The sequence below is a fragment of the Shewanella sp. 10N.7 genome, assembly GCF_020806285.1.
Lineage (GTDB): Bacteria > Pseudomonadota > Gammaproteobacteria > Enterobacterales > Shewanellaceae > Shewanella > Shewanella electrodiphila.
This window is the reverse complement of the sequence record NZ_JAJGZS010000008.1, coordinates 1-57,671: the sequence shown is the minus strand read 5'-3', so window position 1 is coordinate 57,671 and position 57,671 is coordinate 1. Positions and strand designations below refer to the sequence as shown.

53 protein-coding genes and 1 pseudogene (1 of these 54 running past the window's edge) are annotated in these 57,671 nt (G+C 39.3%); 22 read left to right on the top strand and 32 right to left on the bottom strand.

Features of this window, described 5'->3' with window-relative positions; all coding sequences use genetic code 11:
* On the top strand, positions 1–577 hold the 3' portion of the coding sequence (locus LMH66_RS06885; protein WP_229369036.1) for an RluA family pseudouridine synthase. 176 nt of this gene lie to the left of the window's left edge; the window shows 577 of its 753 coding nt (coding positions 177–753); its start codon lies off the left edge, out of view; the stop codon is at positions 575–577.
* A 169-nt stretch (positions 578–746) separates the two neighbouring features.
* Here the strand turns inward: LMH66_RS06885 and hppD are convergent, their stop codons facing one another.
* Together hppD and LMH66_RS06875 are read right to left on the bottom strand one after the other, a co-directional pair.
* The gene (gene hppD, locus LMH66_RS06880) at positions 747–1,787 is read right to left on the bottom strand and encodes a 4-hydroxyphenylpyruvate dioxygenase (protein WP_229369035.1); all 1,041 of its coding nucleotides are present in this window, start codon (positions 1,785–1,787) and stop codon (positions 747–749) included.
* Between the two features lie 82 nt (positions 1,788–1,869).
* Positions 1,870–3,030 carry a homogentisate 1,2-dioxygenase gene (locus LMH66_RS06875; RefSeq protein ID WP_229369034.1) on the bottom strand — a complete coding sequence of 387 codons (1,161 nt, stop codon included), beginning with the start codon at positions 3,028–3,030 and terminating at the stop codon, positions 1,870–1,872.
* A gap of 239 nt (positions 3,031–3,269) precedes the next feature.
* Between LMH66_RS06875 and LMH66_RS06870 the strand changes: the two genes are divergently transcribed.
* On the top strand, positions 3,270–4,163 hold the full coding sequence (locus LMH66_RS06870; RefSeq protein ID WP_229369033.1) for a LysR family transcriptional regulator: 894 nt from the start codon (positions 3,270–3,272) through the stop codon (positions 4,161–4,163).
* A 17-nt stretch (positions 4,164–4,180) separates the two neighbouring features.
* Positions 4,181–4,639: an EVE domain-containing protein gene (locus LMH66_RS06865; RefSeq protein WP_229369032.1), complete on the top strand. Its 459-nt coding sequence runs from the start codon at positions 4,181–4,183 to the stop codon at positions 4,637–4,639.
* A 296-nt stretch (positions 4,640–4,935) separates the two neighbouring features.
* Here LMH66_RS06865 and LMH66_RS06860 read toward each other — a convergent pair whose 3' ends face one another.
* Positions 4,936–5,349, bottom strand: a complete 414-nt coding sequence (locus tag LMH66_RS06860; RefSeq protein WP_229369031.1) for a YccF domain-containing protein — start codon at positions 5,347–5,349, stop codon at positions 4,936–4,938.
* Between the two features lie 303 nt (positions 5,350–5,652).
* Between LMH66_RS06860 and LMH66_RS06855 the strand changes: the two genes are divergently transcribed.
* On the top strand, positions 5,653–6,600 hold the full coding sequence (locus LMH66_RS06855; protein ID WP_229369030.1) for a 1-aminocyclopropane-1-carboxylate deaminase/D-cysteine desulfhydrase: 948 nt from the start codon (positions 5,653–5,655) through the stop codon (positions 6,598–6,600).
* A 281-nt stretch (positions 6,601–6,881) separates the two neighbouring features.
* On the opposite strand, the gene LMH66_RS06850 is transcribed toward LMH66_RS06855, so the two are convergent.
* The 5 genes from LMH66_RS06850 to LMH66_RS06830 all read right to left on the bottom strand — a co-directional run bounded on the left by LMH66_RS06850 (position 6,882) and on the right by LMH66_RS06830 (position 10,448).
* Entirely contained in the window at positions 6,882–7,055 is a 174-nt protein-coding gene (locus LMH66_RS06850) for a hypothetical protein (RefSeq protein ID WP_102527949.1), read from the bottom strand.
* A 587-nt stretch (positions 7,056–7,642) separates the two neighbouring features.
* Positions 7,643–8,353: a ChrR family anti-sigma-E factor gene (locus LMH66_RS06845; RefSeq protein ID WP_229369029.1), complete on the bottom strand. Its 711-nt coding sequence runs from the start codon at positions 8,351–8,353 to the stop codon at positions 7,643–7,645.
* Complete coding sequence (locus tag LMH66_RS06840; protein ID WP_102527947.1) at positions 8,346–8,996, bottom strand: sigma-70 family RNA polymerase sigma factor; 651 nt, start codon at positions 8,994–8,996, stop codon at positions 8,346–8,348. The genes LMH66_RS06845 and LMH66_RS06840 overlap by 8 nt, the downstream gene beginning before the upstream one ends.
* A gap of 264 nt (positions 8,997–9,260) precedes the next feature.
* Positions 9,261–9,809 carry an LON peptidase substrate-binding domain-containing protein gene (locus LMH66_RS06835; protein ID WP_229369028.1) on the bottom strand — a complete coding sequence of 183 codons (549 nt, stop codon included), beginning with the start codon at positions 9,807–9,809 and terminating at the stop codon, positions 9,261–9,263.
* A gap of 96 nt (positions 9,810–9,905) precedes the next feature.
* Positions 9,906–10,448 (bottom strand): lipocalin family protein, encoded by a 543-nt coding sequence (locus LMH66_RS06830; RefSeq protein ID WP_229369027.1) that lies wholly within the window; start codon positions 10,446–10,448, stop codon positions 9,906–9,908.
* A 245-nt stretch (positions 10,449–10,693) separates the two neighbouring features.
* Here LMH66_RS06830 and LMH66_RS06825 point away from each other — a divergent pair, with 245 nt between their 5' ends.
* Positions 10,694–11,638: a chemotaxis protein CheV gene (locus LMH66_RS06825; protein WP_102527944.1), complete on the top strand. Its 945-nt coding sequence runs from the start codon at positions 10,694–10,696 to the stop codon at positions 11,636–11,638.
* Positions 11,639–12,297: 659 nt separating this feature from the next.
* Positions 12,298–14,472: a diguanylate cyclase gene (locus tag LMH66_RS06820; protein WP_229369026.1), complete on the top strand. Its 2,175-nt coding sequence runs from the start codon at positions 12,298–12,300 to the stop codon at positions 14,470–14,472.
* Between the two features lie 83 nt (positions 14,473–14,555).
* On the opposite strand, the pseudogene LMH66_RS06815 reads toward LMH66_RS06820, so the two are convergent.
* A pseudogene (locus tag LMH66_RS06815) lies at positions 14,556–14,681 on the bottom strand (IS110 family transposase); the annotation flags it as partial.
* A gap of 1,023 nt (positions 14,682–15,704) precedes the next feature.
* On the opposite strand from LMH66_RS06815, the gene LMH66_RS06810 reads away from it, so the two are divergent.
* A complete protein-coding gene (locus LMH66_RS06810; RefSeq protein WP_229369025.1) occupies positions 15,705–16,643 on the top strand; it encodes a LysR family transcriptional regulator in 939 nt (312 codons plus the stop codon).
* Positions 16,644–16,838: 195 nt separating this feature from the next.
* Positions 16,839–18,053 (top strand): NupC/NupG family nucleoside CNT transporter, encoded by a 1,215-nt coding sequence (locus tag LMH66_RS06805; protein WP_229369024.1) that lies wholly within the window; start codon positions 16,839–16,841, stop codon positions 18,051–18,053.
* A 261-nt stretch (positions 18,054–18,314) separates the two neighbouring features.
* Here the strand turns inward: LMH66_RS06805 and LMH66_RS06800 are convergent, their stop codons facing one another.
* Complete coding sequence (locus LMH66_RS06800; protein WP_102527939.1) at positions 18,315–18,956, bottom strand: hypothetical protein; 642 nt, start codon at positions 18,954–18,956, stop codon at positions 18,315–18,317.
* A 121-nt stretch (positions 18,957–19,077) separates the two neighbouring features.
* Entirely contained in the window at positions 19,078–19,437 is a 360-nt protein-coding gene (locus LMH66_RS06795) for a DUF2750 domain-containing protein (protein ID WP_102527938.1), read from the bottom strand.
* Between the two features lie 218 nt (positions 19,438–19,655).
* Here LMH66_RS06795 and LMH66_RS06790 point away from each other — a divergent pair, with 218 nt between their 5' ends.
* The 3 genes from LMH66_RS06790 (at position 19,656) to LMH66_RS06780 (ending at position 21,868) form a co-directional block, all read left to right on the top strand.
* Positions 19,656–20,870, top strand: coding sequence for a lytic murein transglycosylase (locus LMH66_RS06790; RefSeq protein ID WP_229369023.1), 1,215 nt, complete (start codon positions 19,656–19,658; stop codon positions 20,868–20,870).
* A gap of 170 nt (positions 20,871–21,040) precedes the next feature.
* Positions 21,041–21,523, top strand: coding sequence for an FKBP-type peptidyl-prolyl cis-trans isomerase (locus LMH66_RS06785; RefSeq protein ID WP_229369022.1), 483 nt, complete (start codon positions 21,041–21,043; stop codon positions 21,521–21,523).
* A 117-nt stretch (positions 21,524–21,640) separates the two neighbouring features.
* Complete coding sequence (locus LMH66_RS06780) at positions 21,641–21,868, top strand: DUF3389 family protein (protein WP_102527935.1); 228 nt, start codon at positions 21,641–21,643, stop codon at positions 21,866–21,868.
* Positions 21,869–21,984: 116 nt separating this feature from the next.
* Here the strand turns inward: LMH66_RS06780 and LMH66_RS06775 are convergent, their stop codons facing one another.
* Complete coding sequence (locus LMH66_RS06775) at positions 21,985–22,989, bottom strand: glutathione S-transferase family protein (protein ID WP_229369021.1); 1,005 nt, start codon at positions 22,987–22,989, stop codon at positions 21,985–21,987.
* 478 nt (positions 22,990–23,467) lie between these two features.
* Between LMH66_RS06775 and ushA (LMH66_RS06770) the strand changes: the two genes are divergently transcribed.
* The 4 genes from ushA (LMH66_RS06770) (at position 23,468) to LMH66_RS06755 (ending at position 28,815) form a co-directional block, all read left to right on the top strand.
* Complete coding sequence (gene ushA, locus LMH66_RS06770) at positions 23,468–25,180, top strand: bifunctional UDP-sugar hydrolase/5'-nucleotidase UshA (protein ID WP_229369020.1); 1,713 nt, start codon at positions 23,468–23,470, stop codon at positions 25,178–25,180.
* Positions 25,181–25,322: 142 nt separating this feature from the next.
* Positions 25,323–26,003 (top strand): alpha/beta hydrolase, encoded by a 681-nt coding sequence (locus LMH66_RS06765; protein WP_229369019.1) that lies wholly within the window; start codon positions 25,323–25,325, stop codon positions 26,001–26,003.
* A gap of 333 nt (positions 26,004–26,336) precedes the next feature.
* Complete coding sequence (ushA, locus tag LMH66_RS06760) at positions 26,337–28,040, top strand: bifunctional UDP-sugar hydrolase/5'-nucleotidase UshA (protein WP_229369018.1); 1,704 nt, start codon at positions 26,337–26,339, stop codon at positions 28,038–28,040.
* Positions 28,041–28,353: 313 nt separating this feature from the next.
* Positions 28,354–28,815, top strand: coding sequence for an Hsp20 family protein (locus LMH66_RS06755; RefSeq protein ID WP_102527971.1), 462 nt, complete (start codon positions 28,354–28,356; stop codon positions 28,813–28,815).
* Between the two features lie 217 nt (positions 28,816–29,032).
* On the opposite strand, the gene soxR is transcribed toward LMH66_RS06755, so the two are convergent.
* A complete protein-coding gene (gene soxR, locus LMH66_RS06750; RefSeq protein ID WP_283108322.1) occupies positions 29,033–29,488 on the bottom strand; it encodes a redox-sensitive transcriptional activator SoxR in 456 nt (151 codons plus the stop codon).
* A gap of 209 nt (positions 29,489–29,697) precedes the next feature.
* Between soxR and LMH66_RS06745 the strand changes: the two genes are divergently transcribed.
* From LMH66_RS06745 to LMH66_RS06735, 3 genes are all read left to right on the top strand, one after another.
* A complete protein-coding gene (locus LMH66_RS06745) occupies positions 29,698–29,883 on the top strand; it encodes a hypothetical protein (RefSeq protein WP_229369017.1) in 186 nt (61 codons plus the stop codon).
* 74 nt (positions 29,884–29,957) lie between these two features.
* Complete coding sequence (locus tag LMH66_RS06740; protein ID WP_229369104.1) at positions 29,958–30,377, top strand: VOC family protein; 420 nt, start codon at positions 29,958–29,960, stop codon at positions 30,375–30,377.
* Between the two features lie 26 nt (positions 30,378–30,403).
* Positions 30,404–30,826 carry a VOC family protein gene (locus LMH66_RS06735; protein WP_229369016.1) on the top strand — a complete coding sequence of 141 codons (423 nt, stop codon included), beginning with the start codon at positions 30,404–30,406 and terminating at the stop codon, positions 30,824–30,826.
* A 105-nt stretch (positions 30,827–30,931) separates the two neighbouring features.
* On the opposite strand, the gene LMH66_RS06730 is transcribed toward LMH66_RS06735, so the two are convergent.
* The 4 genes from LMH66_RS06730 to LMH66_RS06715 form a co-directional block, all read right to left on the bottom strand.
* Positions 30,932–32,356 (bottom strand): DEAD/DEAH box helicase, encoded by a 1,425-nt coding sequence (locus LMH66_RS06730; protein ID WP_229369015.1) that lies wholly within the window; start codon positions 32,354–32,356, stop codon positions 30,932–30,934.
* A gap of 208 nt (positions 32,357–32,564) precedes the next feature.
* A complete protein-coding gene (ilvN, locus tag LMH66_RS06725) occupies positions 32,565–33,059 on the bottom strand; it encodes an acetolactate synthase small subunit (protein WP_102528176.1) in 495 nt (164 codons plus the stop codon).
* Positions 33,059–34,777: an acetolactate synthase 3 large subunit gene (locus LMH66_RS06720; protein WP_229369014.1), complete on the bottom strand. Its 1,719-nt coding sequence runs from the start codon at positions 34,775–34,777 to the stop codon at positions 33,059–33,061. The genes ilvN and LMH66_RS06720 overlap by 1 nt, the downstream gene beginning before the upstream one ends.
* 479 nt (positions 34,778–35,256) lie before the next feature.
* Complete coding sequence (locus tag LMH66_RS06715; RefSeq protein WP_229369103.1) at positions 35,257–36,414, bottom strand: multidrug effflux MFS transporter; 1,158 nt, start codon at positions 36,412–36,414, stop codon at positions 35,257–35,259.
* Positions 36,415–36,717: 303 nt separating this feature from the next.
* Here LMH66_RS06715 and LMH66_RS06710 point away from each other — a divergent pair, with 303 nt between their 5' ends.
* The 3 genes from LMH66_RS06710 (at position 36,718) to LMH66_RS06700 (ending at position 39,956) form a co-directional block, all read left to right on the top strand.
* Positions 36,718–38,598, top strand: a complete 1,881-nt coding sequence (locus LMH66_RS06710; protein WP_229369013.1) for a choice-of-anchor I family protein — start codon at positions 36,718–36,720, stop codon at positions 38,596–38,598.
* 234 nt (positions 38,599–38,832) lie between these two features.
* Positions 38,833–39,471 carry a GNAT family N-acetyltransferase gene (locus LMH66_RS06705; RefSeq protein WP_102528173.1) on the top strand — a complete coding sequence of 213 codons (639 nt, stop codon included), beginning with the start codon at positions 38,833–38,835 and terminating at the stop codon, positions 39,469–39,471.
* A 77-nt stretch (positions 39,472–39,548) separates the two neighbouring features.
* Positions 39,549–39,956, top strand: coding sequence for a hypothetical protein (locus LMH66_RS06700; protein WP_229369012.1), 408 nt, complete (start codon positions 39,549–39,551; stop codon positions 39,954–39,956).
* 108 nt (positions 39,957–40,064) lie between these two features.
* Here LMH66_RS06700 and LMH66_RS06695 read toward each other — a convergent pair whose 3' ends face one another.
* From LMH66_RS06695 to ppsR, 15 genes are all read right to left on the bottom strand, one after another.
* On the bottom strand, positions 40,065–40,823 hold the full coding sequence (locus LMH66_RS06695; protein WP_102528171.1) for a substrate-binding periplasmic protein: 759 nt from the start codon (positions 40,821–40,823) through the stop codon (positions 40,065–40,067).
* Between the two features lie 386 nt (positions 40,824–41,209).
* Positions 41,210–41,530 carry a YdbL family protein gene (locus tag LMH66_RS06690; protein ID WP_229369011.1) on the bottom strand — a complete coding sequence of 107 codons (321 nt, stop codon included), beginning with the start codon at positions 41,528–41,530 and terminating at the stop codon, positions 41,210–41,212.
* Positions 41,531–41,549: 19 nt separating this feature from the next.
* Positions 41,550–41,693: a YnbE family lipoprotein gene (locus LMH66_RS06685; RefSeq protein ID WP_102528183.1), complete on the bottom strand. Its 144-nt coding sequence runs from the start codon at positions 41,691–41,693 to the stop codon at positions 41,550–41,552.
* 66 nt (positions 41,694–41,759) lie between these two features.
* A complete protein-coding gene (locus tag LMH66_RS06680; RefSeq protein WP_229369010.1) occupies positions 41,760–45,011 on the bottom strand; it encodes a YdbH domain-containing protein in 3,252 nt (1,083 codons plus the stop codon).
* A gap of 333 nt (positions 45,012–45,344) precedes the next feature.
* Complete coding sequence (locus LMH66_RS06675; protein WP_229369009.1) at positions 45,345–46,190, bottom strand: D-hexose-6-phosphate mutarotase; 846 nt, start codon at positions 46,188–46,190, stop codon at positions 45,345–45,347.
* Between the two features lie 131 nt (positions 46,191–46,321).
* A complete protein-coding gene (locus LMH66_RS06670; protein WP_229369102.1) occupies positions 46,322–46,942 on the bottom strand; it encodes a DUF938 domain-containing protein in 621 nt (206 codons plus the stop codon).
* On the bottom strand, positions 46,936–47,598 hold the full coding sequence (locus LMH66_RS06665; RefSeq protein WP_102528166.1) for a response regulator transcription factor: 663 nt from the start codon (positions 47,596–47,598) through the stop codon (positions 46,936–46,938). Before LMH66_RS06665 ends, LMH66_RS06670 begins: the two co-directional genes overlap by 7 nt.
* Positions 47,599–47,917: 319 nt before the next feature.
* Entirely contained in the window at positions 47,918–48,694 is a 777-nt protein-coding gene (locus LMH66_RS06660) for a hypothetical protein (protein WP_229369008.1), read from the bottom strand.
* Positions 48,695–48,834: 140 nt separating this feature from the next.
* A complete protein-coding gene (locus LMH66_RS06655) occupies positions 48,835–49,296 on the bottom strand; it encodes an acyl-CoA thioesterase (RefSeq protein WP_102528165.1) in 462 nt (153 codons plus the stop codon).
* Positions 49,297–49,386: 90 nt separating this feature from the next.
* Entirely contained in the window at positions 49,387–49,674 is a 288-nt protein-coding gene (locus LMH66_RS06650; protein WP_229369007.1) for a Rho-binding antiterminator, read from the bottom strand.
* Positions 49,675–49,838: 164 nt separating this feature from the next.
* The gene (locus LMH66_RS06645) at positions 49,839–50,432 is read right to left on the bottom strand and encodes a SixA phosphatase family protein (RefSeq protein ID WP_229369006.1); all 594 of its coding nucleotides are present in this window, start codon (positions 50,430–50,432) and stop codon (positions 49,839–49,841) included.
* A gap of 26 nt (positions 50,433–50,458) precedes the next feature.
* Positions 50,459–51,178, bottom strand: a complete 720-nt coding sequence (locus LMH66_RS06640) for an SIMPL domain-containing protein (RefSeq protein WP_229369005.1) — start codon at positions 51,176–51,178, stop codon at positions 50,459–50,461.
* A gap of 285 nt (positions 51,179–51,463) precedes the next feature.
* Positions 51,464–52,543: a TonB family protein gene (locus LMH66_RS06635; protein ID WP_229369004.1), complete on the bottom strand. Its 1,080-nt coding sequence runs from the start codon at positions 52,541–52,543 to the stop codon at positions 51,464–51,466.
* A 379-nt stretch (positions 52,544–52,922) separates the two neighbouring features.
* Positions 52,923–53,987 carry a 3-deoxy-7-phosphoheptulonate synthase gene (locus LMH66_RS06630; protein WP_102528159.1) on the bottom strand — a complete coding sequence of 355 codons (1,065 nt, stop codon included), beginning with the start codon at positions 53,985–53,987 and terminating at the stop codon, positions 52,923–52,925.
* A gap of 206 nt (positions 53,988–54,193) precedes the next feature.
* On the bottom strand, positions 54,194–55,012 hold the full coding sequence (gene ppsR / locus LMH66_RS06625) for a pyruvate, water dikinase regulatory protein (RefSeq protein WP_102528158.1): 819 nt from the start codon (positions 55,010–55,012) through the stop codon (positions 54,194–54,196).
* A gap of 124 nt (positions 55,013–55,136) precedes the next feature.
* Between ppsR and ppsA the strand changes: the two genes are divergently transcribed.
* On the top strand, positions 55,137–57,506 hold the full coding sequence (ppsA, locus tag LMH66_RS06620) for a phosphoenolpyruvate synthase (protein WP_229369003.1): 2,370 nt from the start codon (positions 55,137–55,139) through the stop codon (positions 57,504–57,506).
* Positions 57,507–57,671 lie beyond the last annotated feature (165 nt).

Below are 57,671 nucleotides of genomic sequence, written 5' to 3'. Positions count from 1 at the left end.
TCATCGTCTCGATTTTGGCACCTCTGGCATTATGCTGGTGGCATTAAATAAAACGATCAATGGCCTATTAACCAAGCAGTTTCAAGATAAAACCATTAATAAATGTTATCACGCAGTGTTGCATGGTCATTTATCAGATGAGTTAAAAAGCGCGGGTGTGATTAACGCCGCAATTGCGAAGGATGTCGATAATTTTCCGTATATGAAAATCTGCAGCAATACAGGTAAACAAGCGCTAACAGAGTTTGAGGTGATTGAGGAGAGCTTTGTTAACGCCAATGCTAATGTTGGCGCCAGTATTAATGTCTATGCCAATATCAACGTCAATGTTAATGCCGAAAAATCCGAGCAAAAAGTGCCAGTGACGCGGGTAAAATTCACGCCGATTACCGGTCGTACACACCAATTAAGGATCCACTGTCAACATATTGGTCACCCGATTCTGGGATGTGATTTATATCGCAATGCAATATCAGAAACCCTAGCATCAAGGCTGTTACTGCATGCTAGTTATTTAAGCTTCACTCACCCAGTGACAGGGGTTCGATTTGAAATAGACTGCGATATTCCGTTTTAATAAGCACCTTTTTAAGAAACGCAATTTTAAGAAACCCTATTGTAAGAAGCACCTTTTAAAAGGGACCTGAATTTAAAAAAGTGGAATAAATTCAGAACGTAAAAAGCCCGCTGTTTTTAACAGCGGGCTTTTTTATTTACCAAGACTAAGGCTTAATTAGCCTTATTCGTTAAAGCACACCACGTTTCATTTGGTCACGTTCAATAGACTCAAATAACGCTTTGAAGTTACCTTCACCAAATCCTAAGTTATTCTTACGTTGAATAATTTCAATGAAAATAGGACCAAATAAGTTTTTAGTGAAAATTTGTAATAAGTAACCATCGTCATCACCATCGACTAAGATTTGGTGATGCTTAATACGGTCATGATCTTCAGTCACTTGTGGCAACTTATCGAAAATGGTGTCGTAATATTCAGGAATAATATCTAGCGTCTTAATTGCAGTGCCTTCCATTGCATCTAAAGAACCTACGATATCGCGGCTTCTAAATGCTAAATGTTGTACACCTGGGCCGTTATACTCGCCTAAGTATTCATCAATTTGGTTGTTATTGTTGCCTTTACCTTCATTGATTGGAATGCAGAAACTGCCGTCTGGAGAGCGAAGCGCATAAGAAACCAATGCGGTTTGTGCGCCGCTGATGTCAAAGTAGCGCACTTCAGTAAAGGCAAAAATGTCTTTATAAAAGTTAGCCCATTTTTCCATGGTGCCTTTGTAAACGTTGTTGGTTAAGTGATCGACTTCCATAAAGCCTTTCTCTTCAACAATCATTGGCTCTGCTAAGTCTTCAAAATCACTGACGTAGATATTTTGCGCTTCACCGAATACGTCGATGAAATAAATTAAGCTGTCACCGATGCCGTAAATTGCAGGGTATGCCATGTCTTTTGCTGCATCATCAGCAGGCTTTGCGCCGCGAGCAACGGCTTCGTTAAATGCAAACTCAGCATCTTCAACACGCCAGCCCATAGAACAAATTGCAGGTCCATGAGACTTAGCAAAATCAGCAGAGAAACCTTGCTTAGATTTGTTCAGTAAGAAATTAATATCGTTTTGTTTGTAATAAACAATATCGTTCGCTTTTGCTTTTTTAAGCATAGAAAAACCGAAGTCAATAAACACTTGATGCATAAAATCAGTGTCAGGGCTGGCAAATTCTGTAAATTCAATGCCTAAAAGACCAAGTGGGTTTGTTTCGCTCGCCATTGTGTTTTCCTTAATTTTATTTGCTTTGAGCGTCACTCTTTGGTGACGTTTAAATTGAGTACAGGTGAATCAAATTTTGTTGTTATGATTCAATCCATGAACGGTTGTAATCATCACTCATGCAGCTTTTTACATGAGCGGTTAATTTAAGTGGTGCAAAGGTATCTACCATTACCGCATATTCGTAGGTTTCTGTTTTGCCGATTGATGCTTCGGTTTTTCCTGGTTGCGGCCCATGAGGCACACCTTTTTGATGCAGGGTCATATAACCGGCTTCAATCCCTGTACGGCTCATGAAATCGCCATCAACGTAATATAGGACTTCGTCACTATCGATATTGTTGTGGTAATAAGGCGCTGGAATAGATTGAGGGTGGAAGTCATAAAGACGTGGCACAAAGTTGCATACTACAAAGTTGTTAGCTGTGAATACGATATGGTCAGAAGGCGGTAAATGAATTTTGCCGACCTTAGGAGCATACTCGGTGATGTTAAATGCCCACGGGTAAACACAACCGTCCCAGCCAACAAGATCAAATGGGTGCCACTCTAGTGTTGTCACTTGATATTTATCACCAAACTTACTCACTAGCGGAAACTCACCTTGTTCAACAACGGCTTCAGCTAATACAGGTGTTCTAAAGTCGCGCTCGCAATAAGGGGCAGACTCAAGCATTTGTCCGTATTCATTTCTAAAATGCTTAGGCACTTCAACCATTGAGAATGACTCAATGACAAACAAGCGAACGTTGGCGTAATCATCAAACTTAAGCTGATAAGTGGTGCCGCGTGGGATAATTAAATAGTCCCATTGCTTAACTTCAAGTTCGCCATACTCACTGAGCAATTTACCCGAACCATTGTGAATAAAGACAATTTCGTCTGCATAAGCATTACGATAAAACTCAGCGGTATCTTCAGAGACTTTTGCGGTGTACATAGCGACATCGCTATTAAAGAATATTTTATTACGGGCACTAAAAAAGTTGCCTTCACAATCAGCTTGGCGTGAGTCCAGCTTGTAGTTTTGGATTAATGAATCCTGCCAAGTTTCACCATGGTCAACTGAGTAAGGTGCAACAGCCAGTGCTTTAGTTGGCATGTTGTGATGATATTTGTTGGAGTAAATATTAGAAAAACCGTGAGTTGAAAATAATTCCTCACGATATAACTCGCCCGATTCTTTTTCGAAAGCGATATGACGTTTAGCAGGTATCTGACCTTGCTGAACATATACAGGCATACTGACTCCTTAAGCTAATTTACTCTTTAAATGGTATTTAATTTGATACTGGCGCTGTTTTTGTTGGTGTTTTCTAGCGCAATAAAATTAAACACTTTGTGATCTAGTTATCAATTTAGTTGCTAGAATGGACAAAAAAAAGAATAATAAACCACGTAACTTAATCGAATTTTTAGATGGTATTGATTTGTTTACAATAGTGTCACAGCAATTGGACAGAGCTTGCGAGAGGGTAATAAATGAAAATTGATGTAGAAGCCTTTAATGTTCTGCAAGTGCTTGTTGAAGAAGGAAGTTTTTCTAAAGCGTCAGAGCGATTACACAAAGCACAGTCAGCGGTAAGCTATCAAGTTAAAAAGCTTGAGCAGCATTTAGGGGTGCAATTATTTAATCGAGATCAATACCGTGCTGAGTTAACCCCTGAAGGCAAAGTCATTTTGGCTGAAGGACAGCGATTACTGCAGCATTTATCGAATATTGAACATTTGGCCAGCCGATTTAGTGAAGGCTGGGAGCCAAAGCTTGAGTTGGTTATTGATGGCGCTTTACCGATGGAGCCCATCATGACGGCGCTTAAGCGTATGTCTGAGAATAATGTTCCTACTAAAGTGCAGCTGAATATGGAGTTCTTAGGCGGGGTACAGCATCGATTTGAGCGTGATAAAGCTGATTTAATGTTGGTCAAAGATTATGTTGCTGCGCCATATTTCTCTGCAAAACAATTACCCACAGTGACCAGTATTTTAGTGTGTTCAGCGCAGCATCCTTTAGCCACCATGTCATCGGTGAGTTTATCTGAATTGCAGCAACATGTTGAACTGACCATCGAAGATTCTGCACCGACAAAACAGCGTGATGAGTTACAATTTGGTGGTGATAAAGTGTTTTATTTATCAGGGTTTATCATGAAGAAGAATGCGTTACTGAAAGGATTAGGCTTCGGTTGGATGCCTGAATATTTGATTGCTGAAGAGCTCGACAGCACTCAGTTAGCGATTGTTGACTTTGTTGGTGGCCATCGTTTTCGTTTCACCCCGCAGTTAGTGTCGACATTTGAGCGACCATTAGGCAGAGCAGGGCAGTTATTCACAGATTTAATTTTAGAAGAATTCGCTTTGTTTGATGAAAGCTAGAAAAATAGGAACGAGATATGGCTTATTGGTTAATGAAATCTGAACCTGATGAGTTCAGTATTGATGATTTACAGCAATGCAAAAATAAAACAGAAACTTGGGATGGGATCAGAAACTATCAAGCTCGTAATTTTTTACGGGATAAAGTAAAGCTCGGCGATACAGTCTTTTTTTATCATTCAAGCTGTAAAGTGCCAGGCATAGTGGGTTTAGCAACAGTATCATCAGAGCCTTATATTGACCAAAGTGCTTTTGATCAAACTTCAGCCTACTTTGATGCTAAATCTTCCATTGATAATCCACGCTGGGTAGCAGTAGATTTAACCTTTAAATCAAAATTTAAACGCATCATTACGCTGGCTGAATTAAAAGCAGATCCTAATCTGGCTAAAATGGTATTAGTCAGCAAGGGAGCAAGACTTAGTGTACAACCTGTCACTCAGCAAGAGTTTGATTACATATTGTCCCTTGAGTAAAGGTCTTAATATTGCGATTCCTATTATTAATATCAGTTATAAAAGTGGATACCAAAAAGGAACTCAATTGAGTTCCTTTTTGGTAAGTGTCTAGGGCCTGTTGATCCTTTTTACTGCGTTATCGACTTTTTATGTAGAATAAGCTTTTTATGAAGAACTACACCACAAAGTCTCTGCCTTGTACAAATGACCAACAATTCGCTGCAAAAACAACCTCGAAAGATCAACAGGCCCTATCTATACGCTTGATGCTATCCGCATTGTGTTGTTTCAGTTAGTCACTCTTTTTAGCTAGATTAGTAACTCTCTTTAGCTACAATTGTTTGGCCGATAGGCGTGAGGCTTAATAGTGCTAATTTGACATGTTGTATCGCAAACGGAATACCGATAATAGTCACAAAACAAGCCAGTGCATGGGTAAGGTGACCAATAGCTAACCAAATACCACAGAATAAGAACCAAATAACATTACCGACCATACCTAATGGGCCCGTACCAAAGTCTTCAATTCCTGATAAATGTTTGCGATTGACATTTTCTTGTCCAAAAGGCCAAAAAGCCATTTCGCCAATCACAAAGCAAGCACGTCCAAAAGGAATACCAACAATACTGATAAAACATAATAGCCCTGCTAACCACCACGCAAGTCCCATTACAAACCCGCCCATGATGAACCACGCAATATTAAATATTAATCTCAACACTGACATTGATAATCCCTTAGTTTCGAATGAATAAAATTATTAAGTCTTTTTTCTAAGTCTTATTTTTACTTAGCTAGAAATGTGCCAATAATTTTTCATTGCTTATATTTTAAAGTAGGAGTCATCTTAGTTTCTGTTTTATATTGGTTTTATTCATTTACGCAGCTTGACCTTATCAAACAAATATATCCAACAAGGTTCATGGAATGTTATTGAATACGTTCTAGGATAAGTTCGAGATAGCGGTTCTCACTAATTTTTAGGTAAAATAGTCATTAAGGTTTTTAATCATTGAATAAGTGAATCATTATGTTTGCGCCCACGCCCGTCGAGACCATGACATTTGCGCAGCGAGAAATATTTGTTAAACGTGACGACCTGATCCATCCAGACTTTAGTGGCAACAAAGCCCGCAAGTTTCAGTATTTTCTTGAAAAAGAATGTCCTGAAATCACTAAGCTGGTGGGTTATGGTTCTGCGCAAGCCAACTCTTTGCATTCGCTTGCTGTGTTGGCAAAAATGCGCGGCTGGCAGTTGGATTATTATGTTGACCATATCGCCAATTACTTACAGCAAAACCCACAAGGTAATTATTTGGCGGCACTTGATAATGGTGCCAATATCATCGAAAAGCCTGAGCATGTCACTGAAAGCCTTGATAGCTATGTGACAGAGCTTGCCAATTCAGCGTTAGATAATGAATTGTATATTCCAGAGGGCGGTCGCTGTGAGTATGCCGCTATTGGCCTTGAACAACTAGGTCAACAAATTCTCGACTGGATGCATGAAAAACACTATTCAACCCTAAACCTATTTTTACCATCAGGCACTGGCACCACAGCATTATTCTTACAACGCTTCTTTAAGATAAAGCGACTTGAGCATGAAGCTTTACCAGAAGTGAATGTACTGACTTGCAGCTGCGTTGGTGGTGATGATTACCTAAGGTTGCAGTTCAATCAGTTAAGCGAAAATGCGCTTCATCACCCACGTATTATCTCTAATGGCAATAAATATCACTTTGGAAAGTTAAAACGTGAGTGTTATGAGATGTGGCAGCGCGTGTGTGCAAGTGGCATTGAATTTGAGCTGCTATACGATCCAGTGGGTTTTATTATGCTTGAACATTTTTTAACGCAATCAAGTACCGTGGATAATATAGATAACACTGCGCCGCTAATGTATTTGCATCAAGGTGGCGTGTTAGGTAATCCAAGCATGTTAGCCAGGTACCATCGCAAGTATCAGGCAAAGTAACACTCAAATAAGGCTGACGAGGAAGTAAGTCTGTTTAGGTTTTGTATTTATCGTTATTTATATTTTACTGGGATATAGCGCGTAAAATGGAAATTGACAAACTAGGTAAGTGATACTGAGAACAGGTTAGTGATTTTGTAAGTAGTGAAGTGATTTAAGAGCAGGTTCTTTTCATATTGCTCAGTTCTAATAAACGTCCGGTAATGTGTGAGAGGAAATACCGAGAAGCGATGTTTATTGAGTAACTGAGCAAATGAATAACGCAAGCGTTATAGAAAGTGTTACTTGTTAGCCGTAATCAACCATTTCATAAATTTTAACGCTTCAGTGCGCTTTGAAAAAGTTGTTTTAGTTTTACCTTGGCTGTCAGTAAAAGCTATTGAGTTTTTGTTTGATGATATTGAGTTTACAGGGAAGTTAACTGTAATTTCGTGACCATTAATGTTGTATGACATGTGCCACACTCCTTGTTTAAAATTTCACCTAATGGTGAGTAAGTAATAACAATAAATATCCTTAAGCAGTTGTGTTGCGTAAGTTTCTTTGTGTATTGGTTTAGTTTTGTCTGCTTAAGTTAATTGTGTTCATTACACTTACAAGTAGGCTTAAATTGATTAATTTTTTTAATCGCCAACATACTTGCTTTGAATAGTTGAACATAGCCATATGACAAACTAATGACAATTATCGACAATGTTGAACTTTGCAAAATGACTTGTAGTGTGGGTTTACTGGTGCAGTTATATGACTAACAGAAGGGTAAACAAATAAATACAAGTTAACTTAATAACATAACGGATAATATGCGTATATTTTTTATATAGCAATACATTTTTTTCAAAATAGAACAGTTTCAGACTAAAAGGTGAACTAATCAGTGTTTTTTCGAGGATAAATTCACCGAAAAATGTAAAACAACAGCAATAGTTACCAAACACTATATTTGTCGATAACTATCGCTGTGCTTTTTACTGTAAATGATTTGGTGTAAATAACTCACAGTGCTTAATTCATTTAAGAAAATTACTGGTTCTATCTCGCTTTAGTAAATCAACTCACCGATAGGGTTGAGCAACTTGCTAATGCCTTTGGTGAAATACAAAGGTGCATCTACAACGGTATAACATAAACAACCATCTACTGTTTTAGGGCTGTGTTCATGTTCACCATTAAGTAAAATGAAATCGCCTGCAGTGTAAGTGTTGTATTCATCACTAAACTCGCCAGCTAACAACAAGGTTAACTCTTCACCTTTATGGCTGTGTTGTGGTATCTCGCCATTTTCAGCTATGTGTAGCAAACTAGCACGAGCTTGATTTTCACCAGTGTCTAAGCGTAAACGACTGACTTTGCCAATACCTTGCCAGTGATTAACCAATTGCTGCCTGAATGCGCGGGGTAAGGTGTAATCCTGCCCTTTAACATTGGTACTGATATTTGCCGAAGCGCTTATGTTTTCTGAAGCACTTATAGTCGCTGCTGGAGCGTTATCAAGTACGCTATCGTCTGACATCATATCAGCTAGCAATGCTTCAAGATCTGCATCTAATGCCGCGTTCATTTGAGTGTTATCAGTTGATACCTGTGACATCACAAAATTTTCATCAGACGCCGCTAATGTTAGTGCAGTGACTTTTTCAGTACATTCAGCACAAAGTTCACAGTGGGCTGAAACAGCAATTGAAAGAGATAAAGGAAGCTCGCCTTTTGCATGGAGTGATAACAAGTCCTGATTGGGGTGATACTTAATCATAATGTTTCTCCATGAAGCCTTTTAACTTTTCTAAACCGAGTCTTAATCTTGATTTTACCGTACCAATGGGCACTTTAAGTTTGTCTGCAAGCTCTTGTTGAGTCAGCTCTTGCATATAGATCCCTTGTACCACTTGTTTTTGAAGTGGTGGCAAGTCATCAACGTGTTTGAGTAATGTCGCTGAAAGTTTAAAGTCGTTATCTGTTTCATCGCTTTCATCTGATTCGAATAAAGGCCAAATGTCATCACCATAAGCATCTTCACGGTTATTTTGCACTTTACGCAGCATATCAAAGCACTGATTTCTCATTACAGTAAACACCCAGGTACTTACGGCTGCTTTGTCTGCATTGTATAGATGTGCTTTGGTCCACACACGAGTCATGGTTTCTTGAACCAAGTCCATTGCTAGACCTTGTTGACTTAACCTCTGCATACCGAATGCACGGATCTTAGGAGAAAAGTGTGCAAACAATTTTGCAAACGCAGCTTTGCTGCGATCATTAGCGACTTGCATCATAAGTTCTGCAAGGTACTGCGCTTCGTTGTCACTAGAATCGTTTGTGGTCATGGCACTATTATTTTTAGATAACATACCTTTATCATAACGATTTTGTGGCGTTTGTGATTGAAAATTTTCCATTTATTTTCACTCGCGTCTACAAATGAAGTCTTATAAATAAACTTCGAAAAATACAGATGTTCACTTTTCTTTTGAGTTGATTAAAACGGTGAACATGCGACTTGAATATTGATACGCAAACCAGAATAGAAAAGATCATAAATTTATTAAACTTTGTTGAATTTGTTTTGATATGAGCTTAATCGGGTTTTGGAGGGTGAAAAAAGGGGAGTGAGGTAATGAGTCAATGTCGTATTCATGGCATGATGAATAAACCAAGCATCATTACTTAATGATGCTTGTAATCAACTCTTGGGTCATTTCATGGTTATGGCTATTGATGCATTGATACTTTTCTTCAGCCGTAATCGGCATAATCTCTAACCAACGCTGACAAACCCAAGAAATGTTTTCAAAGTCGTCTTTGTTATAATGAGACAAGTGAGTCGGGTATTGCTCAAGAATTTGCAGCAGTGACTCACTCAGGAATTGCTGATTAGGGATTAAATCACTGCTTGGCCAATCAGGGAGTAAAGTAACATCACCGCGCTTAAGGCCATCAGTTTCAACGTCAAACTGATTGACTTTAAAACGTTGTCGACCTTCAATGCTGATCCCTAGCAAGCCATCATCTAATGTTTCAAAGTCAATGATGTGTACCCAAGTGCCAATGGGCATCAATTCGTTGCTACTGTTGAGCATACATAAGCCAAATCCTTCACCAGACTTTAAAGATTCGGTGACCAAACGCTTGTAGCGAGGCTCAAAAATTCTTAGTTGCGTAAAGCCTTGTGGCAGTAGACAAATTGACAGTGGAAACAAGGGTAAAATCATAACTGCACCTAATATGATGATTGACTCAATGTGAGAAACAAGGTTTATTGTTAAATCAGGTATGTATACGACCTTGTCCCACGTGATGATCACTATTTATTGCTCGTTTTGCTTAACCCAAATTAATTCTTGTTCTTTAATACCTAAAGTATTCATTTTTTCAACAAAGCGTTGCTTTACTTCGGCAGAAATACTGGTGCTACGGGCTAAAATCCAGGCATATTCATTATTGGGCCCAATAACGAGTGAGGCTTGGTAATTTCCTTGCTCATCAGTCGTAATATCATGCACTTGATAAGCGCCATAGAAAGGGCCAAAAAAGGACACTTTTAAACGGGCGATATCATTCGATTCCATAAAGTAAGCTTTACCTTCAGCTTCTTTCCAGCGAGATTTTTGTTCAGAAACCCCTTTATTGATGACCACAACTTTGTCGCCTTCTAAAGAGTAGGTTGCGGTAACTTGGCTTAAGCCTCTTTCAAACGAATGGTCTAACCTGGCAATTTCATGCCAAGTACCAAGATAATTATCTAGATTAAAGTCATCAATAACAGCCACTTTGGTGTCAAGCATAGTGCAGGCGCTGGTAGATAAAAGTAATAAAGTAGAAGCGATTATTTTTACTGTTTTTTTGCGCATCTTATTTCCTTTATAGGGATGTTTTTCTGATGATTCAAAGCCTTGACTGCGGCTTGTTGATTTATAGCTAATGATACGGCGTTTCGTGCCGATAAGATCTTAATAAAATTATGATTGTTGTAAATTTACACTAAATAGAAATAATTTTGGAACGAGACTGTTTTATTACGATGAACTTTACAGTTTTTTTATCTAAATCAATTATAATTTAACCAAATCGATGTTGAGTTAACTGAGACACCATAATGAAGAAAGTTCTTGATACTGTAGATCAACGCACCCAATTAGTGGGCGAAAACCGGTTGGAATTACTACTGTTCAAAATAAATGCAACTCAATTATTTGCGATTAATGTTTTTAAAGTAAAAGAAGTGGTTAAGTTACCCGCGTTAAGTGCGATTCCCGGTAGCAAATCCAATATAAGTGGTGTGGCCAATATTCGCGGACTGTCGATTCCAGTGATCAATCTTAGAGGGGCGATTGGGTTTAGCCCAATGCCTGTGTCTGATGATTGTAATTTAATTATCACAGAATATAACCGCAGCGTGCAGGGTTTTTTAGTCGGTAAAGTCGAGCACATTGTTAATATGACTTGGAGCGACATTATGCCGCCACCAAAGTCAGCAGGCCCTAATAATTACTTAACAGCAATTACCAAGTTGCAGGATAATGATGTCGAACGTTTAGTCTCTATTATTGATGTGGAAAAGGTACTTGCCGAAATTATTGACTATGACATTACCCTTTCAGAAGGTGTGTTAGATGAACAACTTGCATCCCAAATGCCAGGCAAGAAAATACTGATTGTGGATGACTCTTCAACCGCAAGAAAGCAGGTTAGAGATACCCTAAGTCAGCTGGGCATTGAGATTATTGAAGCCTCGGATGGATTACAAGCGCTACAATTACTACAGCGCTGGGCAGATGAAGGTAAAGACGTATCAACTGAGTTATTAATGATGATAACGGATGCTGAAATGCCAGAGATGGATGGCTATAAACTCACCTCTGAGATACGCGCCGATAAGCGGATGTCATCCTTATTTATCACGCTAAACACATCACTTAGCGGCAGCTTTAACCATGCTATGGTCGAAAAGGTCGGTTGTGATGAGTTTATCTCTAAGTTTCAACCTGATTTATTAGTGGGTGTGGTGCAGAAACGATTAAAGACTGTATTGGAGTCGTAGACTAATTAAGTGACACGAATCTATACTCGCTGATTAAGACGCTTACATTAAGTAAGTTAATGGTAGCGTCTTTTTTACAGCGTTTAACTGAGTCAAATTATTATCTGTCTAAAACACTATCTTTTAAAAACACTATCTTTTTTTAAAACACTAGCTGTCTGAATAATTACCTGTCTACAGAGCTTAAGGTATGTCTGAAATGACGGCCAATATCATGAGTTTAAAGCTTAGTGTTTTTTAAATCTCAATGCCTAGCAATTCCTGCACTAGTTGAATATCCGCTGCCTTTTGTCATTATTGCGTTGTAAAGGTATGCCGAAAAGTGTGATTTACTTGTTTCGGTAGTTTACTGATTAGCAGCGCTTTCTTAATTGTTCCCTAAAAGATGTTTCATGAATAGGACACCGACAAAGATATCCATCATAGTGACAGATGCACCTAGTTGAGGGCGAGAACACATATTGCCACGATAAATCTTTAGTAGATTAACCATATATTTATAGAGATAAGCTTGTCACTGCACGCTTAGAAAATGATATTCAATCAGGCAACATAGGATAAACGGGGGTTATGATATTTTCTTATTTTTCATAAAAATCTAAACGCTACAAAAAAACGATGAAGTGAATATTATATTTAAGTGAAAAGGACTACAATCAGTGCTACGTTCACTTTATTTTAGATACTCTTATATGTTTGATATCAATACCAATATCAATACCAACCGGATGATCTTAAGTATTCTGATTGTGGCGCTGGCACTCACTATGATTGCATCTAACATTCAAGCGAAAAGCAACGAAACAGAATTGTCATCAGAAGCCACAGTCCCCCTGAGTGAGCAAATTAACAATGCGCTAAGCAAGGTAAAATCACTGATATCCAAAAAAGATTACCATGCTGCTGAAGTTATTATTAATCAGTTGCTTACAGATGATTTTAGCTCGAAAAACACAAGCGTGTTAGTCGATATCTATACCACAGCGGGAAAGCTTAACTATAAACAGAAAAAGTTTAATAACGCCGTTGTGCAGTTCGAAAAAGTTATCCCGTTGATTACTGGCAACGACGATGACTCAAAAAAACAATTAGCAGTCATATATCATGAAATTGCGCAGTGTTATAAGCACCTAAAAGATATCCCCGAATCTATTGCTAATTATCAAAAATCACTAGTTATTCAGCAGGGTAGAGAGGATGCTCTAGCGGTAGCCATTGCCTTAAAAAATATTGCAATGGCTGAAAATAAGCAGAGAAACTATATCAGAGCACTTGATCATGCCCGCCGAAGTTTAAACATCCTGTCTTCGATCAGTCCATCAACATCGCGTTATGCACAAGTCGCACTGGCTTCAGGTATTATTTATCGCAACATAGGCCATTACGAGAAATCTTTAGATTATATTCAACAAGCAAAGCATATTTATGAGCAAGAAAATGATTTACGCCACTTAGCTGAAGTAGACAATCAAATCGGCCTAATCTATACCAAGTTAGATCAGTTAAATAATGCAAAATCTTTTTACTCTCAAACTATTGCTTTGCCAATAGATAAAGTGAAACCTGAAACGCGCGCAGCGGCATTTCGTGAATTAGGGGTTATTCATTATTATCAAAATGACTTAGCAAAATCTATTAATATGCTAACGACAGCATTGCAGCTCTATCAATCAATGAACAGTTATTCAAAAACAATCCGCATCCATTTTTTGCTAGGAACCAATTACCTAAAACAAGAAAAGGCCGCCATAGCGACAGGTTATTTTAAGCAATCTCTCGCATTAGCAATTGAATACAAGCAAGCTGAATTTCAAGTCCAATCCCTTAATTACTTAGGCAAAGCTGTGCTCGAAAAAGATGTCGAGAAAGCGATTTCATTTTTGGAACAAGCATTGCTACTGTCTTCTGAGGTTGATGATAAAGAAAATATATTGATGACCTACCATTGGTTAAAAGAAGCAGAAAAAATCAAAGGAAACTTAACAAAATCTCTGCTGTACTCAGAGGAAAAATATCAATTATCACAAATTATCCAAAAAGAACGAGAGGCATTTGATTTCACAAAAAACCAAGTCATTTTGGCATCTTACAAGCTAGAAACTGAATTAGATGCTTTGCGTGAAGATGCAGAGTTAAGTGCTCTTAAATTAGACCAACAACAAACTCAAATTGCGCTCATGCTTCAGTCGCAAAAAATTACTGAATTAGAGATAAAAAAGAAACGTTTTTCCATATTTTTACTCATCACGACACTATCGGTTTTTGTCATCCTGATTTTTTATATCCTCTATCGATACAAGAATACCCGTGCAATAAACAGAGAACTCGATTACTTAGCGTCGAGAGACCCGTTAACCAACTGCTATAATCGTCGTATATTATACCAGCGCTTTAACGAAAGCTTCGAGCAGTCAAAGACGCCCATACAATACTCTGTGCTACTGGCGGATATAGACTCCTTTAAGACCATCAACGATACCTACGGCCATACCTCTGGCGACAAAGTGTTACAAGGCGTCGCAAAAGTGTTGATGAATAACGCCAGTGAAGCGGATACGGTGGCGAGGTTCGGGGGGGAAGAGTTCTGTATCTTATTACCCGACTCAAGCGAGGAAGAAGCAGAACAAATTGCAGAGCAAATGCGACAAGACATTGAAAGTAGTCAATTTGAATCAATTACAGTCACTTGTAGCTTCGGTGTAGCCTCATTTAGCGTTGATGTTGAATGCAACCTAACCTTAATTGAACGTGCAGACATGGCGTTATATCAATCAAAATACCAAGGCAGAAACAGAGTCACTCGATGGGAATCCAAAAGCATGAAACACGATTAACGCTTATGCAGAGTACTTTATTAAGTCTAACTGCAAAAAGTAAGAAAAAAGCAACTAACACAAGTTAACTGCTTTTATAAAACGGCTCTAGCACTTGAAACTCGTCCAGAATGAATAGCTTGGGCACCACGTTGGTCTTCAATGTAGTCCACTTCAACAAATTCTTTATGAGTATCTAGGCCAATAAAAAGTATGTTATGTTTATTTATGCTGATCTCCGATTTAGTTTCTTTAACAAAACAATTATGGCTCTGGCTTTCAGCTAACCCACGATTAATTGGAGATAAGCATCTTTAGTGGGGAGTCATTATGTCTATGTACTTTTCATGGATTGGGTAACTATTTTGGTTAAACATAAAATTCTATTAGGGTTAAGTTACGCAGTGATTTGGCTCGGGGTTATTTCATTTATTTACCAGTTTGGTTTTGAATTCCCTATGTCTTGGACTCAATCAATTCTCGAAAGTAATAAACAATCGGATTTTATTAAAATATTAAGTATTTGATCATTGTGGGCAATAGAGTTTGCATTGCATATATTCTTATCTGCAATCCCTTGTAGCTACCTCATAGTCAGATCATATCCTGATGTATCTTTAACTGGAATTATTCAAATATCATTTGTTGCTCTTTTAGCTTTATCCATTATGTTGCTTACTGTATTACCTAGGTTTGTACCGTTATACTTTTCAGTAACGTATGTGATTATAGGGTTCATATTTATTTTGTTTGGTTGTGTCAAGTGCACACGGTACATAACAAATAAGGAGTAGTTGCTCGTGTGTGTTCATCGTAATATTCCTATATAGCTGCCAAGGTAGGCATAGTCGAGTAAGTATTTTGGATTGGAGAATAAAGGTGAGCTTCTATCTTTTCTGCCGCAGATCTGCTTTGTTCAACAAGCAATTTAAGCAGACTGTCAGCGCTGGTTGTGTGGCTAGGTCAAATAGTTTTTAACTTCGAAGCCTATTTTCTTATTTGATTCGTATTAAGTTTTTGGCTGTTATTAATCTAGCCACGGAGGCATTTTGTAGCTTTAGTCCATATACTTATACTTATAGTTATATGCTTCAAACTGACCATTTAGGAAATGATATTCAGTCTAGCAACATATGATAAAAGGAGTTATGTTAATTCTTTTAAAGTTGGGTGGCGTGTTAATTCTGTGTTGATTTCCTAGGTTAACCAATTAGCTATCTAAGAAGTGAACTCATGTAAACACGAGAATACGTATGCTAGAAAAAGCACAACAGCTAATTATACTTCATGCAATTTATACTCAAGGCTCCTTTAGTAAGGCGGCTAAAACATTACATTGTTCGGTTTCTCATGTCAGTAAACAGCTAGCAAAATTAGAAGATGATTTAGAAGTACAACTCATACACCGGACTAGTCGTCAATTAAGTGTTACTGAAGCTGGCTTCCTATTGCTAGAGCAAGCTTCTAAAATTACAAATTTAATTGATAATCTCGATAATGAATTGGAAATGCTACACTCTGAGGTGGCAGGTGTTGTACGTATTGCGCTGGCGCAGTCTTTTGGGACCATGCATATTATTCCCTTGATTGAACAGCTAAAGCATGCTTACCCCAAATTGGAAGTTGAAATTTCACTCGTTGATTATCGAGTAGATATGCTCAAAGATAATATTGATCTTTGGATCACCAATGTAGAAAACTTGCCCCAAGGTTATGTTGCTCAGCGAATCGCTGATAGTCGGTTTGTATTGGCTGCATCACCTGATTATTTGATTAAACATACCTCACCGCTGTCTCCCAAGGATTTACTCAGACATAATTGCATTACTTATCAAAGCCGTGAACGAGTGTTTAATGATTGGTTGTTTTATAAAGACGCTGAAGCATTAACTATTCCTGTTAAGGGTAATTATAAAGTTGATCTTGCTGAAGCGGTTAGGGATGCGGTAATCAATGGTTGGGGTATAGGTTATCTTGCAACCTATTTATTACGAGATGAATTTATAAATGGTAAATTGGTTCAGTTAATACCAAATTGGAACCTAGGCCAACAGATGCCTTTTTATGCTGTATACCCCAAACGGGAACATTTACCCTTCAAAACACGTGCAATTATCGACTTTATTAAAAATAAAATCGGTTATCCACCTCATTGGGACAATCATTTAAATCAGCATATTGATTTGTTGTAACCCATATTTGCATACGCTTGAGATAAGTATCTTTTCTCAGGGGAAACAGTCCCGACGTTTCAAGATGTAACCATTTGATTTATTGCTACTATATAAAAACCTAACTTCACATCTAACAATTTGGTTACATCCTATGGTTGAATAGATTTTCATTGAGTATACACTGCGCGGCCTTGTTTACTTCAGGCTTTTAATATGACTTCAATACTAGGTATGGTAGCAATTCTACTTGCTGCTTATTTATTATCAACTAACCGAAAAAATATCCCTTTAAGGACAGTGTCACTGGCTCTGTTAATACAAATATCATTTGCACTTTTGGTGCTTTATATTCCGACAGGGCAACAAGCACTTTACTCAATATCGCAAGTTGTCAGTGGTGTGATTGATTATGGCCAAGAAGGCGTAAAATTTCTGTTTGGTGATTTAGCCACAGGCAGTGCTGGGTTCATTTTTGCAATCAATGTACTGGGTATTATTATCTTTTTCTCAGCGCTTATCTCAGCACTTTATCACTTAGGTATCATGCCTAGAGTGATTCAGTTTATTGGTGGTGGACTAAGCAGATTGCTTGGTACAGGAAAAGCTGAGTCTCTATCTGCAACGGCCAATATTTTTGTTGGTATGATTGAAGCACCGCTAGTTGTAAAACCTTACCTTGGTCGCATGAGTGATTCACAGTTTTTTGCTGTTATGACCTGTGGTTTAGCTTCGGTTGCTGGTGGTACTTTGGTTGCTTATGCTTCTGTAGGAGTTGATCTTAATTACCTCATTGCTGCGGCATTCATGTCTGCGCCTGCGGGTCTACTGATGGCAAAAATCCTTGTACCGCCGTCAGATGATGACGTGGTTACTAATCCACAAGAAGAGACAGAAGTTAACCTTCCAAAAGCAAATAATATTGTTGAAGCTATTGCTGATGGCGCCTTGTCGGGAGCAAAAGTGGCTTTCGCTGTTGGGGTAACCTTGTTAGCATTTGTGGGTGTCATTGCGCTACTTAATGGCATGTTAGGTCATTTGGGTGACTTGGTAGGTGTTGCGCTTAGCTTTGAAATAATACTTGGTTATGTATTTGCTCCAGTTGCGTGGTTAATTGGTATCCCATGGGAAGAAGCGGTCATTGCTGGTTCATTAATCGGTAATAAAATTGTTGTAAATGAATTCGTTGCATTCATTCAGCTGATGTCCGTTCAAGATCAACTGTCGGCACATTCTCAAGCTATTATTACTTTTGCTTTGTGTGGTTTTGCTAATATTTCAAGTATGGCAATGTTAATTGGTGGTCTAGGTAGTTTGATCCCAGAACGTAAAAAGTTCATTTCAACTTATGGCTTCCGTGCTATTGCTGCAGGTGTATTAGCTAACTTGATGAGCGCTGCCATTGTTGGCGTTATTCTAACTTTAGGTTAGGTCAAATTATGTAGTTAAACTCTTGAGCTAATGAAGCATCTAGTGTTTCATTGGCTCAAGTTGATATTCCTATCATGAATAAGTTAACTGCATTAATTCAATTGATTATTGTTTCGAATCGCTATTTTTATCCATTCCGTGATCCAGCTTGTATTTCACATACAATATCAAAATCATAGAGTTACATACTACCGTGTTTAGCATCTAATGAATTAAGTGCGTTGAGTGGTACTAGATTTACTCCTCAGTCCATAGCTTTGCCTATTGCTCAAACTCTTCTTTCACTTGCTGTAGCAGGAGTTTTTGATGTTCTTTGGTGATGCCAATATTCATTCGGCATAACCTAATGGCATAGGCAAACTTGTCTTTGCCAACAATGGTTAATAATTCGCTTAATAGATGTTTGTTAAGCATTAACGTATCGCAATAATGGTTTATTGCTTTAGTGAGGGAGTTAAAGGTTAAGCCATCAAATTCAAATTGACCGCTGTAGCCTTGTTCGATATCCACTGCATTGAGTACCAATGGCCATCCTTTTGCGTTAATACGGCCTTTAGCTATGTTGTACATCATCCATGCACTTTCTTTAAAGCCTGAAAGAATACGACAATCAAAGCCTGACTCTTCTAGTTCTTCTTCAGTCCAGTTAATCCCGATGGCTAAATCTTTATGGTAAATCTTCATTAGCTCATCTTTTACGCCGTCGCGGCAATCCCAAATCGATGTTAGCGGATTCTTTTTCGCTAAGCGGGCACATTCACTGCAAGCAGGAACCGTCAGGGAAGGGTGCGGTGTACTCGGTTTAGCGTAAAAACTAAAAACGTCATTAGACGGTTCAGCACAAAACCAACATTGATGGCGTAAATCAAAAGGGATTTCAACTAAAGGCGGTAAATGGTTCACAGCAGACCTATTGGTAAAAGAGGTTCAATAAAAAAGCTGCTGAAATTCGTTATATTTCACGAATGTTCTAGCAGCTTTATGTAGTAGCAACTATATGCTGTCGCAACTTGATGAGCAGCGATTATTCCGCTTCTACGTCAACTAATTCTTTTGCTAGTACGATTGGGTCAACTTCAATACATTCTTGATCAGCAATCCAGTCTAATCCGACTAATACGCCGTCTTCGTTTAAATCGCCAACCCAGTATTCTAAAAATTCATTTAGGCTAATTTTAACTGCTTTGTACTCAGCCCACTCTTCAGTGCAATGGCTTGATGCTGCAGATTCTGTTGACCATAAAGGCATAACATCAGTTTCTTCGAATTCAGAAGAGTCACATACAACCCAACCTTCGCCCGTTTCATCCGCTAAGCCCCATAGGACTTGATGTTCTTTAACGTTCTCAATAAAGCTTGCAACAGCAGGGGTTTGTTCAATCATGATTAGTCTCTTTGATGAATTCAATTAACGGGTCGATTATACGGTAACTCTAAACAATACAAAACACTATTACGCGAATGTGACAATATCAATTTCAAGATGAACTGAAATTAACCAGATAAACACAAAATTTCAATATTTAAGACTTAAAGGCTCTTGTTTCCTGAATCGCTATCAGTCACGATGTGAACAGTCATTATTTGTAGAAGTATTCATTTATGGTGCGTTTTAAATTTTCTCCTGTTTTTAAGTCAGTGATTTTACTTTCGAGTTGCTTTGTTAGTCTTCAATCTATCGCAGCGCCTGACAATTTTGCTCAATGTGTTGATAACCTTAAAGTCAAAGCACGCAGTGAAGGTTTGTCTGAACAAACCATTAATACCAGCGTCGCAAACCTTAAATTTATTCCTCGGGTTATAGAGCTTGATAATCAGCAACCTGAATTTAGTCAAACTTTTGGTAATTATTTTAATAAACGCGTGACAGATTGGCGCGTTAAAGAAGGCCGACGCTTACTTGCTGAAAATCGCGAGTTGCTTAACGAGTTAACTACAAAGTACGGCGTACCTGGTCAATATATTATTTCGTTCTGGGGATTAGAAACCAACTTTGGTGGCTATAAAGGCAAAATGTCGGTGCTCAACTCTTTAGCGACATTGGCGTGCGACCCAAGACGCAGTGACTATTTCACCAATGAGTTAATGCAAGCATTAAAGCTGAAAGAAAAGTATAACTTTGATGATGCCACTATGGTGGGGTCATGGGCTGGCGCAATGGGGCACACCCAGTTTATGCCAACCAATTACGCTAAGTATGCGGTTGATGGCGACGGCGATGGCAAAGTCGATTTATGGAATAGCACTGCTGATGCGCTAACTTCAGCGGCTAATTTTTTACAACAACTTGGCTGGAAAGCCAATGAACGTTGGGGACGTGAAGTTAGCTTACCTGAAAACTATGACTATCAATATTTAGGCCGTAAACACCCTCAACCGTTAACTCAGTGGGCTGAGCTTAATATTACTCAAACTAGCGGTAAAGCGTTATCAACACCTGATATGACAGCATCTTTATATGTGCCATCTGGTCACACTGGGCCAGCATTTTTAGGTTACGACAATTTTGATGTCATTATGCGCTGGAATCGTTCAGAGTTTTACGCCATTGCTGTCGGCCATTTAGCTGACCGAATTAATGGCGCTGCGCCGCTTGCAGTCAGTGCGCCTGAACATGGCATGTTTAATCGCAGTGACATTAAAGTCATGCAAGCAAAGCTTAATGAATTAGGCTTTGATGTCGGTAAACCTGACGGCGTGTTAGGGCGTAACTCCATTGCAGGTGTACAAGCATTTCAGCGCAGTAAAAACTTGGTTGCCGACGGTTTCCCTGATGAAAAAACCTTTGAAGCACTCGGTATGACGTTGAGTCAATAAGCTTTAAAGTGAGTGATGACATCATAGTAGGGATAAGAGAGTGTCATTTCCTTTTGCTCATCACTCAGTATTAGCAGAACGTAATTAGGTTCTGCTTTTTGCTGGCAGCTTGGTAATCGATTTGTTAAGCTGCGGCAATGATAGAAATCGAAGTAAATTAAGGACATTCGATGACAGCTCAAGATAATATGGTTGTACGTTTCAACTACACACTTCGCGATGAGAAAGGCGAAGTGATTGAAACTAACGAAGGCGGATCGCCAATTGCTTACTTACATGGCCATGACAACATGATGCCAGGTATTGAAGATGCAATAACAGGTAAAGAAGCTGGGGCTAAATTCAGTGCAACGCCTCCTGCAGCAGACACTTATGGCGAACGTATGGAAGTGGCAGAGCAGCGCGTTTCGGTAAAACATTTGCAAGGTGCTAAAGTCTGGAAAGCTGGCATGCCAGCTATTGTTAATACCGAACAAGGTCAACGCCAAGTGACAGTGGTTAAAGTTGGTAAGTTCATGGCAACTATCGATACTAACCATCCTTTATCAGGCCGTGAACTGACTTTTGATATTGAAGTCGTTGATGTTCGTGAAGCAACTGATGAAGAAATCGCACACGGCCATTCACATGGTGAAGGCGGTCATCAACACTAATATTGATTAACATCAATTGTTAAGTGTGAATAGTTTAGTGCTATAAGCTTTCTATAATCCCAAGTGAACCTCACTTGGGATTTTTGTTTTCAGTTTGGCTAAATCGGAAATGTATTAATGATTATTGAATTTTCACAAGGCAAGTTAGTCGTGACACCATTTGAAGTGCAATGCCGCCTTAACGTGAACAGTATTGTCTTAACTGCAATGGTGGATGATATGAAGTGTATTGCAGATAGATTATTACTGATTGCAGATGCTGGTGCGGTTCGCTGGAGTTTGCAGTTGGATAACAATCAACAGTTTTATGAAGTGATTGAAATTCTGGGTATCGCACCAGAGTAAAGTCTCTGCTGGTGCGATATCCATGCTCAATCATTTATTGTTCACAAGCCACAAGCCACAAGCCACAACCGATAACTCATACTAATGAGTAAAAGAATTCCCCTAGACTCGAGTTTCTAAAGTTCTGAGCGATTGTGTGGACGCATGTAATCGATAATCGGCCCTTCTGGTACTACTTGAGTTGGATTAATGTGCTGATGGCTAAAGTAATAATGCTGTTTTATGTGCTCAAAATTCACGGTGTCGGCAATCCCTGGTTGTTGATATAAGTCTCGTAAATATCCCGACAGGTTTGGATAAGATTCAATCGTACGTAAGTTGGTTTTAAAATGTCCCACATACACGCAGTCAAAACGGATAAGCGTTGTAAATAATCGCCAATCAGCTTCAGTGATTTGATTACCAAGTAAATACCTCTTGTTAGCCAATATAGCCTCTAAGGTATCAAGTGTGTCAAATAATGGCATTACAGCTTCTTCATAGGCTTTTTGAGTGGTAGCAAAGCCTGAGCGGTAAACCCCGTTATTGATGTTGGGGTAAATAAGCTCGTTTAAAGAATCTATTTCTGATTGAAGTTCTAACGGATAGTAGTCTTCTGTATTACCAGTTACTTTATTAAACACTGAGTTAAACATTCTAATGATTTCTGAAGACTCATTACTCACAATGGTATTTTGCTGCTTATCCCATAAAACTGGCACAGTCACTCGGCCGCTATAATCGGGCTTTGCTTGCAGATATACCTGATACATAAAGTCTTTATTAAACAGTTCATCAACTTGAGCACCATCAATAGCATAAGCATCTGTTGATTGATTAGGGCCTTTAAATTCCCAACCGTTTGCAAGCATATGTGGCTCAACCACAGTGACACCAATATGCGCGGTTAATTGTTTTAGCTGCCTAAATATCAAGGTTCGATGAGCCCAGGGGCAGGCTAATGATACATATAAATGATAGCGGCCAGACTCTGCTTTAAAGCCAGCACTTCCAGATAATCCGGCGCTGCCATCAGGCGTGATCCAGTTGCGAAGCTGCGCATCTTCTCGTTGAAATTTACCGCCATTTTCTTTGGTGGCATACCATTGGTCGACCCATTGTCCGTTTTGTAACAATCCCATTCCCACACCTATGACTTCAGAATAAAAATTAAGTGTAGATTACTAATTTATCGAAAATAAGCGGATTAAATTGTCATTAATTTTCTATTTTTTCGATGCTTTATGGCGTGTAAAACTGGGTCTATATCAAATCGGCTGAAAGTCAAACTGTGATCTCGGCCTTGTTGAGCAGTAATTTTATGGGGTGTTTTACTAAAAAGATAATCAGGCAAAGCACTGTTTTGCACAAAGTCATTTTAAATTAACAGATTATCACCCTTATCTTTTTATTGATTCCATTTTCGATATAACGAAGAAGTAGCGTAAAAACCATTGTTTATAAATGGTTTGTAATCAGTAGTGTAACTTATTGTTGTTATTGGGTTAAATATCACAAACTGTAATTAAAGTGACATAAAAACAGTCCAGTGTTTGCTACGATTCGGCGCAGAGCTGGGTAGCTCGTAAATATAAAAATATATTGATTAGGGGTTAGATCATGAAAAACACGTTATACAAAGGACTCGTTGCAACAGCTGTACTTGCAGCCTTATCAGGTTGTAGCAGTGACGATGATAAAGACCAAACAGCATGTGAAGCTGCGGGTGATGCTTGTACTAGTTTTACCGTTATTCATACCAATGATAACCACGGTCGCTTTTGGGAAAACAGCGACGGTGAGTATGGTATGGCTGCACGTAAAACGGTTATTGACCAAATTCGCGCAGAAGTTGAAGGTCGTGGCGACGAAACAATTCTTTTATCAGGCGGTGATATCAACACGGGTGTACCAGAATCTGATATGCAAGAAGCGATTCCTGACTTTGTTGGCATGAACTTACTTGGCTATGACGCAATGGCTGTCGGTAACCATGAGTTTGATAACCCATTAAGCACGCTAGATATGCAATCTACATTGGCTAACTTCCCAATGCTTGCTGCAAACATCTACGACAAAAATGCTGAAGAACGTTATTTTGAGCCATACCGTGTATTCGAAATTAACGGTCTTAAAGTGGCGATCATTGGTTTCACTACAGTAGATACTCCTAAAATCGTTAACCCTGAAAACGTTGAAAACTTAGAGTTTACAGATCCTCAAGTTGAGCTACCAAAAGTATTAGCTGAAATCGAAGCTAACGAAGAAGTGGATATGGTATTTGCTGTAACGCATATGGGTCACTATGCTGATGGCAACCACGGCACTGAAGCACCTGGCGATGTGATGTTGGCTCGCTCAGTTGAAGAAGGTCAATTACACGCGATTATTGGTGGTCATTCACAAAATCCAGTGTGCATGGAAGGCGATGATTACGCAGACTTTGCCCCAGGTGAAGAATGTAAACCAGATCAACAAAACGGCACTTATATCATGCAAGCCCACGAATGGGGCAAGTATGTTGGCCGTGCTGACTTTGAATACATGGATGGTGAGTTAACGCTTGCGAATTACTCATTAATTCCTATCAATTTAAAAGAAAAAGATGACAACGGTGATTTAGTTTTCATTACTGAAGAAATTGAAAAGAATCAAACCGTGTATGACATGCTTAAGCCTTACCAAGAACGTGGCCAAGAGCTACTTGATGTGGTTATCTCATACACAGATGGCAAGTTAGAGGGTGATCGTGAGGTTGTTCGTGTTGAGCAAACTAACCTAGGTAATTTATTAACAACGGCATATTCTGAGTTTGTTACTAATAACTTCAACGTGACGGCTGATTTCGGTGTGATGAACTCAGGTGGTGTGCGTGCATCTATTGCTGAAGGTGATATCTCTTACCGTGACGTGTTAACTGTACAACCTTTCGGAAACTTCGTTGCTTACGTCACAATGACAGGGGCTGAAGTTGAAGATTATCTTGCTAATATTGCAGTTAAAACTGGTGGTGGTTACCCACAATTAAATGATGTTGCAATGGATGTTAATTGTGATGCAGGCACTGTTGATATTGCTAGTTTAGGTGGCCGTTCGTTTGATGCTGCTGAAAACTACACTTTCTCAGTGATCCACTTTAGCGCTGCTGGTGGCGATGATTATCCAGTCATCAATACACATGAAAACTACATTGATACTCAGTTAACAGACGCTGCTGTATTCCGTGAGTATTTTGTAGCAAATCCAGAAATCTCAGCTGAAGATTACGCGCCTGTAGAAGGGCAATTAAACTTCTACCGTAATGGTTCAGAAGTTAAGAGTTGTGCTCAATAATTCAATTTGAGTAACACTGTTAATCAAAAAGGTAGCTTAGGCTACCTTTTTGATTATCTGAAAGGACAGAATTCTATTGATAGGTTAACGAGTTAAACTCTTTCAGTTAAGATAGCGGCAATAAATAATAAAGGATTAGATTATGCCGTCTGCAAGCACAGCACTTGAACGTATTACTATTGAACCGACCACAGCTGCAACCGCATGTGTTATCTGGCTTCATGGCCTTGGTGACTCTGGAGCAGGCTTTGCCCCTGTAGTGCCATTATTAGGCTTGCCACAAAATCATAGTATTCGTTTTGTATTTCCTCACGCGCCAGAACAAGCGGTGACCATTAATGGTGGCTATATCATGCGTTCTTGGTATGACATTAAAAGTATGGATTTACATGATCGTGCTGACATTAATGGCGTACTCGCATCAGAAATAGCCGTAAAAGCGCTGATTAATGAGCAAATAGAAGCAGGTATTGTCGCTGAAAACATTATTCTGGCAGGGTTTAGTCAAGGCGGTGTCATGAGCTTATTTAGTGGCTTACGTTTTGAGCACAAACTTGCTGGCATTATGGCGTTATCGTGTTATTTACCTGCCGGCGAAAGCTTACCTGATGATTTACACTCAGCAAATGCACAAACAGAATTATTGCAACATCATGGTGAGCAAGATGAAGTCGTGCCACTATTTGCCGGAAAAATGGCTTTTGATGCACTCACTAAAGCGGGCTATACATCGACTTGGAAAACCTATCCAATGCCTCATAGTGTTATTCCTGAGCAGTTAACTGAAATTGGTGCATGGATTTCGTCTAAATTGATGCGCTAATTGTTTTGTAAATAGCATAATAACTCGAGCTTAGACGATATATGCTCGGTTAAATAACCATCATAAAATAAAAGGCTTAGGGTGAAAGTTTAATAAACTTACACCCTAAGCCTTTTTTGTTTATACATTATCACTATCATTAAAAAACTCTTGTTTTTTAATGAGGACAATTGCTGCAAAATTATTGAATAAACTCTTGTTCTATAAGGTTTTGAATTCAAAAAAATGACATATAATGCTGGTATTTTGTTAAGATGGCCACTCATTTTTGTGACACAGTTTTATTGCGTATTGATTAAATTTGTCTACGCCCTGTTAAAAACGGATAGAATAATGATAAGAAAAATTCCGCACACAAAACGATTAACACAGAGCCTTAGTTTAGTTGTCGCTTGTGTCAGTTTGTTCAATTTAAGTGGCTGCGAGCAACGCCCAACCTGTGAAGATAATAATTGCACAAAGTTTACCGTATTACATACCAATGATAACCACGGCCGTTTTTGGCAAAATAAAGCGGGTGAAGCTGGTATGGCTGCGCGCTTTACTGTGATTGATAATATCCGTAAACAGGTGGCTGCAGAAGGGGGCCATACATTGGTGCTTTCTGGCGGTGATATCAATACAGGCGTACCAGAGTCAGATTTACAAAAAGCAGTACCAGACTTTATTGGTATGAATATGATTGGTTATGATGCGATGGCAGTCGGTAACCACGAATTTGATAACCCATTGTCTGTTTTGGATGAGCAAGCAGAACTAGCAAACTTCCCAATGCTTGCAGCGAATATTTATCGTAAAGACACCAATGAGCGTTATTTTGAGCCTTATAAAGTGTTTAACCTCGGTAACATCAATATTGCTGTTGTGGGGTTAACCACCGACGATACGCCAAAGTTAACGAATCCGCTTCATACCGAATCTTTAATCTTTACTAACCCGATTGAAGAAATGCAAAAGCTGTTACCGCAAATTAATGCTGACGACAGTATTGATTTAGTGTTTGCGACAACACATATGGGCCATTATCAAAATGGTGAATTTGGCAGTAATGCCCCTGGTGATGTCACTATGGCAAGAGCTCTAAACGAGGGTGATCTTGATGCTATTATTGGCGGCCATTCGCAAAACCCCGTGTGTATGAGTGGGCGTAAAAGTGAGTATGATACGCGTTTTATGCCTGGCGATTCGTGTCGTCCTGACAAGCAAAATGGAACTTACATTATGCAAGCTCATGAGTGGGGGCGATATGTAGGACGTGCAGACTTTGAGTACGTGAATGACAAGTTGTATTTAGTCGATTATCAATTAATCCCAATTAACTTAAAGCGTATGGCATTTGGTAAAAAGCTAGCGTGGCCAGTTGCTGAGCCTATTGAGCGAAATGCAGATGTTGAAGCGGCGCTTAAGCCTTATCAAGATAAAGGCAGCGCAGAGCTTGATGTCATTATTGGTAAAGTAGATGGCTTACTACAAGGTGAGCGTAAAGTGGTTCGCGCGCAGCAAACCAATTTAGGGCGCTTAATTGCGAAAGTACACAGTGAAAAAGTGCGTGCTGATTTTGGCATTATGAACTCAGGTGGCGTTAGAGCATCAATTCAAGCCGGAGATGTGGCATACCGTGATGTATTAACCGTTCAGCCATTTTCAAATACGATTGGTTTTGCTGAAATGTCTGGTGAGAAGTTAGTTAAGTATTTATCTAAAGTGGCGACTAATACTCGGACCAGTGGCGCTTACGCGCAGTTTTATGGCATTGATATGACGGTGATGTGCCGAGATCAGCAGGTTGAAATACACACAATTAATAATCAGCCTTTTGACATTAATGAAAACTATACTTTCTCAATACCAAGCTTTAGCGCAGCAGGTGGTGATAACTATCCCAAGATTAATATTCTAGAAGCGGGCTATGTTGATGCGATTGAACTGTATGACTACATTAAACAGCATGAGCAGATAAATATTGCTGATTATGCGCCAAATGGAGAGCTTAAATTCAAGCAATCTAAGAGTAGTTTAGGCTGTAGTATCTATTAATTTTCAAGCTTAGTTTGAATAAATTAGTGTAGAAAACTGAAAGGCAATCGCAAGGTTGCCTTTTTTGTTGCCATTTTTATAAAATTTATTTTTAGCATAAGTTACTGTATTTGTTGTGTTATAAAAAATAAATTCAAAATAAATAAAAATAATTTCCGATATTTACTTGAAAACAAAAATATCGTTCTCATATCTAGTTATAAGTTAGGCACGCTCAATAGAGGTACTAACTTCCATTACGCCGTAAGGGTAATGACAAACGCCAATAATGGCATATTTATTTTCACATATTGCTTTAGACAAGGGTATGAACATGCGCAAATTTAACTTAACTCCAGATTTAACTCCTCTTTACCGCAGTGCAATCGGTTTCGATCGTTTAGCTAAAATGGCTGAGCACGCTGCAGTGCAAAATGGTAACACTGGTTACCCTCCATACAACATCGAATTACTGGGTGAGAATCGTTACAGCATTACTATGGCTGTTGCAGGTTTCACCATGGACGAACTTGATATCACCAGCGAAGGCGACAAGTTATTAGTCAAAGGCAGCAAAGTTGCAGCCGTAAACGATGAGCGTAAATACTTACACCAAGGTATTGCTGAACGCGGATTTGAACGTACTTTCCAATTAGCTGATCACGTAAATGTCGTGGGAGCAGGCTTAGAAAATGGCCTTTTAAATATTGAATTAGTGCGTGAAATTCCTGAAGCATTGAAAGCGCGTAAGATTAAAATTAACGGCGCTAACGTAAACAATACCATCGAAAGCTAACCTTTCGACGCTATCTCTTACTCATTGCAATGAGAGGTTGATGATGAGAGATAGCAAACCTTGTAAGACATTGTTTCATCCGTGCTATTTAATTCCCCTATGCACTCATCATGCATTTTAAATAGCACAAGTTTCACATCTTCCCTGATTATTTTGCCCAACGAGAATCTATTTCCTTGTTGGGCTTTTTAGGTTTCAAATCAACATAATTACAGGTTTAATCTTGAATGAGTGCTTTATCTAAGATGACAGAGCCTACGCCATCAATGCCTAGCGCATCTTCTGGGTTGTAAATTGGACAACTCGTCATAGATAAACAACCGCAACCAATACATCCGTTTAGTGAGTCTCTGAGCTCAGTTAAATAATGAATACGCTGAGTGAGTTTATCGTGCCATGCTTGTGATAACTTAGCCCAATCTTCTTTGTTTGGCGTGCGATTATTGGGTAAGTGACTAAGGGCATGCTTGATTTCCTGTAAACTGATCCCCATTTTTTGTGCTGCTTTAATCACAGATATTCGCCGAATGACATCCCTGCGATATCGCCGTTGATTCCCTTGATTACGTAAACTGCTAATTAATCCTTTAGTTTCGTAAAAGTGCAAACTAGACACCTTAATGCCGCAACGTTTGGCGACTTGACCTACGGTTAGATCCGCTTCATTTAACATGCTTCTCCTTAGCAGTTACTAATCATCTCGTTTAAGCCTCATACATATGAATCATAAATATCAAAAATAAATGACAAAAAATGACTATCTGGGCTTTACCTCAACTTAGGTTGAGGTTTTATAGTGGCTTCATCTTATATAACCCATCACTAAATTGAAACCAAAGAGTGGTTGGCGGCTCAAGGATAAAAGGGATAATGAGATTGTGTATGAGCAAACCAATATCAGTGAATCGGCCTTTAATGGATCAGAGAAGCGCTGTTTTGATCCAAGCGAACACAGTTGGCTTGGGCATTGAGTTATTTAACAAAAAAGAGGTTCAAACCCAAATAGCTATTAGAAATGTCATTGAAAAAACGCAGCAACTATTTAGTCAAACAATGGAAAACAAATAACTCTGAGATTTTCATATTTTTAAAAGTGCCAGATAAAAAGTAATCAATTAAAAGTAATCAATTAACAGGAAGTCATTATGCGCTTAGAACATTTGAATTTAGTCGTAAACGATTTAGAAACAACACTTAAATTTTATCAAGCGGCATTTCCTCATTGGAAAGTCAGAGGTGGTGGAGAGGGGGAATGGCATGGGGTGCAGCGAAAATGGATTCATTTTGGCGATGACTATAATTACCTTTCTTTCAATGATAATGGCAAAGGAAAAATCCGCCCAGTTGAAGGCTATGATTTAGGATTTGCTCATTTCGCCTATGTGGTGACAGATTTAGCAAGCTTAAATCAAAGGCTGATTGCAGCAGGTTTTGAAATAGCGATTATTGGCGGCAAAGACGCGAACTACAACAGCGTGTATTACATCGATCCTAATGGTCATGAAGTAGAGTTTGTTGAGTATTTTACGGGTATCCCGAGTGAGCGTAATTTCTATTTATAGATTACTGTCTAATTGGAATAAATACTATGAGATTAAATCAAATCACGATCCCTGTTAATGATATGGCTAAAGCCTGTGAGTTTTACCTAACCTTGGGGTTTACACAAATTGTAAGCACAGCAGCCAAAGGTAATCATTATGCACGATTTGCTTGTCCTGAAGGTGAGGCGACATTCTCTTTGTCTTTTTTGGGTGGAGAGTCTTTGCAAGGTTCTGATTCTATACAGAAGAGAGAAAATACCAGCGTGATCTACTTTGAGCACCAAGATTTAGATGTGTGGGTTGAAGCGTTAATACAACAAGGAATTATATTTGAACAGTTACCTGTTGATGAGTCTTATCTTTGGCGTGAAGCGGTGTTATTTGATCCGTCAGGGAATAAAATCAAACTGTATTGGGCGGGAGAAAACCGCTTAAATCCGCCATGGCGAGTGAATATAAAGCAGTGAACTTATGCTAAGCGAAATAAAATAAAATAGAAAACTAAAACTAAAACTAAAACTAAAACTAAAAGCCTGCATCATTAATTTGAAATGCAGGCTTTAGAATTTAGATTACTGTTTCCATGGGTTCACACTGCCGCTACCATTTGGGACTGATGCAGGTTTTGATTCGGATGAACCTTGTGAACGGCGATCATCAGAAGTGCGCTGTGTACTTTTAGCGCCATAAGGTGAACTCGCTGCTTCTTCTTGGTTGAATTTTTTAGCTTTATTTTTGTTGTAGTGGTTATTCTTTGGTTTGTCAGATTTACCACGTGACATCTTAGGCTTATCTTGATCTGTTTTAGGCTTTGGCGCTTTTGGATTTTTAGGTACAAAATCTAAAATGGAAATAGGCACTTCTTTTCTTGGCGCAAAACCTTCAACCTCTTTGCGTTCAATAATATGGCCTAAACGGCGCTCAATTGCGCACAGGTTTTTAAAGTCATCTTTTGACACTAATGAGACAGCAGTACCTTGTGCGCCAGCACGGCCTGTACGACCAATACGATGAACATAATCGTCAGCAGGAAATGGTAAGTCATAGTTAATGACTAATGGTAAGTCATCAATATCAATACCACGGGCAGCGACACCAGTAGCAATTAAGTAAGTGATTTTACCTGCTTTAAAGTCCGCTAATATCTGCTCGCGTATCGGCTGACTTCTACCACTATGGAAAGACTCTGCGATGATGCCTCGTTTCTCTAATTGGGTAACAAGTTTCGCTGCACCATGCTTGGTTTCAATAAAGATTAGCGCTTGTTTCCAATCATTTTCTTGGATTAAATGACTTAATAAAGCGGATTTTTTATCTTTATCAACGGTGACTAACCATTGATCAATTTTAGGCTTAGCGTCGGCATCTGTTTCAACAGAAATCTGCACCGGCGTTTTCATTGCAGTTTTTGCTAATGCGCGAACTTGATTTGATAAAGTGGCTGAAAACAACATGTTCTGACGTTCGTCAGGTAACAACTCAATAATGCGATTAATGTCTTCAATAAAGCCCATATCGAGCATGCGATCGGCTTCATCGAGCACTAACACTTCTAGCTCGTCAAAGTGGACTGCACGTTGGGTGTACAAATCGAGTAAACGACCGGGTGTGGCAACGAGTATATCAATGCCTTCAATGAGACGCTGTTTCTGTTGTTTACTGTCAACGCCGCCGTACAACACCATTGAATTGATGGTTAAATGCTTACTGTATTGCTGAATATTTTGCTCTACTTGTACTACTAGTTCGCGAGTTGGAGCAAGTACCAGCGCTTTAACTCGTTTACCACGTACTTTACGAGGCTCTTTGAAACGTTCAAGTATTGGCAAGACAAAGCTAGCTGTTTTACCGGTACCTGTTTGCGCTGCAGCAATGATATTTTTACCCGACAAGGCCACTGGAATTGCTTTTTGTTGAATTGGAGTCGGCGCGCTGTAGCCTAACTCATTAAGAGCAAGTGTGATGGGTTCGCTTAATCCAAGCTTGGAAAATGGCATGTGTTATCTCAGGTAAAATGTCAGTAGTGTCTGCAATGTTAGTTGATAACATTGCGACTTTGAAAAGCAGAGTATTATAGCAGAGTGGATAAAGTATAGGATAGCTGAGTTTGTGGCTAAGGATTAAAAAGGGAGCAAATGCTCCCTTTACGGTTCATGATTTAACACTATTAAAGCGATACACCGTAAATGTTAATTTTTACAAGGTTTATGCTTTCATGGCCTTATCACCACGCGCAAGACCTACAACACCCGAACGTGATACCTCAATCACTTTAGTGACCTCAGCTAATGCACTGATAAATGCATCGATTTTATCGCTAGTGCCCGCCATTTGAATGGTATAAAGGCTTGAAGTGACATCGACAATTTGGCCACGGAAAATATCAGCAGTGCGCTTTACTTCTTCCCGTAGTTCGCCTTGAGCTTTAACTTTAACTAATGCCAACTCACGTTCAATGTGTGCATTCTCAGTGATATTGGACACTTTTAATATATCAATGAGCTTGTGCAGTTGCTTTTCGATTTGCTCATGAACATTGGCTTCAGCATTAACGGTAATATTTAGACGCGATAATGTGGTGTCCTCTGTTGGCGCTACGGTTAAACTTTCGATGTTATAACCGCGTTGAGAGAATAAACCTACAACACGAGATAACGCGCCCGGTTGGTTTTCAAGTAATACAGAAATAATACGACGCATTAGCTTCTCTCCGTTTTGCTTAACCACATATCTTTCATTGACTCACCACGAATAAGCATTGGGTAAACGTGCTCAGTTTCATCAACACTGATATCAACAAAGACTAATTTGTCTTTCATTGCTAATGCTTCTGCAAGCTTAGACTCAAGTTCATTAGGATCGCTGATAGTCATGCCAACATGGCCATAGGCTTCTGCAATCTTGGCAAAGTTCGGTACTGAGTCCATATAAGAATGAGAGTGACGACCTGAATAAATCATGTCTTGCCACTGCTTTACCATACCTAGGAATCGGTTATTCAAATTGATGATTTTCACTGGGGTATCATATTGCAGTGCCGTTGATAGCTCTTGAATGTTCATTTGAATTGAACCATCACCAGTTACACAAACAACGGTTTCATCTGGCATTGCCATTTTAACACCCATGGCTGCAGGTAAACCAAAGCCCATGGTGCCTAAGCCACCAGAGTTTATCCAGCGACGTGGTTTATCAAATGGATAATACAGTGCAGCAAACATTTGGTGCTGGCCAACATCAGATGTGACGTAAGCATCACCGTCGGTCAATTTATGCAGTACTTCGATCACTTGCTGCGGCTTAATACGATCGGTGGTTTTATCGTACGCCAAGCTATCACGTTCACGCCATTGATTGATATCAGTCCACCATGCATTGAGTGCTTCGCTGTCATTGGTTTTTTGAGTCTCATCAAGTAGCTTGAGCATGCTGTCTAAAATGTTTTCAGCAGAGCCAACAATTGGGATATCTACTCTGACTGTTTTTGATATCGAAGACGGATCAATATCAATATGTAAGATGGTTGCGTTAGGGCAGTACTTCTCGACATTATTCGTTGTCCGGTCATCAAAACGCACACCGATACCAAAAATAAGGTCACTGTTATGCATTGCCATGTTGGCTTCATAACGGCCGTGCATGCCAAGCATACCTAAGAATTGCGGATGACTGCCAGGGAATGCACCTAAACCCATTAATGTGTTAATCACAGGAATATTTAAGCGTTCTGCCAGTTGCAGGATTTGCTGGTCGCACTCAGAGATAATCGCGCCACCACCTACATATAAAACAGGTTTTTTAGCCGCTAATAATGCATGTAAACCACGACGGATTTGGCCCTTATGGCCTGATGTCGTTGGATTGTAAGAACGCATGTTGACTGATTCTGGGTAAACGTAGTCGTGAAGAAGCTCAGGGTTTAAGCAGTCTTTTGGTAAATCGACAACCACAGGTCCAGGGCGGCCAGTTGCAGCAATAAAGAAGGCTTTTTTGATAATTTCAGGGATTTCACGGGGATCTTTCACTAAAAAGCTGTGTTTTACAATCGGGCGAGAAATACCAATCATGTCACATTCTTGGAATGCATCATTACCAATTAGGTTACTGGGTACTTGGCCTGACAAGACCACCATCGGGATAGAGTCCATGTATGCAGTAGCAATACCTGTAATCGCATTGGTTGCACCAGGACCTGAAGTGACTAGTACTACGCCAACATCACCGGTTGCGCGCGCATAGCCATCAGCCATGTGGACAGCAGCTTGTTCATGTCTTACAAGGATATGTTCTACACCTGCAATTTTATGAAGAGCATCGTAGATATCAAGAACTGAGCCACCAGGGTAGCCGAATATGTGTTTTACGCCTTCGTCTATTAACGAGCGCACTATCATGCTTGCGCCGGATAATTTTTCCATTGCTAAATCCTCTTAAGTTACCGTTGTGGGTAAACAGTATCTTGTTACAACGACGGTAATCGTTCTAAAAGTAGGTTCGAATGGTAATTCGAACTCGTTTATCTTTGCAGTCGATAACCGCCTTAGATAATTGTCTTGTTTTCATATGATATTGAGATAACACCAAGTGAAACAAGATGAGTTCATCATAATTAATTTTGAACTTGATACAAGAGTGAATTTGAAATTAACTAAGAAACTTGAGTGTATTTCATGAATATTGATTAATAATGACTAATAAGTCAGAAAAACACATTAAATTAAGTGTTATTTGCAGTTTATTGAATATAACTTTTGTTATAGAACGTACAAATAGAACATTTGAGGACGCACATATTGGCTAAAAGAGCTGGAATAGGAATTGATCAATTTAATAATGAAAATGGGATAGTGGCATTATTGAATAGAGTGATACATAGCATCACTCTATTCATAAAACTCTAATGTGCTGGTTGAGTTCGCTGAAATAGCAAACAGACCATGACTAACATAACTGAAATCAGCATCATTGCTGAAAAAGGCACTGCAGTACCTGTGTAAAACACTGCTAGTAAAGGCCCTGCAAGAGAGCCAAACCCAAAGCGCAATGTACCAATCACGGCAGTAGCAGTACCAGTTTCCTTTTTAAATTTCATCAATACTATCGCATCAGCATTAACTGACATAATCCCTAAACAGCCCATTAATGGAATGAGCATTGCCACTGTGTAATGGTAACTTAGGTCAATAATATTAACGATCAACAACCCAGTGGCTGAAAGCGTTGCAAACACAGTGGCCACAAACAACATTCGGCTAGAACCATAGCGACCGACAATCCTTGAATTGACAATATTAGCGAGCATCAACGCGCCAACATTAGTGCTAAACAAAATCGCGAATAGTGATTTATCTAACCCGAACACTTCCATATATATGAAAGGAGAGGCTGTTAAGTAACAGAAAAAAGCAAACGATGTGAGCACGCCACAAGTGATATTAACCTTGACGCCCTGACGAGTTAACACGGTTTTATAGGACTTAAGAAAAGACTGAGTACTGCGACTGTCTTTCGCCTTATCGCTTGGCATCTTAAGTTTAAACAACACCAGCATTAACAATACAATCGCGTAGCAGCTTTGGCTTATAAAGATCAGCGGCCATTCACCAAACTCTAAAATTAAACTGCCAAGTGTTGGTGCTAATAAAGGGGCAAGCATCATGATTAAACTGACATAAGACATGCCTTTAGCCGTGTTATCACCATAAACCTCTTTGATATAACCAGGAACAACCACAGTTGCAGCGGCGCCAATAAACGCTTGAATAAACCTCAAGGCTAAAAATGTTTCAATGCTGCTACTAAAAGAGATAAATAAACTAATTAGCGTAAAACCACAGAGACCGAAAATGACCAAAGGCCTACGACCAAAACGATCCGCAAGTGGGCCGAATGTCAGCATGCCAAGCGCATACCCAGCTAAATAAATACTTAAAGACTGTTGTACGGTGGTGACGTGGGCATCATAGCTTATTGCAATAGCTGACATCGCTGGTAAATACATATCAATAGCTAATGGCGTGATAGCAACAATGGCCGCAAGCATTGGAATTAACATGGCAAGATGCGGAGAGTTTTGTGCAGTACTATTTGAATGAGTGTTTGAAGACGGGCTCACACATACCTCAGTAATAAAAAAGAGTGAAGGCAAAAGAAGAGGAACGAAGAAAATTCCATAAAGAATTTTAACATGATTAGTGTTTGCTAATGGGAATTATTTAATAAGAACTTGTATCAAAATCTTTACTGGATCAACCAAATAGGATGTAACAATAGCTTAACAAGAGTGTCGCGTGATTGTCATTGAACTTGGGTAGCTTACCTGAAATTTTAATAACAAGTACGTAACAGGAAAGTGATGATGAAAACCAATATTTTACCCATAGCCGCTATTGTTTCTATGATGCTATTAACTGGCTGCGATGGTGACGACGGCTCTGATGGCAGCAAAGGTAGTGATGGTATTAATGGACTAACTTCGTTACTCACGACAAGTTCGTTAGCTTCTGGTCATGCTATTTGTCCTTTTGGTGGAAAGCAAATCGATACCGGCATTGATACCAATGGAAATGGCATTTTAGACAGTGACGAAATCATTTCTGCCCAAACTCAGATTATCTGTGATGCTCAGCAAGGCGCTTTATCTTTAGGACTTATAGGTCGTTACGAGTCTGGTGTGTTTGGGAAAAGTGCTGCTGAAATTGTTGATTATCACGTAGCAAGTCATCTAGCGTTTGTGGTCAATGCTCAAAGTGGCATGGTCGATGCTATTAGCCTTGAGAGTGTTGAGACTCAAGCTGTTGATGCAGCAGAGGCTTCTACATTAAGTAACTTAGAAAAAGTATACAGTTTAGATGTTGCTACTGATGCAGAATTAACTGGTCTAGGTAGCGTTAATAGCATCAGTATTTATGGCGACCTTTTAGCTGCTGCCGTTGAAAGAGCTGATGATGCAGGCAATGCGACGCAAGGGAACGGTGTTATCGCCTTCTATCAATTATCTGATGTTGATGCGCCAAGTTTTATTAAAACTGTCAACGTAGGTGCATTACCCGATAACGTGGTGTTTACCCATGACGGTACCAAAGTGATTATAGCCAATGAAGGTGAGCCTAACGATGCTTACACGGTAGATCCCGAAGGCAGCATTTCAATTATCGAAATGGTTGATAATATTCCTGCCGATACTGCTACCTTGATTACCTTTAACGAGTTTGATGCAGGCAATGCACGCCATGATGAATTAAGCGACCTGATTAAACTTAATGGCCCTGGTGCTTCAGTTTCTGAAGATCTTGAGCCTGAATATATTGCAGTCTCTAAAGATAACCAATATGCCTATGTCAGCCTACAAGAAAACAATGCTATTGCAGTGATTAACTTGGCTGATAATACGGTTGAAGCGATTAATGCACTTGGTCTTAAAGATTACGGAAAAGCGGGTAACGAAATCGATGCCAGTGATAAAGATGATGCTATCAACATCACGGCATACGAAGGTGTTTACGGCATGTATCAGCCAGATACGATAGCAAGTTACCAATGGCGTGATCAGGACTTTATTGTTACAGCCAATGAAGGTGACGCACGTGATTATGACGGTTTTTCAGAAGAAGAGCGGGCTGAAGACTTGCTGCTAGACCCAAACCATCCACAAATTTTAACAGCACAAGATAAGACTCAGCTAGGACGTTTAAAAATTACCACTAGCATGGGCGATGATGATGGCGACGGTGATATGGATAAAATCGTCTCATATGGCGCACGTTCTTTTTCGATATGGACCCATGATGGCCAACAAGTTTTTGACAGTGCTAGCCAGTTCGAGCGCATTACAGCGGCGATCTTTGGGGATAACTTCAACAATCATAACGAAGAAAGCAAAGGCGATAGCCGTAGTGATGATAAAGGGCCAGAACCTGAAGCGTTAGCTATTGGAGAAATTGGTGATAAAAAATATGCTTTCATCGGATTAGAGCGCACGGGTGGTTTTATGGTTTACGATATTACTAACCCATTTGATGTTAGCTTTATTGATTATGTGATAAATCGAGATTTTGATATTGATTTTGAAATCGATGGTGATGATATTTCAGGTCAACCTGAGCTTGCTGGTGACTTAGGGCCTGAAGGCATGAAGTTTATCGGTGCTGATATGAATCTGACAGGCAAACCATTGTTAGTTATTGGCAATGAAGTGAGTGGCACGACAAGTGTTTATCAGCTGGATTTTAATCAATAAAAGCACACTGTTGTATTAATACTCAACGGCAGCTCTCGCTGTGCAAAGCCAATACTGAAAAGTATTGGCTTTTTATTTGGTTAGCGAAAGCACCTGATATGGCTAACTAATACTCAGTGCACAACAGTGGCTAATACAGTTATCGTTTTATTGTATAAAAAGGAGATTTTATTCTGCTTAAGATCATGTATTCTGTATTTATGTGAGCAAGTTAACTACTGGGCGGGAGAGATAATGGCAGAAGTAAATAGTGACGCTTGCTTAATTGGTGAGCATGTCATTTTAGAACCGTTGACACTTGAGCATGTGACTGCGTTAAGTCTAGCTGCAACAGATGGGAGTTTGTGGGAATTGTGGTTTACCACTGTGCCTCACCCAGATGATATGAAGGCTTATGTGGAAAAGGCTTTAGTGCAAGAGAGTCATGGTGAAGCTTTAGCATTTGTGGTCAGAGAAAAGACTTCAGGTGAAGTCATTGGTTGTACTCGTATCTGTAATTGGGATCAACCCAATCGTCGCTTAGAAATTGGTTACACTTGGTATGCCAAAAGAGCACAGCGTACAGCGGTGAATACAGAGACTAAATTACTGATACTCACTTATGCATTTCAAACCTTGGATGTGATGGCCGTGGAGTTTAGAACCCATTGGCATAACCAAGCATCTAGACAAGCCATTATGCGCTTGGGTGCGAAGCAAGATGGTGTACTGAGAAACCATAAATTATTGAAAGACGGCACAGTACGAGACACTGTGGTGTATTCGATCATCGATAGTGAATGGGCCACGGTAAAAAAACATTTAAAACATCGCCTAGATTATTATCAACAGCAAAATGCCAATGCCATTTTGCATACAGAGATAAATTACTAACCATAAAGCTGAGTCAATTTAACGGTGATTGTGGTTTAAGTCGTAATCAGTTAAGTATCAGGAATAAAGGATATTTCATGTTAAACAAAGGATTTCAATTAGCTGCTGCAGTGGCTTTACTTACTGCAGCAAGCAATAGCTATGCACAAGATAAAGCTGAAGAAGCTTTCAGTAACGAGTTAGTGCAATGCGCTGCGTATTACGAAATCGCATCTGGTGTGATCATGGGGATGGATGCACCACAGATGCAAGCCGTTGGCGGCAGACTTAAAGATTCAGGTCTTGAAGCTGAAAAAATTGCTGGACAATATATGCCTGCCGAGAAAGTCGAAGCGGCAGTTGCTACTGCAAAAGAGCAACAAATTGCCAGCCTTGGCGGCTCAAGTGGTTTAGGACCATTAATGGGTAAGTACAAAGATTTATGTAAGAAAGTGGTACTGGATCCAAAGTCTCGCCTTGAATATTGGGCGATGGTAACCATGTAATTTAGCTGTAGAGTTAATAGATGATGCGCTCAGCATCATCTATTGTTTAACAGATTTCTTAGTCAGTATCTTCAAGATGCTGACTTATGTTTTAAAGCCTAAAACATATTAAATTTCTACATTGTACTTTTCTGCAATACGTTTCAATCTTCCTGAATCGCGAATTTCATTAAACCACTTTTGCACATGACTTGCCGAAACCACAGAATTCGGTTTGAGCAAGATGCTATGAGAGTAAGCTTGATCCAATCTCTCTGAGATCAGCAATTGCGAGCGTGCATCAGGGTGAGTTTGCAAATAATGCATAAGGTATGAATGGGTGACAGGGGCTATATCGGCGCGACCTTTGAGAACACTTTCTATTGATGCTTTGTTGGTATTAACAAACTGAATATCAAAATTGAGTGCTAACTCTTGGCTGTCGGTATTCCAGTCTGCAAATTGATAATGATAGCCACTCACAAGGCTTAATGATTTATCTTTAAAAGATGAAAAATATTCTTGGTTTTTGTCATTATCTCTAAGGGTGATAAACACTTCACCGTCGACAATATCAAGTGGGATAAAGGTGGTGTCAAAGTTTTGCCAACCCCAAATAGGGCTTTCAAAAATCATCATATCGAAACGACCAATGTCATATGCTTGGTAGCGATTTTCAATGCTGGTATTAACAAATTGGAAGTCGACTTCTGATTGAAGTTCATTGAACGCTGCGATTAAATCAATGGTAAACCCTTGAAACATGCCGGCCTCAGAGATATTCACATAAGGGGCAAACAAGTAACCGCCCACGTTAACGACAGGTTTAGCCTGAACAGGGTTTATTAGTATTATAAGTGCTGCAATGGCAGATAAAATCTTGTTCATATTCTCAAAGGTATATACGTCTGATGTAAAAATGACACCAGACAAAAAAATGACTTACCTCACAAATATAACACTTTTGTTTTACGAATAAAATACCCACAAGCGCTATAAGGACACCTAAAATTTGTACAATTTAATGGCAAATTTATCAATAATAAAAAGAGAAAATTAACTTAAGAATGAGTATTGCGAATGAAAGCAAAAAGCGAGGTGATAAAGGTTAATAACAACAAGCGCTTATATGCCACATATCGTAAAGGGTGGGTGTTATGGCATAAAGTGAAATATATAATGCCATCAATTTTTAACCTAGTTTAAGTAAACTAAATTGATGATAAAAAATGATGACATTTACATTTTAAGGTGGAAGAGCACTCAAAAGTCGCTTATTTCTGCAGCCATTTCCCGGATGAATTTTGAATAAAATGATTTTTATCCGCCGCGGCAATCGCTTTTTTAGCCGCTCTATTGGCAACATCAGTGGTTGAGAGCTTATTTTTTTTAGCTATTTTTTGATAATGTTGTTTACGTTTTGCGTTAACGTCTAACATTAACTGTTTTGCAGCTTTATCATTGACGACTAGGCCTAAATAGCCATTGGTTTGCTCACCAACGAAGCCTTGGCTTTTTGCTTGCTGTAGGGTTAACGCATAAGCATTTGCTGACAATAAAAGCCCTGTTAATAAGGCTATGATGGGTAACTTCATAATGTGATTTCCTTATTAATTAAAATAGCTCGTCATCTTCTAAAAGTATGTCGAGCTCTTTATCAATTCTAATAATGATTTCATGCTCGATTTTGACATTGAGATTTATCTCAATGGGCTTGTCGGGAGGGGCTATTTTGACTGTTGGCGAGCAAGCGCTCATTAACAGACTGCTCGCGCATAAAAGCCAAAGTGTATTAATCGAATGCGTTTTCACTGAGTTGTCCTTTTACTTCACGGATCGTTCGATATCATTTTGCAGTTGGTTGCCAATCTGCGTACTTTTATATAATTGAAATAAGTTCTCTTCATGAGAGTAGTTTAAATGTATTGGCCTTTCAATATCTTGGCTTTGACCTTTCACTTGCACTTTGAGTGAAGCATTCCCATTTTCTGCCATGTCAAAACTACTACTTAGCTGGCTGTACTCTAAATGTTCTAGTGTTTTTACAACAAAATCTAAGTGTGGTTGAGTAGTTCTAATTTGCTCAAGAGCCGGGTTGTTTGACACTTGAATTAAGCCTCCTGGTTTCCTTGCTGCCAAGTGTCCACCTGCAATAGTGACTTTACCATCGACTAAGCTTGCTGGTAAAACACCGTCAAAAATACCATTGGCGTAGACACCAACCTGGGGCTGTGCAGCGAGTAACGCTTCTAAGCTAATGCCATTTAAGACAAAGTAACCTTCAGATTTATCGTGTAATTTTAGATAAAACTCAGGAACTAAAAACTCTCCATCTAATAAGTCGCCACTGGCTGTTAAATTAACATCAGTATCGCTAAGCCCGCTAATTTCCTGTAACCAATTTTTGGCGGGTATTTCATCATTTTTTCCCAGTGAAACATTGGTTTTAAGTTGAATATTTTCAAGATTAATACCGACGTATGCATCAGCAATATTGAGTTCTGCTTGTTGGCACAACAGACGACTTTGGCTGTAGGTCGTTGGTTGAGTTGGTGTGCTATGTACTTGCTGCCAATTGAATTGACAATTAGCCGTTAAATTCGCGTTGTTAAAATAGTTTTCGTTATATTGTGCATCAAGCTGCGAGACTTGCTGTTCAAATTTCATTTCAAACAAAGACACGCCTTGGCTTTCATTAAGTGCAAAACCAGCCTTAAGTTTGTTATAGCCAGAAATGGATAAGTTTTCGGGGAGCATTTGAGTTTGCTCTAAGGTATTAACAACCGATGCTAACTCGGTATCGACCAGCCATTGACCTGCTAAAGAAACTGGCATGTTTTGCTGTGGTAACCGCAGCAAGTGATAGCTGGATAAAATTAGTTCGTCGAGCTGCCATTGTTCTGAACCTGTTAACAGCTGATGCTGCAGGTTTAAGTGTTGGCTAAGCGATATATCATCAAGTCGCAGTACTTTGTAACGGCGTAATTTTGATTTGCTTGGAATGAGCTTATCAATTTGAACATCTTGTAACGACCAATTAAGTTGGGTTTGATTTGATTGGGCGAGTAATGATTCAAGGGTAGACATTTTTGAAGTAGCGCCACCATGGCGATGGTCAGCTTCGTTGATGTTCGAAGATCCCAATAGCAAAGCGATATTCTGCGTTGCGTTGATCTCAAATTGGCCTAACTCAACTTCAAAAGTCTCGTTTAGCAGTTGTTTGATGTCATTTGTTTTAAATGAAAAACGGTCAAAGCCCAATGCAAAATTGCCAATATTGAGTGTAGATTTTCTAGTAGCTTGGTTTATATCTGTGCTTTGGTTTATATCAGTACTGGTCTCAATAGGCGCTTGAATGTGTTCAATACTTGAAGGTTGCGTAAGCTGCCAATGCAGGCTTTCAAAAGACAATGTCTTTTGTGGCATATAAACATTGAGCTTTTCTGTGTGAATTCCTGACTGAGGCAACAGGGTGACTTTTATTGATTGATTATCAGCTCTGGCGTTTGCTGTAAATTTTATTCTGCTTCCATCAAGTGTAATACGTTTGTCAGAACCGCTAGATTCAGTAGACGTTAATGCTAAGCCTTCACTCAATTCGATTAGTTCAATAGGGTGATGCTGATTCAGACTGAAATCTAGTCTTGAGTTCAGTGTCATTTTATTAAGGGTGGATGAGTTATCGTTTGATGCTGAAGAATTCGCAATTGAGAGGTTGTCCACAGTGAAATCATTGATATCTAATGCTGTTGTGACAGTGTCATGCTTCACAAGTAAGCTGGCACTTGTTGGCAAAACGTTGATTACAGATGTGTCATCAAGTGGCATTTCAATGGTTAACGGTTTCTTTAAAAATATAGACCAATCAACAGGTTTAGTCATTTTACTTAGCAATTGGTTAGCGTGAGCTGTGAACGGGGGCTCAACGAATTCTGTTCGACTCAACAATGCATTGATATCGGCTAATTGCAGTTGAGTCGTGCGTTGCTGCCAAGTTAAAGGTTGCAGTTCAAAGGTCGTCATAGCGGGCGTTGTATCTGACATTGGCAGATAGTTTATCGAAAAATCGATAGGCGAATCTGAGCTGAATTTAATCCCTGAAAGTAATCGACTGCTAATGAGGGGAAGTGCGTCGCCATTTGATGCTGTTACAGGAATAATCTGGTGCTGACTGTCGATTGAACCGTGAATCAAATCAAGTTGTGTATCACTTTGCCAAATGCCGTTAACATCAATTGCTAATGCATCAATACTAGTGACGAGGTCATCTAATCCAGTTACAAAATCTGATTGCGAAACGGCTGAGTTATTGCCTAAAGCCTCATTAGATGCCATGAGTGTTAATGCACTATTAAACTCAGTCATACTACTAAGTAAGGTATTAAAGTCAGTTTGATGGCTAAGCGTCCACTGTGTTTGAGCTAGTGCCAGTTCAAACGCCAATACCTGCTGTTCCATCAAATTGACTGTTCCAGACAGTACTTGATGTGTATCCGTTTTCTGCAGTGCATCGGTAGTTTTTTTGGCAGGCTCCACATGGCTTAACTGCAATTTACTCGTTCGTAGAACTGGGGAAGAAACCTTTTTTTGTAGCGACTTAGGTAAATATACGCTGATATTGTCGAGTGTTATTTGTGGGATTTGGTTAATGCTCAGACCTATATTATCGGAGTTTTCACCTTGTTCTTGTCGTTTAAAAAAACTGTCCCCTAATGTGACTTGAATATCACGAATGTGCAGCGCATTGATATCTTCAACAGCTAAGGACATATTTTTTAGGGTATGGTAACCATCTTTTAGATCTAACTTGATATCACGAAACTCAATAAAGCTATCTTGATAACGTAATTGCAGCCATGGGAAATATAAGTGATTAAGATCGGTGAGCTTAAATTGGGTTAATTCAGTCAGTTTAACGTCAACATCAATCACTTTGATATTATAGGGCTCAGTTAATGAGTTGATTAAATTTAGTGCAATGGGCCTGAAGTTTTGTTGAAGCAGGACTAAACCTAATGCGATTATAAAAAAGCACAATAAAAATAATCGCTTAACAGTAAAAATTCGAACTGACATTAGGGTAATGAGTCTTTTAAGGTTTTGATATATTTGAATCAGGAAAGGATAGCATAGCTTAGGTGTAATGGCTCAGTTGTCATTTAGTTAACAGTCAAACAGTCAAACAGTCAAACAGTCAAACAGTCAAACAGTCAAACAGCCATTCGAGCATTCAACTAATCATTCAATCATTCATTAAACTAATCAATCAACTAATCATTCAATAATGCCTAAACTAACGAACGTAGATTGAGTTTATTAACTCAATCTACGTTCAGTTTACTAACTGAGCTTACAGATTTAGTTTCGTTGAGCTTAGGCACTAATCCTAGAGTGTTATTGTAAGCCTGTTTATGCCCAGCGGATGTGTGTCGTGAGTGTGTGGCTTTCACCTGGTGCTAATGACACTTCGTCTTCAAGCACATTGGCTGCTTCATGACATACCATTGTGAGGTAGTCGTTATTGTTAAAGCGGGAGAGTCGCTCGGATTTATCTATCCAAGGGTTCCAAAGCACAGCTGATTGACTGTTTTCACGACTGACTTCAATAGTGCCATTTGGAGTATGGAGCAACTGAGTACTCGCTAAATCGGTATAGACTCTATCCGTTTCACGAGTAAAGCTAACTTCATCTGAATCTTGGCTATATGGTCCTTTACCAAATTCGATATATTTCGCGCCGCTAAAACCTGTAGCAGTTAATTGATGGATATCTTCAATGGGGAAGTAAGTATGTAAAGCTTGAGTTAGCTTTACAGGGTAATCGGCATTATTTTTATTAACGATACTCACTGACAGTGTTTCACCTAGAGTGAATAACACACTGACTTCAGTATCATGGGGCCAGAACTGTTTGTTGGCTTCGGTAATTTTAAGAGTGAACGTCAAATCAACCAGTTGATCACGCATTTTGACCGATGCTAAAGACCAAATGCTGGTTCTAGCAAAACCATGCTGTGGAAACCCTTCGGTTGGACTGGCTCCGAACCAAGGCCAACATACTGGAATGCCTCCGCGGATCCCATTACCCGGTTGATAGTCATCAGCATCTGATACCCAGAGTAATGGTGCTTTATCTTTTGGTTGGAAATAATCTATTTGAGCGCCTTGAAGAAAAATACTTGCTTGGCACAAGTCAGTATTAACTTCGACATAATCTAAACCGTTTGGGTGTTTTTTAGTGGTAACCGAACCCATAATGCGTTTTCCTTATGTGTGATAACAGAAAAATTTATTCGCTATTAGCTTACAAATTTTTCATCAATATTTTAAGAGGTTAACTCTTTGTTATTACGGTTTTAGTGTTTGAAAAACGACATAAACAAGGGTTATTTATGTCGACCAAAGTGCAGTAAGCGGTTATTGGCTGGCATTTCAACGTCATTGATTAAAGTAAAGGATTGTTGTGCAGCCAAAGCGGTTATCCATTCAATGTCTCTGATCCCGCTCTGAAGGTTATTTTGTTTTAACCATTCATCAAATGACGCATTACTTTCACTACTATATTGGCCTTGATAATTAAAAGGTCCATAAATCACTAGCTGTGCTTTAGGTAAAAGAGCGTTGCCGACACCTTGGAAGAAGGCTTCAACCATAGATTTACTCATGATGTGTAAGGTATTGGCACTAAATACACCATCGAGTTGGGCAGAAATCATTTTTACAGGCCAATCAAGCATGACATCTAAACCAAAGGCTGGTAATAAATTTTGAGTTCCGACTAATTCGATGCGGGCATTTAAATGAGTTAAGTAGCTGTTTTGATCACTCGCTTGCCAAGTTAATTGTGGCAGGTTGGCTGCAAAGTGCACACTATGTTGGCCTGTACCACTGCCAATTTCTAATACTTGTTGGCTGTGTTGAAAAATGCGTTGCAGCTCGACTAGTATCGGCCCTTTGTTATTTTCACAGGCTTGTGAAAAGGGTAACTGAGAAACATGGTTTAAGATAAGTCTACCTTTTCCATTTCAAGTTGCTGTAGTGCGATAACGGCTTGGGTGCGGTTTCTAACGCCTAGTTTACGAAATATTGCTGTCGCATGGGCTTTAATTGTCGCTTCGGACACACCAAAGTCATACGCGATTTGCTTGTTAAGTAAACCTTCAGCAAACATCTGTAATACGCGATACTGTTGTGGCGTTAAGTCTGATAATTTGTTGGCCATCTGACTTGTAGGATCATCATCGACTTCAAGGATTTCTGTCCCTTCTGGTAACCAGATGTCACCATAAAGCACAGCATCGAGCGCTTGTTTTAAGGTGTCCATAGAGGCTGATTTAGGAATGAAACCAGAACTACCGTAATGAATCGCACGGCTAATAGTCTGAATATCTTCATGGGCAGAAATAACCACCACTGGAATATCTGGGTAATGGCCTCGTAGGTGAATCAAAGTCGAGTAACCGTGAGAACCCGGCATTTGAAGATCGAGAAGAATCAAATCAAGATCTGTGGCTTTATCATCAAGAATAGTTTGCAGCGCTTCAGCACTGTCAGCTTCAAACCAATTCGTACCTTGAAAAGCATTATTCAATGCTTGTCTTAGTGCATTACGAAATAAGGGATGGTCATCAGCAATAATTATATTTAAATTTTGTAGCTTCATGGCTTTTTAGTTGTCTTGGTTGCACGTGAAGGTAATTTTAATGTAACAGATAACTTGGTTATCGATCCACGCTAAAGTGCAAGAGTATAACGAAAACAGTTAAATAATATTATGGCTTAGACTTTTGTCTAATAATAAACTTTGAGGTGAAAGTATTGTTCGCTAGAGCAGAAAATACAGGAGTCATGATATGACTCCTGTTGTTTAACGATAAATCTAATTAATGGCAAGTGTAGAAGTATGTTTATCGACTTAAGATTAATTTCAATATTGTCGTTCAACAACTCGATGATATCGATGTTGATTCAGTTCAACGCGATTAAAGTTGTTTGTTGTATTCGACTCTGAATTCACCTTTACCAAAACGGGTATTTTCATCCCAGTTGGCAAATAAACGTAGGTTTTGTGTCGGAGTAAATTGATAGCTTACCGCAAACTCATGGGTTAATACGCTATCATCGCCTGAAAAACCACTCGATTTAAAGGCTTCAGAACCTGAAATTGCACCCAAGAACATTGGGTTATAGTTCAGCCATATTTTGTCGTTGATTTCTATTTTAGAATACATCCCAACAACATAAAAACTGCCATGCATGTCGTAACGGTCGGTAACTCCAGAACCAGTACTACCATCAAATGGCTCACCAACAGCAATACCAGCACCCGCTAATGGATAGAGGTTAACTGGCCCCATTTTTGGTAAAGCTTGAATAAAGCTATAAGATGCGCTGCCTTGGTTAGAAGCGAAATCCCATTGAGCATCAAATTGAGAACCACGGCCATTAGTCAGATCAACACCAAAGTTTCTAAAACGCATAGAGTCAATGGAGTTAGTATCTGATGAACCATTCCAACCGGTTAATTCGCCAGCAAACCCTTTCACTTCAATGATATTCATGCCCATAGTTTCTGGGTTGTTTGTATCATAGGTTTGACCAAGTTTTAAATTAAGTCCAGCATCAGTAATGCCACCGCCAACTTGGGTGTATACCGCTAATGGATCTGACATATCTTGTACTTCTTTCTCGATGACTTCTTCGGCATAAGCACTTGAAGCCATAATACTAATGCTGAGTCCAATGAGTAACTTGCTCATTAATGGCGCCTATTCTAGTAAATAATTTAATTATTACTATGATATAGGCCGCCATAGTTGAACTGAATTGAGCAAAGGTTATTTCGTGTATAACCCTTGGTTCATTATGCTTATTTACTAATGTAAATTGATATGGTCAGTTAGAGGAGTTCTTTAGCCATGTCTGCTGACTGCCAAACTGGAATAGGGTTTCTGTCTTCATCGACGGCGACAAAAGTAAATACGCCTCGAATCGCATGCTCTCGTAAATCTTGGTACATATCCTCAACGAATATATTCACTTCAACTTTTAATGAAGTATTACCCACATGAATCACTCGCGCGACCAATTCAGCTAAACTGCCAGCGGGAATGGCTTTTTTAAAATCTATTCGATCTGAACTGACCGTCACTAACGCTTTTCGGCAAAAGCGTGTCGCGGCAATAAATGCGGTCTCATCCATCCATGCTAATGCATCACCACCAAATAATGTGTTGTGATGATTGGTATTTGAAGGAAATATCGCTTTGATGACCTTTGCTTCAGATTGCTCAATTCGAGCAGTGATATCTTCTGGAAATGATGGGTTATCTTGTGGTGATACGTTACTTGTAAAGGGCATTCAACTACCTAATTTTATTTTTAGTACTTCTAGTTGGATGGCGGATTATACGGATAACGTCACAAAATAGGTAGTGAAACTCAGCACGCCCTAGTCATCACTTAAGGTTAAATGGGTAAACTTTGCATTTTCAGTAAGTACCTTGATGTGTTTTATATTGTGGATTTCGACGGTGACAGGCTGTTGATTCTTGCTTAATTGGCCTTTAATGACCTCTACTTTTTCAATTGATTTACAGGCCGAATCGGACTTTTCCCCGCTAAATCCAGTATCAAAAAACACCCCTCCGATAATAGCGTTATCTTTCATGGTCAACTCTACGCGATATCGGTAAAGGCAGATTATTTCGATGTAATCGTGTAAGTCACATTTAAGCATAAACACTCCGAAAGAATTGTCTGGTCGTTGAATTTCAGTAAAGCTAAATTTAGATGAATATTTAGATTAATATCAGGGGGAGGGAGTGATGAAATTCAATAGTATTAAAATCAACTACGATAAAACCAAGTGCGGCATAATTTTTTAAGCTAGTACCTTAACAACTAGTACCTTAATAAAACTGAGCTGGTTTGTTGTTCCTGGTGATCAATGGTCAGAATGTATAATCGATTAAACTCAGTTGCTTCCACAATTTCATCTCCTGCAATGCCACCTAATAAACTGACCAGTTCAGGAGTGGTATTACTATGGCCAACAATGAGTATCCGCTGGTGGTGATTGGCTTTTATTGCTGTTGCAAAGTCAGACAATTTGCGTGGGTTATAGCTAGTAATCGTTAATGACTGAACTGATGCTGTTGGCTTTGCGGTATCTTGGGTGCGATTATAATCTGTGCTGTAAATGGCATCTAAAGGCACTGATTGAAGCACATTTGATAAGTTTTGCGCGCGTATTTTGCCTTCAGCTGTGAGGAAAGGGTCATTGCCCGATTCTTTTTCAGCATGTCGAACAAGAAATATCGTTTTGGTTTTAACGTCTGTTAGCTGTTCTGAATTAGTTTTTTTTGTATTGGATATCTCGGCTGCAATTAAACCACTGCTAAACATCAAAATAGCTAAAATAGTGATCAGGCCAAATGTCATCAATAGCCCTGTAAAGTATCTTCGGTTTAATTGTTTTCTATAGTGACTGTCCATCTTGTCCTCCTATGGTTAGGGTTAACTTAATCAGCAAGGTAGTATTCAATCGTTGATACCACTCTAACGCGTTTGATATGTGGATTATTCTTATCGCGATTGCTGATGCTAAATTGACCCTGACTTGCGCGTTTAATTTTTCCTAGTTGGCTATCAGAGTCTTTGGCAAATTTGTCGGCCACTAAACGTGCATTGCGGGTCGACTGTTCTATCATTTGTGGTTTAACTTCATTTAAACGTGTGAAAATATATTCAATTTGTGCGTCGTAATTGTTTTGTGAAAAAACGATACCTTTTTTACCTAGTTGGGTTAACTCCGGCATTGCACTTCGTACTTTTTCAATGTCAGTTGAGTACACTGTTATGGTCTGCAATGCGGTGTAGCGGTATTCTACTGTTTGGTTACCACCATATTGCTGCGCTAATTTATCCGTAATAGTAGGCGCGGATTGAGTGACTTCATCAGTTGTGATTTCATTACTGACTAGAAATTGATTAATTAATGCTGTCTGACTATCAATTTGCTCATAAAGCGCCTCTAGACCATTGCTAGCAGCAGTAAATTGAATTGGCCAGATAACGACATCAGCTGGGTATTCATTTTGAGCAAGCCCCTTAACAGTGACACTTCTATCCAATAGCTTGTATTCAATAATCGCCTGTTTCAGTAATAATCCCATCACTGATAAACCAACAAGTAATAACACACCTAAAATAGCGGCACTGGATTTGTTTGTATTGTTCAAGAGACGCTCCTTTAATTGGATATTATTTTGAATACTATTTTGAATACTATTGCCGAATTGACGATCAAATCATTTAAAAATGAATTCAAAATTAACTGGCTTGTAACAAACATTAGCTAAAGACCATAACGGTAAGTTGACGTGCTCGTCAACTTTTGAGTTAAATTGATTGTTTTTTAGACAAGCTGTAAGGAGGAATTGTTTACAAGCGCTAAGGGAGTATTCAGTATTAAACACTTAAATAAAAAAAGGAGGCTTATAGCCTCCTTTAATCGGTAGTTCAAATTAACCCAAGGTATAATCTAATTGGACCGTTGATTCTGCTTTAACAGGTTTACCATCAACAAACTTTGGGGCATAACGCCATTCTTTCAGCACTTTGATACTTTCAGTTTCAAAAGCTTTACCACCTTTAGATTTTAATATTTCTGGATTGATGACAAAACCTTGCTTATCAACGGTAAAGCTAAGCTGTACCATGCCCTCAGTACCCGATATGGCTTTTGAACGCGGGTATTCAGGGTTTACTCGGTATAGTGGCGTTTGTTGTTGATCTGGGCTCCAAGGCTTCATGCTGCCGATGGCGATGCAATGTTCAGTCGCTTGTTCAGGTTTATTTCGCAGGCTATATAGGGAGACTAGTTTAGCGTGTGATGCTAACTCATAAGGATGAGAATATTCGAGGCGTTCATATTGATTAATCACTTCTAGAAGTTCTACCTCGGCTTTGTCATATTTTTTATTAGCAAGATAAACATTGGCGCTGTCGAACCTTGCATTAACGAGTAAAGTTGAATCGCTAGGCAGGTTTTCACTGTAAATTTGTTTCGCTTTTAAAATATATCGGCGCACAGAGAGCTTGTCATATTTGGAATTAACCAACTTGTTAAAACTGTCTGACAAAGTATGGGCATAGACAATCGGTTGCTCGCTGTCTTGCGCTATGTCACGAGCCTCAGATAACAGAGACTTAGCCAGTTTTATATCTTTAGTTTTGTCTGCATAGGTGAGTAAAGGGTCAATAAGTTCAATACTTTCATCGCCATAGTGGGATTTGTACAAATCAAGTGTTAAATCAAAGTAGGGTTGCGACTCACTATCTTGCTTATTTTCTGCTAGTGCAATGGCAAGGTTAAAGCTTAAGTTTGCCGTATCTATACTGTCTTTACCGTATAGTTTTTTACCCAGGTCAAATGCTTGTTGTGCTGATAATACCGTTTGTTGTTTATCACCAGCAGTCACTGCTTGATTATAGGCTTGGTAAGCTTGGGTGAAATCTTGAGAAGAGGCAAAGGTGTATGTCGAGAAACATAAGCATCCTGCTAATAGGCTGAAACAGGCTAATTGAGAGCCAGACTTAATCATAACAAATCCTTTTGATATTTCATTTTGTAGTTTAATTTTCAAAGCTTAATCACATCAGCTTTAGATAACAACATAATTTACCAAGTCATTTATGTGACCATTTATTTTGGCATTCTGTAATTTATTGCAATTTCGAAGAAGTTAACAATAATTATTGATTATGAAACATGCGTGACAGTTAGGCATTGTGATCCGAAGTTGGTTGAGAGCTTTATGACAATTAATCATTTATTTAAAAAATTATCACTCATCTCAATTGAAGAAGAACAGTCATCTGCTCTTTTGGTTTGAATGAATGGTAGGTCATGGTTAACGAGTAATACAAAAAGAAAAGCCAATCATCACTGATTGGCTTTTCTGACATTACGTAATAGTAAAATTACTTGTTAAGTAGTGCTTTACGGTCTTTTGACGCTTGCGCTAAGTCACGTAATAATTTTTCAGAATCTTCCCAATGCAAACATGCATCAGTAATGCTTTGGCCGTAAGTTAAAGGCTGATCTTCAACAACTTTTTGATTGCCTTCAATCATAAAGCTTTCTGCCATGATACCAGCAACTGCAGTACTACCACTGCGCATTTGTTCCATGATGCTATCAGCAACATTTAACTGATTCTTATGTTTCTTCTCGCTATTACCATGGCTAAAATCAACGACGATACGTTGAGTGACACCAACAGTTTCTAGCTGTGAACGGACGATTTCTACATCTTCCGCTGAGTAGTTTGGTTTTTTACCGCCACGTAAAATGATATGACCATAAGGGTTACCATGAGTACGGTAAACAGCCATTGCACCATCTTTATCTGGTGAGTAGAAAATATGTGGAACTTGCGCTGCACGAACTGCATCAACAGCAATGTTGATGTTGCCATCTGTGCCGTTTTTAAAGCCAACAGGGCACGATAATGCTGAGGCCATTTCACGGTGAATTTGGCTTTCAGTGGTACGTGCACCGATTGCGCCCCAAGTGATGAGATCGGCAATGTACTGACCATTGACCATATCTAAAAACTCAGTGGCAATTGGTAATTTAAGTTCAGTGATTTGCTGTAATAAATGACGCGCCATTCTTAAGCCTTTATTTGGGCTAAAGCTACCGTCTAAGTCAGGATCTGAAATTAAGCCTTTCCAGCCTACGATAGTACGTGGCTTTTCAAAGTAAACACGCATAACGATACACAAATCGTCTTTAAGTTCGTGATGAAGTGCTGCTAAACGTTGAGCATAATCTAAAGCCGCTTCAGTATCATGAATTGAACAAGGGCCGATGATAACCAGTAATCGTTGATCTTCGCCTGCAATAATGGCTTCAACTTCACGACGTTGCTCAACTAAGTAGTCAGCAGCATCTTGGGTTAGTGGATATTCAGATGCGAGTTGCGCAGGTGAAATTACCTTACATAAAAGGGAGGTACGTAGTTCGTCAGTTTTAATTGTCATTCATTTTACCGAGCATGTTTGCGATGAATTAACATCATATTGCTCGGGATTATAACTAATTAGTTAGCGTTAGACACGTTGAAATCGACTTAGATAGAGAACAAAAGCGGTCAAATAGGAATAAGTTAGCCGAAAATGTTGTGTGTTTAACATTCTCGGCATATATAGGCAGAATTTTTATCAATGACAGCCTAGTTGTAGCAGAGTTAAAACATATGACGTTTCAAGCCTGTAATATCAAGAATTCTTGCCGATATCTCTTCTACTGAATGGTAGGTCGTATTGACGAACGGAATGCGCTCTTTCTTATATAGCATTTCTACTTCTTTCACTTCGATACGACATTGTCTTAACGATGAGTAACGGCTGTTTTCCATACGCCCTTGGCGGATCTCATGCAAGCGATTGGGATCAATCGTTAAGCCAAATAATTTAGACTTATTTCGTTTTAATGCTTCTGGCAATTTTAAGTTATCCATATCGTCTTCTACAAAAGGGTAGTTGGCCGCTTTGATGCCAAACTGCATAGAAAGATACAAACTCGATGGTGTTTTTCCGCAACGGGAAACACCGAGTAAAATAATGTCGGCTTTATCCATGTGTTTCATGGTTTGACCATCATCATTATCTAAAGTGAAATTAATCGCATCAATACGGTTGTCATAAGCTTCGTTAGCGGTGCTCTTGCCGTGAGTTCGGTTAATAACTGGCGCTGCTTTTATACCTAGTTGTTGTTCTAGTGGCGAAACAAAGGTGTTCAAAAAATCATAATCTAGCCCTTCGCTTGAGAAAATAATATCGCGAATGTCGGAATTTACTATCGAATGGAACACAACGGGTCTTAAGCTTGTTGTAATAAAACTATCATTGATTTGTTGTTTCACCTTTTCAGCTTTGGCTACACTGTCAATAAATGGAATGGTAAGTGCTTCAAATTCAACTGGAAATTGCGACAGTACTGCGTGGCCAAATACTTCTGCTGTGATCGCGGTCCCATCTGATATGTAGAATACTTTTGGTGTCATTTCAGCCTCTTGTAGTAATAAAATTACAAATAAAATTATACATTTACGGTTGTTGTGGTGGAGTGTAGAATGCCTCTGCCCTCGTGTGAAGGGGCCATTGAAATAAACTTGTGGAGAGATAACTGTGCAGCAATACATACTCTGGTATCAAGAACTAGGAATGGGTGATGTAAACAAAGTTGGCGGTAAGAATGCGTCACTTGGTGAGATGATCAGTAACCTAGCAAACGCAGGTGTTCAAGTCCCAGGTGGATTTGCTACAACTTCTTATGCGTTTAATGAGTTTCTAGAGCAAAGTGGTGTTAACCAGAAAATTTTCGATATTCTAGCAACATTGGATGTTGATGACGTTAATGAATTAGCGAAAGTTGGTGCACAGATTAGACAGTGGGTTATCGATACCCCATTTCAACCGGAACTAGAAGATGCGATTCGTGAAGCTTACGAGCAACTTTCTAGTGAGACGCAAGAAGCCTCATTTGCAGTGCGTTCATCAGCAACTGCTGAAGATATGCCAGATGCATCTTTTGCAGGCCAACAAGAAACATTCCTAAACGTTAAAGGCTTTGATGCTGTATTACTTGCAATTAAGCATGTTTACGCTTCGCTATTTAACGATCGTGCAATTTCATACCGTGTTCACCAAGGTTATGAGCACCAAGGTGTGGCATTATCTGCTGGCGTTCAACGCATGGTTCGTTCAGATAAAGCGTCTTCTGGTGTTATGTTCACTATGGACACTGAGTCAGGTAACAACGACGTTGTTTTCATCACTTCATCATTTGGTCTAGGTGAAATGGTAGTACAAGGTGCGGTTAACCCTGATGAATTTTATGTTCACAAACCAATTTTAGCGCAAGGGCATCAAGCCGTTGTGCGCCGTAATATCGGCAGTAAGTTGATTCAAATGGTTTACTCTGACGATGCTTCACATGGTAAGCAAGTGAAGATCGAAGATATCCCTGCAGAACAACGCAGTATTTTCTCAATCAATGACGAAGAAGTCATGGAATTGGCTAAACAAGCCGTCATTATTGAGCAACATTATGGCCGTCCAATGGACATCGAATGGGCAAAAGATGGCAATGACGGTAAGTTATATATCGTTCAAGCCCGTCCAGAAACGGTTCGTAGCCGTGAAGATGTACAATTAATCGAACGTTACCACTTAAAAACTCAAGGTGATGTCGTTTGTGAAGGTCGTGCCATTGGTCATAAAATCGGTACCGGTGTTGCTAAAGTACTAGCCTCTATCGAAGATATGGATCAAATTGAACCTGGTGATGTACTCGTTACTGACATGACGGATCCTGATTGGGAACCTATCATGAAGCGCGCAAGCGCTATTGTTACAAACCGTGGCGGCCGTACTTGTCACGCAGCAATTATTGCTCGCGAGCTTGGTGTTCCAGCCGTTGTTGGTTGTGGTGACGTAACTGACCGTATTCAAAATGGTCAAGTTGTGACGGTTTCATGTGCTGAAGGTGATACAGGTTTCATTTACGATGGTAAGCAAGACTTTGAAGTCATCACTAACCGTGTTGATTCATTACCTGAACTACCGATGAAAATCATGATGAACGTGGGTAACCCTGATCGTGCATTTGATTTTGCTCGTCTTCCTAATGAAGGTGTTGGTCTTGCGCGTCTTGAGTTCATTATCAACCGCATGATTGGTATTCACCCTAAAGCATTGCTTGATTTCAACTCTCAACCTGCTGAGCTACAACAAGAAATCAACGAGATGATTGCAGGTTATGAATCTCCAGTTGAATACTATGTTGCTCGTCTGGTTGAAGGTATCGCAACGATTGGTAGTGCGTTCTATCCTAAGAAAGTTATCGTACGTATGTCAGACTTTAAGTCTAACGAATACGCTAACCTTGTTGGTGGTGACCGTTACGAGCCTGAAGAAGAAAACCCAATGTTGGGCTTCCGTGGTGCAAGTCGTTATATCTCTGAATCATTCCGTGATTGTTTCGCGCTAGAATGTGAAGCAATTAAACGTGTCCGTAACGATATGGGTCTGAAAAACGTTGAAATCATGATCCCATTCGTGCGTACGGTTGATGAAGCTGCACAAGTAATTGAATTGCTAAAAGAGCAAGGTCTTGAGCGTGGTAAAGATGGCTTACGCGTTATCATGATGTGTGAATTACCTTCGAACGCTTTATTGGCTGACCAGTTCTTGGAGCACTTTGATGGTTTCTCTATCGGCTCTAACGATTTAACTCAGTTAACGTTAGGTCTAGATCGCGACTCTGGCATCATCAGTCACTTGTTCGATGAGCGTAATGATGCAGTTAAAGCATTACTTTCATTAGCAATCAAAGCGGCTAAAGCAAAGGGCGCTTACGTAGGGATTTGTGGCCAAGGCCCATCAGACCATGCAGACTTCGCTCAATGGTTAGTTGAGCAAGGCATCGATACCGTATCACTTAACCCTGATACAGTTATCGACACTTGGTTATACCTTGCTGAAGAACATGCTTAATTGCTGTTTAAGTTAAGCTAACTTAGTTAGCTTGAAAAAGCCGCTTAAATGCGGCTTTTTTTTGCCTGTAAATTGAGCCTAATCTGCGCTTTTTTTAGTTATTAGGACTTCTTGTATGGATAATAAACCCACCTAATTTACAAATACTTCCCTGTTTCGGGTAAT

Bases quoted from the DNA above. Each gene is read 5' to 3' on its own strand.
- LMH66_RS06700 (WP_229369012.1), top strand. From the start codon at position 39,549: ATGTTAAACAAAGGATTTCAATTAGCTGCTGCAGTGGCTTTACTTACT.
- LMH66_RS06735 (WP_229369016.1), top strand. From the start codon at position 30,404: ATGAGATTAAATCAAATCACGATCCCTGTTAATGATATGGCTAAAGCC.
- LMH66_RS06875 (WP_229369034.1), bottom strand. From the start codon at position 3,030: ATGCCTGTATATGTTCAGCAAGGTCAGATACCTGCTAAACGTCATATC.
- LMH66_RS06730 (WP_229369015.1), bottom strand. From the start codon at position 32,356: ATGCCATTTTCCAAGCTTGGATTAAGCGAACCCATCACACTTGCTCTT.
- LMH66_RS06845 (WP_229369029.1), bottom strand. From the start codon at position 8,353: ATGATTAAGTATCACCCCAATCAGGACTTGTTATCACTCCATGCAAAA.
- LMH66_RS06695 (WP_102528171.1), bottom strand. From the start codon at position 40,823: ATGAACAAGATTTTATCTGCCATTGCAGCACTTATAATACTAATAAAC.
- LMH66_RS06830 (WP_229369027.1), bottom strand. From the start codon at position 10,448: ATGCGCAAAAAAACAGTAAAAATAATCGCTTCTACTTTATTACTTTTA.
- LMH66_RS06775 (WP_229369021.1), bottom strand. From the start codon at position 22,989: ATGGGATTGTTACAAAACGGACAATGGGTCGACCAATGGTATGCCACC.
- LMH66_RS06655 (WP_102528165.1), bottom strand. From the start codon at position 49,296: ATGCCCTTTACAAGTAACGTATCACCACAAGATAACCCATCATTTCCA.
- LMH66_RS06755 (WP_102527971.1), top strand. From the start codon at position 28,354: ATGCGCAAATTTAACTTAACTCCAGATTTAACTCCTCTTTACCGCAGT.
- ppsR (WP_102528158.1), bottom strand. From the start codon at position 55,012: ATGACACCAAAAGTATTCTACATATCAGATGGGACCGCGATCACAGCA.
- LMH66_RS06810 (WP_229369025.1), top strand. From the start codon at position 15,705: ATGCTAGAAAAAGCACAACAGCTAATTATACTTCATGCAATTTATACT.
- LMH66_RS06745 (WP_229369017.1), top strand. From the start codon at position 29,698: ATGAGCAAACCAATATCAGTGAATCGGCCTTTAATGGATCAGAGAAGC.
- LMH66_RS06715 (WP_229369103.1), bottom strand. From the start codon at position 36,414: ATGTTAATTCCAATGCTTGCGGCCATTGTTGCTATCACGCCATTAGCT.
- LMH66_RS06680 (WP_229369010.1), bottom strand. From the start codon at position 45,011: ATGTCAGTTCGAATTTTTACTGTTAAGCGATTATTTTTATTGTGCTTT.
- LMH66_RS06865 (WP_229369032.1), top strand. From the start codon at position 4,181: ATGGCTTATTGGTTAATGAAATCTGAACCTGATGAGTTCAGTATTGAT.
- LMH66_RS06840 (WP_102527947.1), bottom strand. From the start codon at position 8,996: ATGGAAAATTTTCAATCACAAACGCCACAAAATCGTTATGATAAAGGT.
- ushA (WP_229369018.1), top strand. From the start codon at position 26,337: ATGATAAGAAAAATTCCGCACACAAAACGATTAACACAGAGCCTTAGT.
- LMH66_RS06635 (WP_229369004.1), bottom strand. From the start codon at position 52,543: ATGATTAAGTCTGGCTCTCAATTAGCCTGTTTCAGCCTATTAGCAGGA.
- LMH66_RS06645 (WP_229369006.1), bottom strand. From the start codon at position 50,432: ATGGACAGTCACTATAGAAAACAATTAAACCGAAGATACTTTACAGGG.
- LMH66_RS06720 (WP_229369014.1), bottom strand. From the start codon at position 34,777: ATGGAAAAATTATCCGGCGCAAGCATGATAGTGCGCTCGTTAATAGAC.
- LMH66_RS06675 (WP_229369009.1), bottom strand. From the start codon at position 46,190: ATGGGTTCGGTTACCACTAAAAAACACCCAAACGGTTTAGATTATGTC.
- LMH66_RS06860 (WP_229369031.1), bottom strand. From the start codon at position 5,349: ATGTCAGTGTTGAGATTAATATTTAATATTGCGTGGTTCATCATGGGC.
- ushA (WP_229369020.1), top strand. From the start codon at position 23,468: ATGAAAAACACGTTATACAAAGGACTCGTTGCAACAGCTGTACTTGCA.
- LMH66_RS06870 (WP_229369033.1), top strand. From the start codon at position 3,270: ATGAAAATTGATGTAGAAGCCTTTAATGTTCTGCAAGTGCTTGTTGAA.
- LMH66_RS06765 (WP_229369019.1), top strand. From the start codon at position 25,323: ATGCCGTCTGCAAGCACAGCACTTGAACGTATTACTATTGAACCGACC.
- LMH66_RS06705 (WP_102528173.1), top strand. From the start codon at position 38,833: ATGGCAGAAGTAAATAGTGACGCTTGCTTAATTGGTGAGCATGTCATT.
- soxR (WP_283108322.1), bottom strand. From the start codon at position 29,488: ATGTTAAATGAAGCGGATCTAACCGTAGGTCAAGTCGCCAAACGTTGC.
- LMH66_RS06660 (WP_229369008.1), bottom strand. From the start codon at position 48,694: ATGAGCAAGTTACTCATTGGACTCAGCATTAGTATTATGGCTTCAAGT.
- LMH66_RS06650 (WP_229369007.1), bottom strand. From the start codon at position 49,674: ATGCTTAAATGTGACTTACACGATTACATCGAAATAATCTGCCTTTAC.
- LMH66_RS06790 (WP_229369023.1), top strand. From the start codon at position 19,656: ATGGTGCGTTTTAAATTTTCTCCTGTTTTTAAGTCAGTGATTTTACTT.
- LMH66_RS06690 (WP_229369011.1), bottom strand. From the start codon at position 41,530: ATGAAGTTACCCATCATAGCCTTATTAACAGGGCTTTTATTGTCAGCA.
- LMH66_RS06835 (WP_229369028.1), bottom strand. From the start codon at position 9,809: ATGATTTTACCCTTGTTTCCACTGTCAATTTGTCTACTGCCACAAGGC.
- hppD (WP_229369035.1), bottom strand. From the start codon at position 1,787: ATGGCGAGCGAAACAAACCCACTTGGTCTTTTAGGCATTGAATTTACA.
- ilvN (WP_102528176.1), bottom strand. From the start codon at position 33,059: ATGCGTCGTATTATTTCTGTATTACTTGAAAACCAACCGGGCGCGTTA.
- LMH66_RS06685 (WP_102528183.1), bottom strand. From the start codon at position 41,693: ATGAGCGCTTGCTCGCCAACAGTCAAAATAGCCCCTCCCGACAAGCCC.
- LMH66_RS06805 (WP_229369024.1), top strand. From the start codon at position 16,839: ATGACTTCAATACTAGGTATGGTAGCAATTCTACTTGCTGCTTATTTA.
- LMH66_RS06855 (WP_229369030.1), top strand. From the start codon at position 5,653: ATGTTTGCGCCCACGCCCGTCGAGACCATGACATTTGCGCAGCGAGAA.
- LMH66_RS06825 (WP_102527944.1), top strand. From the start codon at position 10,694: ATGAAGAAAGTTCTTGATACTGTAGATCAACGCACCCAATTAGTGGGC.
- LMH66_RS06665 (WP_102528166.1), bottom strand. From the start codon at position 47,598: ATGAAGCTACAAAATTTAAATATAATTATTGCTGATGACCATCCCTTA.
- LMH66_RS06850 (WP_102527949.1), bottom strand. From the start codon at position 7,055: ATGTCATACAACATTAATGGTCACGAAATTACAGTTAACTTCCCTGTA.
- LMH66_RS06630 (WP_102528159.1), bottom strand. From the start codon at position 53,987: ATGACAATTAAAACTGACGAACTACGTACCTCCCTTTTATGTAAGGTA.
- LMH66_RS06785 (WP_229369022.1), top strand. From the start codon at position 21,041: ATGACAGCTCAAGATAATATGGTTGTACGTTTCAACTACACACTTCGC.
- LMH66_RS06780 (WP_102527935.1), top strand. From the start codon at position 21,641: ATGATTATTGAATTTTCACAAGGCAAGTTAGTCGTGACACCATTTGAA.
- LMH66_RS06710 (WP_229369013.1), top strand. From the start codon at position 36,718: ATGAAAACCAATATTTTACCCATAGCCGCTATTGTTTCTATGATGCTA.
- LMH66_RS06795 (WP_102527938.1), bottom strand. From the start codon at position 19,437: ATGATTGAACAAACCCCTGCTGTTGCAAGCTTTATTGAGAACGTTAAA.